Origin of the sequence: Sphingomonas sp. 3P27F8 (assembly GCF_005502745.1) — a bacterium.
GTDB lineage: Bacteria > Pseudomonadota > Alphaproteobacteria > Sphingomonadales > Sphingomonadaceae > Sphingomonas.
The window spans coordinates 115,343-172,099 of sequence record NZ_SCNL01000005.1 but is presented as its reverse complement, the minus strand read 5'-3'; the positions used below and the strand labels follow the sequence as shown (position 1 = coordinate 172,099).

General features: G+C 66.4%; 55 protein-coding genes (1 of these 55 running past the window's edge). 17 read left to right on the top strand and 38 right to left on the bottom strand.

The window, feature by feature from the left end; all coding sequences use genetic code 11:
- The 3 genes in view from FFS35_RS08100 to FFS35_RS08090 are tightly spaced (each overlapping or abutting the next) and all read right to left on the bottom strand, a layout consistent with a single transcriptional unit that may run on beyond the window.
- Positions 1-1,525: the start of an error-prone DNA polymerase gene (locus tag FFS35_RS08100; protein ID WP_137786600.1), read on the bottom strand. 1,745 nt of this gene lie to the left of the window's left edge; 1,525 of the gene's 3,270 nt are visible here — the first part of the coding sequence; its start codon is at positions 1,523-1,525; its stop codon lies beyond the left edge, outside the window.
- Positions 1,525-3,318 (bottom strand): DNA polymerase Y family protein, encoded by a 1,794-nt coding sequence (locus FFS35_RS08095; RefSeq protein WP_137786599.1) that lies wholly within the window; start codon positions 3,316-3,318, stop codon positions 1,525-1,527. Before FFS35_RS08095 ends, FFS35_RS08100 begins: the two co-directional genes overlap by 1 nt.
- Entirely contained in the window at positions 3,236-3,997 is a 762-nt protein-coding gene (locus FFS35_RS08090; protein WP_249341529.1) for a protein ImuA, read from the bottom strand. Before FFS35_RS08090 ends, FFS35_RS08095 begins: the two co-directional genes overlap by 83 nt.
- A 139-nt stretch (positions 3,998-4,136) precedes the next feature.
- Here FFS35_RS08090 and FFS35_RS08085 point away from each other — a divergent pair, with 139 nt between their 5' ends.
- The 3 genes from FFS35_RS08085 to FFS35_RS08075 are packed head-to-tail and all read left to right on the top strand — an operon-like array spanning position 4,137 to position 5,304.
- On the top strand, positions 4,137-4,628 hold the full coding sequence (locus FFS35_RS08085; protein WP_137786598.1) for a nucleoside deaminase: 492 nt from the start codon (positions 4,137-4,139) through the stop codon (positions 4,626-4,628).
- Entirely contained in the window at positions 4,625-5,122 is a 498-nt protein-coding gene (locus FFS35_RS08080; protein ID WP_249341528.1) for a cupin domain-containing protein, read from the top strand. The genes FFS35_RS08085 and FFS35_RS08080 overlap by 4 nt, the downstream gene beginning before the upstream one ends.
- Complete coding sequence (locus FFS35_RS08075) at positions 5,119-5,304, top strand: helix-hairpin-helix domain-containing protein (protein WP_137786596.1); 186 nt, start codon at positions 5,119-5,121, stop codon at positions 5,302-5,304. Before FFS35_RS08080 ends, FFS35_RS08075 begins: the two co-directional genes overlap by 4 nt.
- 2 nt (positions 5,305-5,306) lie before the next feature.
- On the opposite strand, the gene FFS35_RS08070 is transcribed toward FFS35_RS08075, so the two are convergent.
- From FFS35_RS08070 to FFS35_RS08030, 10 genes are all read right to left on the bottom strand, one after another.
- Entirely contained in the window at positions 5,307-5,930 is a 624-nt protein-coding gene (locus tag FFS35_RS08070; protein WP_137786595.1) for a methyltransferase domain-containing protein, read from the bottom strand.
- Between the two features lie 23 nt (positions 5,931-5,953).
- The gene (locus FFS35_RS08065; protein WP_349290320.1) at positions 5,954-6,352 is read right to left on the bottom strand and encodes a hypothetical protein; all 399 of its coding nucleotides are present in this window, start codon (positions 6,350-6,352) and stop codon (positions 5,954-5,956) included.
- 324 nt (positions 6,353-6,676) lie between these two features.
- Complete coding sequence (locus FFS35_RS08060) at positions 6,677-6,922, bottom strand: hypothetical protein (protein WP_137786594.1); 246 nt, start codon at positions 6,920-6,922, stop codon at positions 6,677-6,679.
- Positions 6,923-6,937: 15 nt separating this feature from the next.
- A complete protein-coding gene (locus FFS35_RS08055) occupies positions 6,938-7,273 on the bottom strand; it encodes a hypothetical protein (protein ID WP_137786593.1) in 336 nt (111 codons plus the stop codon).
- 160 nt (positions 7,274-7,433) lie between these two features.
- Complete coding sequence (locus tag FFS35_RS08050) at positions 7,434-8,516, bottom strand: catalase family protein (protein ID WP_137786592.1); 1,083 nt, start codon at positions 8,514-8,516, stop codon at positions 7,434-7,436.
- A 7-nt stretch (positions 8,517-8,523) separates the two neighbouring features.
- Positions 8,524-9,609 (bottom strand): L-dopachrome tautomerase-related protein, encoded by a 1,086-nt coding sequence (locus tag FFS35_RS20300; protein ID WP_171007560.1) that lies wholly within the window; start codon positions 9,607-9,609, stop codon positions 8,524-8,526.
- A 46-nt stretch (positions 9,610-9,655) separates the two neighbouring features.
- Positions 9,656-10,540 (bottom strand): alpha/beta hydrolase, encoded by an 885-nt coding sequence (locus FFS35_RS20295; protein ID WP_171007559.1) that lies wholly within the window; start codon positions 10,538-10,540, stop codon positions 9,656-9,658.
- A gap of 11 nt (positions 10,541-10,551) precedes the next feature.
- Complete coding sequence (locus FFS35_RS08040) at positions 10,552-11,640, bottom strand: catalase family protein (RefSeq protein ID WP_137786591.1); 1,089 nt, start codon at positions 11,638-11,640, stop codon at positions 10,552-10,554.
- A gap of 72 nt (positions 11,641-11,712) precedes the next feature.
- Positions 11,713-12,192 carry a DUF4142 domain-containing protein gene (locus tag FFS35_RS08035; protein WP_249341527.1) on the bottom strand — a complete coding sequence of 160 codons (480 nt, stop codon included), beginning with the start codon at positions 12,190-12,192 and terminating at the stop codon, positions 11,713-11,715.
- A gap of 49 nt (positions 12,193-12,241) precedes the next feature.
- Entirely contained in the window at positions 12,242-13,186 is a 945-nt protein-coding gene (locus tag FFS35_RS08030; RefSeq protein WP_249341526.1) for an alpha/beta hydrolase, read from the bottom strand.
- A 321-nt stretch (positions 13,187-13,507) separates the two neighbouring features.
- Here FFS35_RS08030 and FFS35_RS08025 point away from each other — a divergent pair, with 321 nt between their 5' ends.
- From FFS35_RS08025 to FFS35_RS08010, 4 genes are all read left to right on the top strand, one after another.
- A complete protein-coding gene (locus FFS35_RS08025) occupies positions 13,508-14,296 on the top strand; it encodes a Crp/Fnr family transcriptional regulator (protein WP_137786589.1) in 789 nt (262 codons plus the stop codon).
- A gap of 98 nt (positions 14,297-14,394) precedes the next feature.
- Positions 14,395-15,555 (top strand): flavodoxin family protein, encoded by a 1,161-nt coding sequence (locus FFS35_RS08020; RefSeq protein WP_212742184.1) that lies wholly within the window; start codon positions 14,395-14,397, stop codon positions 15,553-15,555.
- Between the two features lie 58 nt (positions 15,556-15,613).
- The gene (locus FFS35_RS08015) at positions 15,614-17,698 is read left to right on the top strand and encodes an ATP-binding protein (RefSeq protein ID WP_137786588.1); all 2,085 of its coding nucleotides are present in this window, start codon (positions 15,614-15,616) and stop codon (positions 17,696-17,698) included.
- 120 nt (positions 17,699-17,818) lie between these two features.
- On the top strand, positions 17,819-21,085 hold the full coding sequence (locus tag FFS35_RS08010) for a PAS domain S-box protein (protein ID WP_137786587.1): 3,267 nt from the start codon (positions 17,819-17,821) through the stop codon (positions 21,083-21,085).
- 412 nt (positions 21,086-21,497) lie between these two features.
- On the opposite strand, the gene mobF is transcribed toward FFS35_RS08010, so the two are convergent.
- The 4 genes from mobF to FFS35_RS07990 all read right to left on the bottom strand — a co-directional run bounded on the left by mobF (position 21,498) and on the right by FFS35_RS07990 (position 27,686).
- Positions 21,498-24,416, bottom strand: a complete 2,919-nt coding sequence (gene mobF / locus FFS35_RS08005) for a MobF family relaxase (protein WP_137786586.1) — start codon at positions 24,414-24,416, stop codon at positions 21,498-21,500.
- Positions 24,417-24,422: 6 nt separating this feature from the next.
- Positions 24,423-26,726, bottom strand: a complete 2,304-nt coding sequence (locus FFS35_RS08000; RefSeq protein WP_137786585.1) for a type IV secretion system DNA-binding domain-containing protein — start codon at positions 26,724-26,726, stop codon at positions 24,423-24,425.
- Complete coding sequence (locus FFS35_RS07995; RefSeq protein ID WP_137786584.1) at positions 26,716-27,006, bottom strand: hypothetical protein; 291 nt, start codon at positions 27,004-27,006, stop codon at positions 26,716-26,718. Before FFS35_RS07995 ends, FFS35_RS08000 begins: the two co-directional genes overlap by 11 nt.
- Before the next feature lie 440 nt (positions 27,007-27,446).
- Positions 27,447-27,686 carry a hypothetical protein gene (locus tag FFS35_RS07990; RefSeq protein ID WP_137786583.1) on the bottom strand — a complete coding sequence of 80 codons (240 nt, stop codon included), beginning with the start codon at positions 27,684-27,686 and terminating at the stop codon, positions 27,447-27,449.
- A 400-nt stretch (positions 27,687-28,086) separates the two neighbouring features.
- On the opposite strand from FFS35_RS07990, the gene FFS35_RS07985 reads away from it, so the two are divergent.
- Both FFS35_RS07985 and FFS35_RS07980 read left to right on the top strand, forming a co-directional pair.
- Positions 28,087-28,356 (top strand): DUF6437 family protein, encoded by a 270-nt coding sequence (locus FFS35_RS07985; RefSeq protein WP_137786582.1) that lies wholly within the window; start codon positions 28,087-28,089, stop codon positions 28,354-28,356.
- On the top strand, positions 28,343-28,564 hold the full coding sequence (locus tag FFS35_RS07980; protein WP_137786581.1) for a hypothetical protein: 222 nt from the start codon (positions 28,343-28,345) through the stop codon (positions 28,562-28,564). The genes FFS35_RS07985 and FFS35_RS07980 overlap by 14 nt, the downstream gene beginning before the upstream one ends.
- A 42-nt stretch (positions 28,565-28,606) precedes the next feature.
- Here FFS35_RS07980 and FFS35_RS07975 read toward each other — a convergent pair whose 3' ends face one another.
- Both FFS35_RS07975 and FFS35_RS07970 read right to left on the bottom strand, forming a co-directional pair.
- Positions 28,607-29,017: a single-stranded DNA-binding protein gene (locus FFS35_RS07975; RefSeq protein WP_137786580.1), complete on the bottom strand. Its 411-nt coding sequence runs from the start codon at positions 29,015-29,017 to the stop codon at positions 28,607-28,609.
- Positions 29,018-29,283: 266 nt separating this feature from the next.
- Positions 29,284-29,736 (bottom strand): hypothetical protein, encoded by a 453-nt coding sequence (locus tag FFS35_RS07970; protein WP_137786579.1) that lies wholly within the window; start codon positions 29,734-29,736, stop codon positions 29,284-29,286.
- A gap of 116 nt (positions 29,737-29,852) precedes the next feature.
- Here FFS35_RS07970 and FFS35_RS07965 point away from each other — a divergent pair, with 116 nt between their 5' ends.
- Complete coding sequence (locus FFS35_RS07965; protein WP_171007558.1) at positions 29,853-30,302, top strand: NUDIX hydrolase; 450 nt, start codon at positions 29,853-29,855, stop codon at positions 30,300-30,302.
- A gap of 34 nt (positions 30,303-30,336) precedes the next feature.
- On the opposite strand, the gene FFS35_RS07960 is transcribed toward FFS35_RS07965, so the two are convergent.
- The 8 genes from FFS35_RS07960 to FFS35_RS20290 form a co-directional block, all read right to left on the bottom strand.
- Complete coding sequence (locus FFS35_RS07960; protein ID WP_137786577.1) at positions 30,337-31,305, bottom strand: DUF2493 domain-containing protein; 969 nt, start codon at positions 31,303-31,305, stop codon at positions 30,337-30,339.
- Between the two features lie 224 nt (positions 31,306-31,529).
- Positions 31,530-32,174, bottom strand: coding sequence for a hypothetical protein (locus tag FFS35_RS07955; protein WP_137786576.1), 645 nt, complete (start codon positions 32,172-32,174; stop codon positions 31,530-31,532).
- Positions 32,175-32,243: 69 nt separating this feature from the next.
- Positions 32,244-33,164, bottom strand: a complete 921-nt coding sequence (locus FFS35_RS07950; protein WP_137786575.1) for a zincin-like metallopeptidase domain-containing protein — start codon at positions 33,162-33,164, stop codon at positions 32,244-32,246.
- A 131-nt stretch (positions 33,165-33,295) separates the two neighbouring features.
- Positions 33,296-35,314, bottom strand: coding sequence for a ParB/RepB/Spo0J family partition protein (locus FFS35_RS07945; protein WP_137786574.1), 2,019 nt, complete (start codon positions 35,312-35,314; stop codon positions 33,296-33,298).
- A gap of 81 nt (positions 35,315-35,395) precedes the next feature.
- Entirely contained in the window at positions 35,396-35,854 is a 459-nt protein-coding gene (locus FFS35_RS07940; protein WP_137786573.1) for a PIN domain-containing protein, read from the bottom strand.
- A complete protein-coding gene (locus tag FFS35_RS07935) occupies positions 35,851-36,084 on the bottom strand; it encodes a type II toxin-antitoxin system Phd/YefM family antitoxin (RefSeq protein WP_171007557.1) in 234 nt (77 codons plus the stop codon). Before FFS35_RS07935 ends, FFS35_RS07940 begins: the two co-directional genes overlap by 4 nt.
- A 68-nt stretch (positions 36,085-36,152) precedes the next feature.
- Entirely contained in the window at positions 36,153-40,364 is a 4,212-nt protein-coding gene (locus FFS35_RS07930; protein WP_137786571.1) for a strawberry notch-like NTP hydrolase domain-containing protein, read from the bottom strand.
- Between the two features lie 68 nt (positions 40,365-40,432).
- Positions 40,433-40,951, bottom strand: a complete 519-nt coding sequence (locus tag FFS35_RS20290; protein WP_249341525.1) for a toprim domain-containing protein — start codon at positions 40,949-40,951, stop codon at positions 40,433-40,435.
- 496 nt (positions 40,952-41,447) lie between these two features.
- On the opposite strand from FFS35_RS20290, the gene FFS35_RS07920 reads away from it, so the two are divergent.
- Genes FFS35_RS07920 through FFS35_RS07905 form a run of 4 tightly spaced genes read left to right on the top strand, consistent with a single transcriptional unit; the run spans position 41,448 to position 43,410 of the window.
- A complete protein-coding gene (locus FFS35_RS07920; protein WP_137786570.1) occupies positions 41,448-42,059 on the top strand; it encodes a lytic transglycosylase domain-containing protein in 612 nt (203 codons plus the stop codon).
- Between the two features lie 52 nt (positions 42,060-42,111).
- Complete coding sequence (locus FFS35_RS19945) at positions 42,112-42,327, top strand: hypothetical protein (RefSeq protein ID WP_171007556.1); 216 nt, start codon at positions 42,112-42,114, stop codon at positions 42,325-42,327.
- 25 nt (positions 42,328-42,352) lie between these two features.
- Positions 42,353-42,991: a S24 family peptidase gene (locus FFS35_RS07910; RefSeq protein ID WP_137786656.1), complete on the top strand. Its 639-nt coding sequence runs from the start codon at positions 42,353-42,355 to the stop codon at positions 42,989-42,991.
- A gap of 23 nt (positions 42,992-43,014) precedes the next feature.
- A complete protein-coding gene (locus FFS35_RS07905; protein ID WP_137786568.1) occupies positions 43,015-43,410 on the top strand; it encodes an HIRAN domain-containing protein in 396 nt (131 codons plus the stop codon).
- 774 nt (positions 43,411-44,184) lie between these two features.
- Here the strand turns inward: FFS35_RS07905 and FFS35_RS19940 are convergent.
- Positions 44,185-44,343 (bottom strand): hypothetical protein, encoded by a 159-nt coding sequence (locus FFS35_RS19940; protein ID WP_171007555.1) that lies wholly within the window; start codon positions 44,341-44,343, stop codon positions 44,185-44,187.
- Between the two features lie 56 nt (positions 44,344-44,399).
- On the opposite strand from FFS35_RS19940, the gene FFS35_RS07900 reads away from it, so the two are divergent.
- On the top strand, positions 44,400-45,041 hold the full coding sequence (locus FFS35_RS07900; RefSeq protein WP_137786567.1) for a hypothetical protein: 642 nt from the start codon (positions 44,400-44,402) through the stop codon (positions 45,039-45,041).
- 42 nt (positions 45,042-45,083) lie between these two features.
- On the opposite strand, the gene FFS35_RS07895 is transcribed toward FFS35_RS07900, so the two are convergent.
- The 5 genes from FFS35_RS07895 to FFS35_RS07875 all read right to left on the bottom strand — a co-directional run bounded on the left by FFS35_RS07895 (position 45,084) and on the right by FFS35_RS07875 (position 49,950).
- Positions 45,084-46,136, bottom strand: a complete 1,053-nt coding sequence (locus FFS35_RS07895; RefSeq protein WP_249341524.1) for a site-specific integrase — start codon at positions 46,134-46,136, stop codon at positions 45,084-45,086.
- Between the two features lie 199 nt (positions 46,137-46,335).
- Positions 46,336-47,871 (bottom strand): hypothetical protein, encoded by a 1,536-nt coding sequence (locus FFS35_RS07890; RefSeq protein WP_137786566.1) that lies wholly within the window; start codon positions 47,869-47,871, stop codon positions 46,336-46,338.
- Positions 47,868-49,262, bottom strand: coding sequence for a toll/interleukin-1 receptor domain-containing protein (locus FFS35_RS07885; protein WP_137786565.1), 1,395 nt, complete (start codon positions 49,260-49,262; stop codon positions 47,868-47,870). Before FFS35_RS07885 ends, FFS35_RS07890 begins: the two co-directional genes overlap by 4 nt.
- A gap of 48 nt (positions 49,263-49,310) precedes the next feature.
- On the bottom strand, positions 49,311-49,709 hold the full coding sequence (locus tag FFS35_RS07880) for a type II toxin-antitoxin system VapC family toxin (RefSeq protein ID WP_171007554.1): 399 nt from the start codon (positions 49,707-49,709) through the stop codon (positions 49,311-49,313).
- Positions 49,702-49,950: an AbrB/MazE/SpoVT family DNA-binding domain-containing protein gene (locus FFS35_RS07875; RefSeq protein WP_056366715.1), complete on the bottom strand. Its 249-nt coding sequence runs from the start codon at positions 49,948-49,950 to the stop codon at positions 49,702-49,704. Before FFS35_RS07875 ends, FFS35_RS07880 begins: the two co-directional genes overlap by 8 nt.
- Before the next feature lie 263 nt (positions 49,951-50,213).
- Here FFS35_RS07875 and FFS35_RS07870 point away from each other — a divergent pair, with 263 nt between their 5' ends.
- Together FFS35_RS07870 and FFS35_RS20485 are read left to right on the top strand one after the other, a co-directional pair.
- A complete protein-coding gene (locus FFS35_RS07870; protein WP_066707344.1) occupies positions 50,214-50,867 on the top strand; it encodes a recombinase family protein in 654 nt (217 codons plus the stop codon).
- Positions 50,868-51,033: 166 nt separating this feature from the next.
- Positions 51,034-51,156, top strand: coding sequence for a hypothetical protein (locus FFS35_RS20485; protein ID WP_283214548.1), 123 nt, complete (start codon positions 51,034-51,036; stop codon positions 51,154-51,156).
- 446 nt (positions 51,157-51,602) lie between these two features.
- On the opposite strand, the gene FFS35_RS07865 is transcribed toward FFS35_RS20485, so the two are convergent.
- The 5 genes from FFS35_RS07865 to FFS35_RS07845 all read right to left on the bottom strand — a co-directional run bounded on the left by FFS35_RS07865 (position 51,603) and on the right by FFS35_RS07845 (position 56,094).
- A complete protein-coding gene (locus FFS35_RS07865; protein WP_249341533.1) occupies positions 51,603-53,387 on the bottom strand; it encodes a sensor domain-containing diguanylate cyclase in 1,785 nt (594 codons plus the stop codon).
- 261 nt (positions 53,388-53,648) lie between these two features.
- Positions 53,649-54,203 (bottom strand): MarC family protein, encoded by a 555-nt coding sequence (locus FFS35_RS07860; protein WP_212742183.1) that lies wholly within the window; start codon positions 54,201-54,203, stop codon positions 53,649-53,651.
- Positions 54,204-54,321: 118 nt separating this feature from the next.
- Positions 54,322-54,933, bottom strand: coding sequence for a hypothetical protein (locus tag FFS35_RS07855; RefSeq protein WP_137786562.1), 612 nt, complete (start codon positions 54,931-54,933; stop codon positions 54,322-54,324).
- A gap of 80 nt (positions 54,934-55,013) precedes the next feature.
- On the bottom strand, positions 55,014-55,532 hold the full coding sequence (locus FFS35_RS07850) for an Hsp20/alpha crystallin family protein (protein WP_066707318.1): 519 nt from the start codon (positions 55,530-55,532) through the stop codon (positions 55,014-55,016).
- An 88-nt stretch (positions 55,533-55,620) separates the two neighbouring features.
- Positions 55,621-56,094 (bottom strand): Hsp20 family protein, encoded by a 474-nt coding sequence (locus tag FFS35_RS07845; protein ID WP_137786561.1) that lies wholly within the window; start codon positions 56,092-56,094, stop codon positions 55,621-55,623.
- Positions 56,095-56,757: the final 663 nt, after the last annotated feature.

Genomic DNA, 56,757 nt, shown 5'->3' with positions numbered 1-56,757 from the left:
CCTGCCGGTCGACCATCGCGGCGGGCTCGATCGGGACGAGGTCGTCGAGCCGCTCGTGGGTCAGCACGAAGCCGCCGGGATGCTGCGAGAGGTGACGAGGCACGCCGATCAGCTTGCGGGCAAGATCGAGCGCCAGCCGCAGGCGACGGTCCTCCAGGTTGAGCCCAAGCTCGTTGACCTGTTTCTCGCCGACGCCTTCCTGGCTCCATCCCCAGACGAGACCGGCGAGCGCCTTGGTCAGGTCCTCGGGCAGACCGAGCGCCTTGCCGACCTCGCGCACCGCGCCGCGCGCGCGGTAGCGGGTAACGACGGCGGTCAGCGCCGAACGGGTCCGCCCATATGTCTCATAGATCCACTGGATGATCTCCTCGCGCCGCTCATGCTCGAAGTCGACATCGATATCGGGCGGCTCACGCCGCTCACCGCTCACGAAGCGCTCGAACAGGAGCTCATGCTTGATCGGGTCGATCGAGGTGACGCCGAGCACGAAGCAGACGCAGCTGTTCGCCGCCGAGCCGCGCCCCTGGCAGAGGATGCCCCGCCGCCGGCTCTCGGCGACGATGCTGTTCACGGTCAGGAAATAGGGTGCGTAGCCGAGCTCGCCGACCAGTCTCAGCTCGTGCGCGATCTGCTTCTGGTAGGGGAGCGGCACGCCGTCCGGGAACATGCGCTCGGCGGCCTCGCGGGTGAGCTGCTCCAGCGCTCCTTGAGCCGTGAGGCCCTTCACCACTTCCTCGTGCGGATACTGGTAGCTGAGCTCGCCAAGGTCGAAGGTGCAGGCGCGCGCGATCGCCTCGGTGGCCGCGATCGCGTCGGGAAAGGCGGCGAACCGTCGCGCCATCTCGTCGGGAGACTTGAGGTGCCGGTCGGCATGACGCTCGCGGCGGTGTCCGAGCGTATCGACCGTGCACTTTTCGCGAATCGCGGTGACGACGTCCTGCAGGAGCCGGGCCTCGGGTGCATGGTACAGCACGTCGCCGGTCGCCACCGCGCGCACGCCGGCTGCCGCTGCCTGCGATGCAAGCTCGTGCAAACGCATCGCGTCGTCGGGGCGCCGCCGGAAGGCCAGCGAACAATAGCCTCGTTGGCCGAAGATCGCCCGCAGCTCTGCCAGGTGATCAGCGGTGACTTGCCCCGGCAGGTCGGGGAGCAGGATGGCGATCAGCCCCTCGCTCCAAGTTACGACATCGCTCCAGCCAAGTGCGCAGCCGCCTTTGCCCGCGCGGGACTTGCCGAGCGTCAGCAGCCGGCTCAGGCGCGACCAGGCGGCGCGGTCCGTGGGGTAGAGGAGCAGCGAGCGACCATCGTCCAGATTGACGCGGCTGCCGGCGATCAGGCGGACGCCGGTCGCCTTCTGCGCCTCCCAGGCGCGCACGACGCCAGCGACACTGCCAAGATCGGCAACACCCAAGGCCTTGTGCCCGAGCAGGGCGCCGGCCGCGAACAGTTCGTCCGGCGACGAGGCACCGCGCAGAAACGAGAAGTGGCTCGTTACCTGGAGCTCGACATAGTTTGCCGGAGCCATCAGCCGAACAGCCCGTGCAGGTACCAGCTGAGGTCGCCGGTCGTGTCGTCCACGCCGTCGCCGCGTCGGAACAGCCAGAAGCGGGCACCGCTCTCGTCTTCGACGCGGAAATAGTCCCGGACCGCCCAGACCTCGCCATCGCGGCGCCACCACTCGCCGTGGATGCGCTCCGGACCGTCCCCTGCCACGACCGCGTGCACCGACCCGCGCCAGGTGAACCGGCGGGGAGGATGATCGGGAAGAAGCGCTATGACGTTGGTCAGCGGCTCAGGCCGGCGCAGCAGCTTCACCGGGCGCTTCCAGGCCGGCCATCCCGGCGGTGTGTCGAGGGGGTGCGAGCGGACGGTGGCGCGCTCAGGCACGTCGCTCTCGATCGATCCGATCGTGAAGAGTGCCTCGGCGCCCGCACGGCCGGCCAGTTGGTCGACGAGCGTGGCGAGATCGGCAGTGCCAGCATCTCCGGCGAGAATGCCGCCGACCGGCGTTGCATCCAGCGGTTCGATCCGGGTCGCGACCAGCCGCATCGTCTCGATGCCGCCACCGGGATCGATGCGTTCGATGCGGAGGTGGAAGAGGTGGGCGAGATGGACGGGATCGCGGGTGGCGCGGACCGTGCCGACGCCGAGCCGCTGCTCGCTCCCGTCGATCCTGTCGAGCAGCAGGACGAGCGATCGTGCGCCGGCTCCACGATCCCGAAGCTGCGCGACGATCATTCCGAGCAGGTCGGCGATCACCTGCTCAATCGCGTCCGCCGTGGCGATCGGTTCCAGCAGTCGTAGCGTCGCGACCGGTGCCTCTTCGGGCACCACCGGTACGATCGGCTCGGCAAGACGTCCGAGCGCCTCGTCGAGCCGTCGAATACTGGCGAGCCCCAGCCGTCGTGCGAGCGGCCCGCGCGGCAGCGGAAGAAGGTCTCCGACCCGTTCCAGGCCGAAGCGGGTTGCGGCGGCGAGCGCCTCGGGCGCAAGCCGCAGGCTGGCGAGCGGTAAGGCTGCGAGCGCCTGGGCCTCATCGCCAACCTCGATCCGCGTGACGGGACCCTCACCGAACCGTGCCAACGCGTGCGCCGCACCCGGCGTCGCTGCCACTGCGATGCGCGCGGTGAGACGGAGGCGACGGCAGAAGCTGATCACGCGTTCGCAGAAGCGCTTCTCGCCGCCGTGAAGGTGCGTGACGCCCGTCAGCTCGAGCCATAGCCCGTCCGGGCCGCTCACTGCCGCAGTCGGTGTCCAGTGCCGGCTCGCGTGAAGGACGAACTGTTCTAGGAACTGCTGATCGGCTTCGGAATCGGCCGGACGGATGTCGAGATCTGGAACAAGCGCGCGCGCCTGAGTGACCGGCATGCCGGGCGCGAGGCCAAGCGCGCGTGCGGCCGGACACGATGCCGCGATCAACTGCCTGTTGCCGACCTGGCTTGCGAGGATCAGCGGGGCTGCCGCCGGTTCTTCCCGCCGCGATGGCGTCGGGGCGGCGGCGAGCGGCGTGTGCTGTCGGCCTCTGAACGGATGCTCCGCGGCTTCCGATCGCCGCCCAAGCTCGCGCATGGTCGGTTGCTGGTGAAGCGCCAGGCGACCTGCTTCTGCAGCGATCGCCGCGCGAGCAGGGTCTTCGCCACGCGCCCAGCGTGCGCCCGGACGCCAGTGACCGCCCCGTGGCACCGAGCAGGCGCCAGGGTCATCGTCGACGGGCAGGGATGGGGTGGCACGCGCCTCAGGCTGCGCGCGCGGTCGCTCTGACCGCCGGAGCCGCTCGATGCTGAGCGCCGGCAGGTAGAGCGAGGCGACCCGTGTCATCGCATGCCTCGACCAGGAGAGAGAAAGGATTGCCGTTCCGCTGTCGGACAAGCTCGACAATCCAGCGAGCCCGGCCGACGCCGGGGGCGGGAAGCTTGCCGGACGGAGCGCAGCTCAGCCGCCAGCGTGTGGTCGCCGCGGAGAGTTCGCTCAAAGGGCAGACGCCCTGCTTGCGCCAGCGCCGGGACAGGAAGGCGGGGGTCCTGCCCGCATCGGCGGCGAGCTGAAGACGCCGGCTTGCGGTCATGTCGGCGCGCCGAACCTCGCCGATGACAGCCGCAAGGCCGCCTTGCCGCAGGCCGTCCTCCATCAGCGCCAGCACGTCACGATCCTCGCGGCCTTCCGCGAAGATGATGTGGCCGGGAGGCAGTCCCGCCTGCTCGAGACCGGGGGCGTACAGATCGAACCGGCTGACCACCCAGAGCACGCGCGAACCGGCGGTTGCCGCAAGCCGGGCGGCAATCCCTGCGGTGAAGAGGGTCGTCGCCGCCTCGTCGTTGAGAGACGGAGAGGCGGGTGCCGTTTCGTGCAGGGCCGCGCCGTCCAGTCCGCCGTCGGCAAGGCGGGTATCGATCTCGTCCAGCAGAAACGGAACGGCTGCGGTGGTACGCGGACGCGCGTCTGCGATCGTGTCCCGCTGGTGCGATAGAAGCTCGGATCGGGTAACGGCGTCAGGCATCGGCAGAATCGACTCATGCGTTCCCTTTATGTTCCCGCCATCGGCGGCGCGGGTCAAGGTTCGGATTCAGCATCAGCCCTGAGCACAGTGCTAAGGGCGAGGGGCGGACCGGGATCCGTCTTGCGGCGTTCAGCCCGGCATGAACCAGGACGACGAACGCTGGATGCGCCGCGCGATCGAGATCGCGCGCTCTAAAGGATCGGACCCATCGAACTCGCCGCTCGGCTCGGTGATCGTCCTTGCTGGCCGTGAGATTGCAGGTGAGCGCAACCAGACCGAGGAACTGCCTGATGCTACCGCGCATGCCGAGATGATGGCCATCCGTCGGGCCTGTGAGGGTACGGGCGACATGGAGCTGCGGGGCGCAACCCTCTACTCGACGCTGCAACCCTGCGGCATGTGCACGATGGCATCGATCTGGTCGAAGGTCGGCCGCGTAGTCTACGGTGCCGGCCGAGACGATGTCCATGCGATGTACTTCGAAACGAAGCATGTCGACACGTTGTCGTTCATCGCGGACGCGTATCGCGACGATATCGTGATCGAAGGCGGGTGTTTGCGTGAGGAATGCGCCGCGCTCTACTATCCGCCCGATGCAGATCTCTCTACCGACGAGCAGGCGAACCTGTGAGCGAGCCGGAGATATGGGCGTTTGAACCTAACGGCTGGGTACCGAACAGCGAACTGCCGGTGCTGGTCTGGCGAAATGTCGTGCCGGTCGGGGATCCTGACGCGATCGAGGCAAGGCTGTGTCAGAATGGATGGCGGCCAGACTGGCGCGACGGCGTCTATCCCTATCATCACTATCATTCGACCGCGCACGAGGCGCTCGCGTGCACAAGCGGTTCGGCTGAACTGATGCTGGGTGGCGAAGGCGGTCGACAGGTTCACGTCGCGGCAGGTGATCTGCTCGTCCTGCCGGCTGGGACGGGCCATTGCCGGATCAAGGCCAGTGGCGACTTCCTTCTGGTTGGTGCCTATCCGCAGGATCAGGATTGGGACATTTGCCGCGAGGCTCCGGACGAGGCGGCGCTTGCGCGTATTGCGGCCGTCCCACTGCCCCGGGCCGATCCGGTCGAGGGTGCGGGAGGTGCGCTGATGAGGCATTGGGGCGCAAGGCCATGATCGACATCAACACGGCTTCGGCAGCGGAGATCGACGCGGTCCCGCAGCTGAAAGGCCACGGCTTCGAGATTGTCCGCTACCGTGAGGACCGCGGAAGGTTCGAGGCACTCCGACAGCTTGAAGAGGTTCCCGGCATGGCCGGAAACGTCGTCGGGCTCGAGGGCGCAATCAACTTCGGCTGACCTCAGGCTCGTCCGACAACAGCGACCAAGGGATCGCCTGCTGCGCCGTCGGCGAGAAGATGCGCCTCGACGTCCTGGAAGCCGGCCCGGTCGAGGTAGAGCCTGATCAACGCTGCCTGGCCGTTCATGTCGAGAGCGCGCCAGATCGCCACTGCCTTGGTCGGAAAGCAGCGGTTAGAGAAGCTGGCGATGGCTCGGCCACCTGGCACGAGAAGGCGCTTGATCTCGCGGAAGACAGCCAGCGGATGCTGCAGATATTGCACGCCCACGCACACCAGCACCGCGTCGAGCGATTGATCAGGCTCGGGCAGGCGGGTGTCCAGGTTGAGATCCTGGACGAACCATCGCTGGAGGCGCGGATTGGCCGCCAGCTCCTCGGCGTTCATGCCATGGCCGACCACCTCGACTGCGAGATCATCGGGAAGGTGGCTGACCCAACTCGACATGAGGTCCAGCACGCGATCACCTGCGTACAGCTGCGATGCATAGAACGCGGCCAAGGCCCTAATGGCCTCCTCGTCGATATGCGTGACCAGTCGGGCGGGCGCGTAGAAGTCGAGATCAGCCGTGCCGTCACCCTTGGCGAACGCCCCAGATGGTAAGCCCAGTGCTTCGGCATCGGTCATGCGTCTCGCTCCAGGCTCGCGTATCAATCGTTGTAACTGGTGTTCCGCGCCAGGCGATGGTTCTGGTCGGGCGCACCATCGGTCCACCACACCGAGCCGCGATCGCCCAGCGCAACCTTCACTGCGTGAACCCGGCCACGGGCTGCCAAGAGCGCTATAGAATCTTGGCTGCGGAGCGCGGCGCCGACAGCGCTACGAGCGCCCATCAGTTCAGCGATGAGTGCCGTCCGCCGCGCATTACCAAGTGCCGGGTTGGCGCGGCGCCACAGCCGGCCGCGCGCGACGATGTAGCGACCGTCTGGCGTGACCGGAGGAAAGATGCCGGTGATGGCATCTCGCTCTCCGACAGATGCAGCAGTTCGTGCATGTTGTGCCAGCGGCTGATCGACAACGCTTGTCATATCGGTCGGGGTCGACATCATGCTGTAGATGACGCTCTTACGACCGCGACGTTCCGGGGCTTTAGCAGGTGTGCGCTGAGCCGCCGCTGCGACGCTCCGACTGGTCTCGATCAGATATTGCCGTTCACGTGTATTGGTCCGAACGTCCGGATCTGACGGAAGCCGCCGATCGCCAAGATCAGGGCCAGAGATCAGCAACACTTCGATTTGCCTATCGTTTGTTGCGCTGTCTGCAGCCCGTAGTCCGCGAGCCAGTACGTCAGAACGCTGGTGGCGGGTTGCTCGACCGCTATCAAGCCGCCATCACGGTACGCTGCCATTCAGTCGGACCGCAACGCACGAGGGTCAACCAAGTGGACTTGGTGAAGCAGAGCCCGCTGCTATCGGAAGCGAATAGGTCACGCGGACGGCGCCGGCGAAACCGATCCCGGACAAGCCGGCGAGCATCATCGCACCGAGCTTGCGGACGCCGCCGGGGCGGCGCACCTCGAAGTCGAGATTGGGATCATGCCGGACGAACTCGGGCGCGATACACCGGTCCCACCAAGCTTCGTCGAGGTCCCGGAAGGCAGGGAAGTAGACGGCCTTCACGGGATCGTACTCCGATCAGATCCTAAATGAGGCGCGGGCGCCGAGTGCGGTAACGAGGCCGAAACCGACATGGTTCAGCGTGTGCATGGCAATCGTTTTCACATCCGACCGCCACTCGGGCTGCTTGAGCCCGAGCAACGGTCCAACGATCCAGTGGGCGACCGCGTAGAAGGCGAGGCTGAAGCCGATCCCACTTGCCAGAATGGGTGCGTCCTCGTCGACCGCCGTAAGGGCTGCGTCCTCGTCGACCGCCGTCGCGTAGCCGGCGCCCGCGACCGCCGACAGGGCCAGGTGACCGCCCTGTATGATCGCCTGCTCGCGCGCGTCAGAGACGGTGTCGGCAGCGGGCAAGGCCAGTCCGACGCGCTCGGCGCCGGTCCCTTCGAGGTCGGCCAGTTCGGATGGCAGCCGCTCTTGCTCTCACCCGCCATCGGCATGGCGGTGATGTCCAGTCCGGCGATCAATCCGCCCGCGACGGCACCGGCGAGGCGTGCCGGACTACTGTAGTTGCTTATGCCGGCACCTCGGCGATGTCCGCCTGGCGGGCCGGCGTCACTCCGTTCTCGTGCTGCCGGAATGCGGCGAGCGCGCGGTAGACTTGCAGCCGCGCCCGCATCACCGATCCGAGCGGCCGGTGCGCAAGCAGGCTGTTTGCCGGACGGAAGGTCATCTCCTCGTCGAAGTAGCGCTGGCGCGCGGCGCTGTAGGCGTCCTGCGCCGGCAGACGGATCGTAGCGACCGTGCGGTAGGGACTCTCCGTCACTGGCCAGTCCACAGACGCGTCCTCGATCGGCTGCCTGTCGGCATCAGTCCAGAGCTGCGCCCGCAGTTCGAAGACGACCTCATTGTCGCGGAAGAAGGCGGTCGCGGCATGGCGGAAGCCGTCCTCGTCCTCTTTCGGGTCGAGCCGCCAGTCCTTGAGCGCGGCCTGGGCCGGCGTCGCCGGGAAGGCGCCGAGCTTGGCGACATGATCGCCGAAGCGGATCGGCGCCTGGCTAAAGTACGGATCGGCGAGCGGATGGCTGAACGGATGACCGAAGAAGTCGGCCATCGGGCTTTCAGTGCCGACCGCGTGCAACAGGCGATTGAAGTTGCGCGCGGCCGACGAAACCGCGCTCTTGGCTCCCTCTGGGAGAGCGGACGATTTGCCGATCACCGTGCCGTCGCGGAGGAAGCCCTTGGCGGTGCCGGACGGGAAGGTGGTGCCGGTCGCCAGCACGAAGTCCTGCGTCTCGGTATTGTGCTCGGGCAGTTTCTCGCCGGGCACGTCATAGACCTTGATCGCCATGCCGCGATGGGTGGAGACACGGTCACCGAGCGTCTCACCAGGACCCTGTGCGAAGCGGACAGCTACCGGATGGGTCCCGGGGGTGGCGAACAGCCCCTGCGCCAGTTCGGGCGGCAGGTCAGCGGGAATCTCCAGCATACCCATGACCAGCGCGCTCGACTTGGCATGGCTTGCGCGCACGGCGTGATGCTCGCGCTGCTCCACCGTTTCGCTCTGCTGCGTCATGCCGCGGATGATGCCGTCTATCGTCTCCTGCTCGCCTGCCTCGGGCTGCTCGATCTCGAGACGGTAGTTAAGATAGGTCATCGGCACCTCAGCGCGTCGGTTTGAAGGAGAAGAGCTCGGTCCTGAGCGCGGGCGGCGCGCCGGGCTTAAACCACATCGAGTCCTGGATGTGGCTGGCGGTCACGTAGAGCGTACCGTCCGCGCCCTCGGCCATGGTGTCGGGCCAGCGCAGCCGGCGGTCGGTCAGAACCGTCTCCACGATGGCGCCGTTCAGCCGCTTGACCGAATAGTCGGTCGGCGAGGTCAGGTAGAGCGTGCCTGCCTTGCTCATCCAGATGCCGTCGGTCACCTGGGTGCGCGCGACCGTCCTGACCGCGAGCTGCCGCTCCTTTTCGCCGATCTCCTGGCGCAGCAGGCCTGTGTCGATCGAGTAGAGCGTCTGCCCGGTCAGCGCCTGCCAGTAGAGCGTCCGGCCGTCGTTCGAGATGGCGATGCCGTCGGCGGCGAACATCGGTTGGCGACCGTCGGGTCGCCGCAGAGGCTTGCCGTCGAGCATGACCTTGACCGTCTTGTCGACCTGCGTGGTCGGGCTGCCATCGAGAGCGCGCCACGACCGCCCACTCGCCAGGTCGACGATGATGATAGCACCGCGCGTGCCGCTGTCGGTGATGTAGGCGGTGCCGCCGTCGGGCGAGAAGCGGATGTCGTTCAGGTAGGTACCCTGCAACGCGACGTCGCCCGGTATGGCGATCACCTTGGTGACCTGGTTGGTCGCGAGGCTGATCTTCACCAGCTTGGGTGCGCCCTCCAGGATCTTCTCGTTGCCGGGCGCACCGGCGTCGACCACCCAGAGGTTGCCCTGCCCGTCGGGCACGACCGATTGCACGCAGACGAAATGGTCGTTGACCGGCAGCTCGCCCGCGCGCGCGTTGCGCCACTCGTTCCAGCGCGCGTCCGGGTACGCCTTGAGGGAGCCGTCCCGCGCGACTTCGGCCACCGAGATCGGCGCGTCCTCCGTCCAGCGGGGAAAGTTGACGAAGCGGCGACCGTCCGCGCTCACGGCAACTCCGGTCACCTGATGGTCGAAGGTAGCGACGGGTGTCAGGGATTGTCCGAAGGCGGGCACGGCCACCGCGACGCCGGCAACGCTGGCCAGCAGTGCGAGCAGTTTCATGCAGTCTCTCTCCTCATTGTGGTTCGCCGCTGGCGGCAGGAAGGGATCATGGCCGCGTGCCGTCGAGGAACGCGACCAGCAGGTCGGCCACCTCCGCTGGAGCCTCACGCTGCGGAAAATGACCGACGCTGGGCAGACCCACCATCTCGAAAGGTCCGTCGAACTTGGCCGGCACCTTGGCGAAGCTGTCCTGCGCGGTGACTCCGTCGACATGGCCCTTGATGAACAGGGTCGGGAGTGAGAGCTTGGTCATTGCCTTGATCTTCGTCTCGAGCCACTCGCTGCGCGGGTCCGGAGCGGCGTTCTCCCAGCGCGACCTGTAGCTGTGGAGTGTAACGTCGACCCAGTCGGGATTGTTGAACGAGCGCGCGACCTTGCGGAACGTCGTCTCGTCAAACCAGCCCGGCGGTGCCCAGTTCTGCCAGTGGATATGCGCGAAGCCATGCGGGTCGGCGCGGACCGCCTGCGCTCCACGCTCGGTCGCCATGAACCAGTGATACCAGTAGAGCTGCGCCTGGTGGAATGCCGGTGTCGGCATGCCGCCGATCCGCGGCGGCGTGGCGAGCATCGCGATCCGCTCGACCCGTTCGAGCCAGCCGACCGCCAGCGCCTCGGCGATGTTCGAACCCCAGTCATGGCCGATCACGGCCAGCCGCTCGACGCCCAGTGCGTCCAGCAAGGCGATCATGTCCGTCGCGTGAATCGCGCTGTTGCCGGTGCGCGGCACCTCCGCCTCGCGGAACCGGGTGTCGCCGAAGCCGCGAAGCGTCGGCACGATCACCCGTCGTCCCGTGGCAGCGATCACTGGCGCGACCGCGTCCCACGTCGAGGCGTCGTCCGGCCAGCCGTGGAGCAGCAGGACGGGCGCACCGTCGTCCGGCCCGAGGAGCGAACAGGCGAAGTCGAGGTCGCCCGCAGTGATCGTCGGCATAGGAACGTCCCTCAGGCGGTCGGGAACGCGGCGGTATCGTGCATGGGGCAGCCGTTGAACTTCGCGCGGAACTCGGCCGACATCTCATAGGCCTGCCGCCGCGACCGGTTGACCGAGCCGAGTGGTCGGTGCGCGGCGAGCCCGTGCCACGGGCTGAAGAAGGTCTGCTCGTCGACCACCCCGGCGAGATCGGTTCCGAGCGACATCTGCGGCTCGACCGTGATCCGGCCGACGGTGCGATACGGGCTCCTCTCCTCGTCCCACTCGACCGAGGCGTCCTCGACCGGCATCTTCTCGAGGTCGGTGTTGAGCTGGACGCGAAGCTCCCAAGTCCCGCCCTGCTCGATGATCGTCTCCCGGATCACCTCGCGCAAGGCGTCGGGGCGGTCGGTCGTGTTCACCCGGTCGCCCGTCAGCTGCGTCAGGTTCGGCGACACCGGCACCAGCGCGAACTTGGCGATGTGGTCGCCGTACCGAAACGGCACCTGACTGTAATAGCTGTCGCCGAGCGGGTGGGTGATCGGTGTGCCGCCCATGGTCGAGATCATCGCGCTCTTGCCGCCGACCGCCTCGATGGCGTTCTCGACGCCGCGGAGCGTCGCCGAGAGCAGCTTCTTCGCCCACTCCGCCTTGTCGGTCGTGGCCGCGAGCTGCTTCAGGCTGCCGAGGAAGGCCTTGGCGTCGGGCGCGGCGAACGCGGGTGCGTTGACGAGGATGAGGTTCTGGGTCGTCTCGCCGGCCGAGTCCGGCAATCGCTCGCCCTCGACGTCGAGGATCTTGAGCGCGAGCCCGCGCGGCGCGGACACGGAATCGTCCAGGAGATCGCCGGGATTGGTCGAGAAGCGCATCAGCACGCGATAACGCCCGGCGCCCGCGAACAGGCCCTGCGCCAGTTCGGGTGGAAGAGCCCCGTCGATCTCCAGCTCGCCCGACAGGATTCCATGCGCCTTCGCGTGAACGCTGCGGACCGCATGTCCATAGTCCTGCGACGTCGTCTCCGTGATCGACCGCATGGTGTCGATCAGGTCACGGTGGACCTGCTCCTCGTTGTCGATCGGCTTCTCGACGGCATCGCTGTAGCGGACTGGACTGGCGGTCATTGCGTGGTCCTCTTGTTCTTCGTTGCTTCATCGAGACGTGGGCCGCGGCGGCCGTGCCGCAGCCCGGCCGGGTCACATCGACTTCAGCATCTCGATGTGCTGCTGGACCACCGGCACGATCGCGCCGGCGGCGGTTTTCAGCGCCGGTGCGGTGCCCTCGGCGGCATAGGCCTGCTGCACGTTCAGCGCCTGATTGTGCGATGCCTTCTGCTGCGCGACATAGGCCATGTCGCGTGCAGGCCCTGCCTCCGCCCGCAACTGGGCGACCAGTTCCGTCTGGAGCGGATTGAGGTGCGGCGACGGCGCCTTGACCCGCGACTTGGCGGCGGCGGCCTTCACGTCGGCGGTGCTCTTCGCGTGGTGCGCGATCATCATCTGCGCGAAGGACCGCACCTTGGGATCCTTGGTGCTCTCCAGCACGATCTGGCTGGAGGTGCGCTCGTACAGGTCGCTTGCGCCCGCAGTCGCGACGAATTCGGTAGGGGTCATCACCTGGGCCGCGGCGGGCGCGGCGACGACGAGCGTGGAAGCGAGAAACAGCAGGGTCTTCATGTTGGTCTCCCGGGAGGACCGGCCGCGCGGACCGCGTGGCCGGCTCGGATCACTTGGCGAGCGAGGCCTTCACCCGGCCGATGGCGTAGTTCTCCGCGTCGTAGGCACCGCGGACGACCTTGCCCAAGCCGAAGAACTCGTGCGTCACGCCCGGGAAAGTGCGCTGCTCGACGCGAACGCCTGCGCCCCGCATCGCCTGCGCCAGCGTCTCGCCGTCGGAACGCAGCGGATCGATCTGCGCGTTGACGATCGTCGTCGGCGGCAGCCCGCGCAGGTTCGCCTTGACGAGGTTGATCCGCGGATCCTGCTGGTCGGCCGGCGTGGTCGAATAGTAGTAGCCGAACCACTTCAGCATGGGCGTGTTCAGCGGCTTCGCGTTCGCCGAGTCCCGCTTGGATGGCAGGCCCATGTCGCTGTTGGCGATCGGGTATACCGACAGGATGTGGAGCGGCTGCGTCAGTCCGTTGTCGCGCGCGTAGATCGCGGTCGCCACGGCGAGGTTGCCGCCCGCGCTCTCGCCCGCGAGCACCACCTTCGCCGGGTCACCGCCCCATGAGGCGGCGTTCTGCAGAACCCAGCGATACGCCGCGCTCGCGTCGTCGTGCTGCGCGGGGAACTTGGCTTCGGGTGCATGACGGTACTCGACCGAGACGACCACAGCGTTCAGCTGCTTGGCCATGAGCCGCGGTGTCGCGTCGTAGACGTTGACGTCGGCGATGACCCAACCCCCGCCATGATAGTAGACGACGACCGGCATCGGCGCGCCTGCGGGTGCCGCGGCGGGACGGTAGACCCGCGCATACTGCATCGGGTCCGATCCATAGGCGAGGTCCTGCGTCGTGACGGCCGGATCGGGCGCGGTCGAGACGCCCTGCTTGCGCATCACGGCCTTGGCGCCGTCGGCGGCCGTAGGCTGGATGCGGGCCTTCACCGGCGTCAGCTGCTCGATCGGCTTGGCGCCGAGCGCCATCATGGCGTCGAGTACGGCCTGCATGTCCGCTGCCGGTCTCGCGGGCTGCGCAGCGACGGGCGGCGGGGGTGGAGGCGGTGGCGCGTTGACCGACTGCGGCGACTGGGCAAGCGCGACGGCGGCTCCCGTCATCAGCGTGGTCGCAAGCAGAGCCTTCCACGATCCGGAAGCGACTTTCGACGACATTAAGCATTCTCCCCTGGTGATCAGGGACGAACCGCCGGGCTCGATGCGGGTTGCGTGAGGAAACGAACACAACGTGCGGTTTGGAAAGGCATGAAGTCTTCGGTTCCTGCCGATCGGATTTGGAAAGAAGGAAGGTAAGGGGTGGGGTTAATAGCTGAAATGGCGGGCATCGCATCGGGTCTCGTCCCGAGCGCCGAGGCACCTTTGCAGAAGAAGGTCGGCAATCGCCTGCTGCAGCTGCTTGCGCCGGAGGACTTTCGTCTTCTCGCACCAGGTCTCCAGCAAGTGCCGCTCGAACCCGGCGCGGTCCTGGCCCGAGCGGGCGACCCGATCGAGGATCTCTGCTTTCCCGAAGCGGGCGTGATCGGCTTCGTCGACGTCCTGGACTCCGGGCAGCGGCTGGCGGTGGCGCTGACCGGCAAGGAGGGCTTCGTCGGTTGGCCGCTGCTGCTCGGCAACGATCGTTGGCCGCACGAGGCGGTCGTGCGTGCCGAGCGAGGCACTGCCCTCAGGATCGCCGCAGCGGATCTTCGCGATGCCATGGCAGCGAGCGAACGTATCCGCACCGTCCTGCTTCGCTACACCAGCAGCCTCACCGCGCAGATGACGCGCACGATCGTGTCCAACCTGATCCACCCGGTCGAGCGTCGAACCGCGCGCTGGTTCCTCCTCTACCATGACCGGGTGAGCGGCGACGAGATCGTCATCACGCATGAGGAGCTCGGCGTCATGCTGGGCGTCAGACGGGAGAGCATCACGCAGGCCCTCCATCTGCTCGAGGGCGAAGGCGCGCTGAAGGGATTCCGAGGCCGGCTAATGGTGCGCGATCGTCAGGTGCTCGAACGATTCGCCGGCGAGACGTACGGGTTTGCCGAAGCAGAATATGCTCGCCTGGTCGTCGGCGACGCAAGCGACGCAGGGGAGCGGAGCGATGCCGCGGCGATCTGACGCTGTCCCTCGGCTTGTTTCGGTCCGTGGCATCATGACGAGCGCCGGCGCAGGCGAGCGCTTCAGTGTTGCGCTGCGAGCGCCAGGAGCGGAGCCGAGTGAGCAGTGCGACGTTCTCTCCTGAACGGATCGTCGGAGCGAGCATGCGGGTCAGGGACGTCACGGACTACATGAAGGGCGTCGCCGCCACGCCCGAGCCGCGCAGGGGATCGGACAGCCCGCGACTCGACGAGGCGGAGTTCAAGCGCCGGTTCCGCTCGCAGTACCAGGATGACGGGTACGCGAGTCTGGAGACCGAGCTGGACCGCATCACGCACGCCGCGTGGGATGCTTACCTTCACGAACGCAAGAGCCCGAAGACACGCAAGGCGGGACCGGGCTACGCCGATCCGGACTACGATCTCGCGGTGGACTGGATCGCGGCGAAGGACGCGATCGATGCGGCACAGGCGCGCCACGACGATCCGGACGGTCCATTGCGCATCCTGCTGATCAACGGATCGTCGCGCTCGGAACACACCTTTCCCGGCGAATTGTCGAAGTCGTGGCGCCTCGTCCAGCTCGCGCGCGAGATCGCGGAGGACGCCGGCCACAAAGTCGAGTTCCTCGATCTCAGCCGTCTCGCGTCCGAGTACGGACGGCACATTCACCCGTGCAAGGCGTGCTTCTCGACCGCCGCGGCGCTCTGTCACTGGCCGTGCTCTTGCTATCCGAACTACTCCCTCGGCCAGACGCAGGACATGATGAACGACATCTATCCGCTTTGGGTGGAGGCGCACGGCGTCATGATCGTCACGCCGGTCAACTGGTACAGCCCGACGTCGCCGCTGAAGCTGATGATCGATCGGCTGGTTTGCGCGGATGGCGGCAACCCCGATCCGTCGCTCACCCACGGCAAGGAGGCGAAGGAGGCCAAGCGCGAGGAGCTGAAGGGCTGGGACTATCCGAGCCATCTGAAAGGCAGACTGTTCTCGGTCGTGGTGCACGGTGACGTCGAAGGTGCGGAGAACGTCCGTCGTGGGCTGACGGACTGGATGCGCTTCATGCACATGGAGAGCGCCGGCACGGAGGCCGAGCTCGACCGCTACATCGGCTACTGGAAGCCGTACGCCACCAGCCATGACGAACTAGACCGCGACACGGCGGTCCAGGAGGAGGTCCGCAACGCCGCGCGCACGCTGTGCGAAGCCTTGTCGGCACAGCGTGCCGGCAGGCTGCACCAGTCGGGGCAATCGCTGAAGGAACCGCGGCCGAAGTGAGGCCGATCGCCGCCTCCGTCGTTCGTTGCCGACATACTGCCCGACAGCCCGGACCATCATGATCTCTGACCTGTACCGCACTCCCGACAGCCTTCCTCAGCATCTGCGCTTCCTGGCGGGCGGGGGCGAGGCCACTCGCCTGATCGTCGAGCGCGACTGGACCGGTCACCCGATGGGCCAACCGGAGTCCTGGCCGGACATCCTGAAGTCGAACCTGAGCACGGTGCTCAACTCGCCCGAGTCCATGATCCTGGCATGGGGCACGGACGAGCTCACCTTCTTCTTCAACGAGACCTACTTCCCGCTGCTCGGGCCGCGGCTGGCTTGGGCCATGGGCGCGCCATTCCACGAGGTCTGGGCCGATGCCTGGGCGCAGGCGAAGCCGATCATCGACGACGCCTTCGTCGGGCGTAGCCAGCGCTTCACCGATCTGCCGTGGAAGCTCGACACCGACCGCGGTCAGGCCGACACGTGGTTCACCTTCTCCTACTCGCGCATCCTCGATGCACAGGGGGAGGTGGTCGGGCTGTTCATCCTCACCAACGAGACCACGGACCGCGTCCTGGCCGATGCGGCGTTGAAGCGCAGCCAGGATGAACTCGAAGCCGCCAACCGCCTGCTCGAACAACGGGTGGAGGAGCGGACAGCCGAGCGCGATCGGGTCTGGCAGCTCACCAACGACCTGATGGCGACGGCACGGCTCGACGGCTTCCTCATCCAGGTCAACCCGGCATGGGAGCGGCTTCTCGGCTGGACGGAGGAGGAACTGCTGTCCCGTCCCTTCGTCGAGATCATCGAAGCCGCCGACCATGCGGAAACCGCCGATGTCGTTGCCCGCTTGTCGGCCGGAGAGGTCGTCTCCGGCTTCGTGGACCATGTGCTGCGACGCGACGGCACTGCACGGACGATCATGTGGACGGCGGTGCCCGAGGCGGGCTCCGACTTGTTCTACATAATCGGTCGCGATCTGACCGAGCAGCACGCCGCGGAGGACGCGCTGCGGCAGGCGCAGAAGATGCAGGCGGTCGGCCAGCTGACGGGTGGCCTGGCGCATGACTTCAACAATCTGCTGACCGGCATGATGGGCAACCTCGAGCTGCTTCAGCTGCGGCTCACGAGCGGTCGGCTGGAGGATCTCGACCGCTTCGTGCTCGCCGCTCAAGGTGCTGGTCGCCGCGCCGCCGCGCTGACGCAGCGACTGCTCGCCTTCTCCCGCCGCCAGACGCTCGATCCGCGCCCCGTCGACGTGAACCGGCTCGTTGCAGGCATGGAGGACCTCATCCGTCGCACGATCGGTCCCGCCAACACGCTGGAGGTCGTCGGCGCAGGTGGGCTGTGGACCGCCAACATCGACGCGGGTCAGCTCGAGAACGCGATCCTCAACCTCTGCATCAACGCGCGCGACGCGATGCCCGAGGGTGGCCGGATCACGATCGAGACGGCCAACAAGTGGCTGGACGAGCGTACCGCCCGATCGCGCGACCTGGAGCCGGGGCAGTATCTGTCGGTGTGCGTCACGGACACGGGAACCGGCATGGACGAGGCAACGGTGCAGCGCGCCTTCGAGCCCTTCTTCACGACCAAGCCACTGGGACAGGGCACCGGTCTCGGTCTCTCGATGATCTATGGCTTCGCCCGTCAGTCCGGCGGTCAGGTGCGGATCTATTCCGAAGTCGGCATTGGCACGACCATGTGCATCTACCTGCCACGTCACCTTGGCGACGAGCCCGACGAACTGGATGACGAGACCGTGTCGGCAACGGCAGCGTCCGGCGGCGGTACGGTTCTGGTGGTGGACGACGAAGCGACGATCCGCCACCTGATCGACGAGATCCTGGACGATGCCGGGTACACCGTCATCAACGCGGCGGATGGTGCGGCCGGCATCAAGGTGCTGCAGTCCGGAGCCCAGATCGAGCTGCTAATCACCGACGTCGGGCTGCCCGGCGGGATGAACGGGCGCCAGGTGGCCGATGCGGCGCGCCACCTGCGTCCCGGCCTGAAGGTCCTGTTCATCACGGGCTACGCCGAGAACGCGGCCGTCGGCAACGGTCATCTGGAGCCCGGCATGGAGCTGCTGACCAAGCCGTTCTCGCTTGAAGCGCTGACCGCCAAGGTCGGTGAGATGATGCGGAGACGTTGACTCTGGCCGATCCGATGGCGTCCTCCCGGTCTTGCTGCTAAGTGACGGAAATCGCCGGTAGCCGGGGGGCGGCGGCGATCCCGATCCATCATCCCTCCGCTCAAGCAGTGACTCGACCCTGTGCCGACCGATCAGCAGTCATCTGGCGAACAGCCCGGAGCCGATGAATCCGACCGCCTGGCGGCCCTGCGTCGCCATGACATCCTGGACACCCCTGCGGACCGCAGGTTCGATCGGATCGTGGCGCTGGTGCAGAACATCTGCCGGGTGCCCATTGCGCTCGTGAGTCTCGTCGACGTCGATCGGCAGTGGTTCAAGGCGAAGGGCGGGGTCGCGGTCGATCAGACCGCGCTCGACACGTCGGTCTGTGCGCTCGCGATCCGTCAACGCGACGTCTTCCAGATCGAGGATCTCGCCGGCGACCCACGGACCGCCGGCATGTCGCTGGTCACCGGCGAGCCGTACCTCCGCTTCTACGCCGGCGCACCGCTGGTGACGGGCGACGGGCAGGCGCTCGGCAGCCTGTGCGCCATCGATACGGTGCAGCGTCCCGGCGGCCTGGACGAAGCGCAGGTGGAGGCGCTCTTGCTTCTGGCCGAGCAGGTGGTCGAGCTGATCGAGAACCGCGAGGCGATCGAGAGCCGCACCAACGCGATGGCGCTCGACCAGGCGGAGCGCCGCGTCCGCGAGGGCGAGGAGCGCTACCACGCGATCGTCGACTCGGCGATCGACAACGCGATCATCGCCATGGACGCGGACGGCTGCGTGACCAGCTGGAGCAAGGGCGCGGAGCGCATCTTCGGATGGACCGAGGCCGAGATGCTCGGGCACAACGCCGAACGGTTCTTCACTCCCGAGGATCGAGAGAAAGGCGTGCCCGCGCGGGAGTTTGCCGTGGCGCAGGCCGAAGGTCGCGCCTCGGACGAGCGTTGGCACCTGCGCAAGGACGGCACCCGCTTCTACGCTCATGGGGCGATGACGCCGTTGAAGGGCGCGCAGGAGCCCGGCTTCGTCAAGGCCGTGCGCGACGTCACGCGCGAGCACGAGACGCGGCAGGCTCTCGGGCAGGCGAACCGGCATGCGGAAGTGATCACCGCCGCCGCACGTCTCGGCACGTTCAACTACGACGTGCAGCAGGGCGTGCTGACCTGGGACGACGGATGTCGTGCTCTGTTCGGGCTCCCGCCCGGTGCGCCGGTCACCTACCAGGAGGCCTTCATCAAGGGCGTCCACCCTGAGGATCGCGAGCGCGCCGATGCGGCGGTGGACGCGGCGCTCGATCCGAGCGGGGACGGCGTGTTCGAGGTGGACTACCGCACCATCGGGATCGAGGACGGCAGGCTCCGCCACGTCGCGGCACGCGGTCAGACCTACTTCGTGGAAGGTCGAGCGGACCGCCTGCTCGGCACGGTGCAGGATGTGACCGCAGCCCGTATTGCAGAGGCGCAGCTGGCGGAGACCGCGCAGCGGTTGCGACTGGCGAACCGGGCGACGAACGACGCGATCTGGGACTGGGATCTCGTCCGCGATCACGTCACCTGGAACGAGGCGATCGAGCAGGCGCACGGGTATCAGCTGGCCAAGGTCGAGCCGATCGGCGCATGGTGGATCGGGCACATCCATCCGGATGATCGCGCGCGCATTGATGCTAGCATCCACGCCGTCATAGACGGTGGCGCGACGGACTGGACCGACGAATACCGCTTCCTCAGGGCGGACGGCAGCTATGCCGACATACGCGATCGCGGCTACGTCATCAGGGACGAGGCCGGGCGGCCTGTCCGCATGATCGGGGCGATGCTCGACCAGACCGAGCGCATGAGCATCGAGCGGCAGCTGCGCGACCAGGCGGACGAGCTCGCGGGTCAGGTCGCCGCTCGTGCCGCCGAGGTGGAACGGTTGTGGACCGCATCGCCGGACCTGCTCGTCGTCATGGACGCGGCCGGGACCTACCGTCGTCTGAACCCCGCATGGAAGACCATGCTCGGCTACGAGGAAGCCGAGCTGGTGGGTAGGGACGCGGTCTTCCTGTCCCATCCCGACGACAAGGATCAGAGCAGGCGCGCCCTGGGCGTCGCGCAGGTCGGTGAGCTGCCTGCTTACGTCATGAGGATCCGCCACAAGGACGGGTCGTACCGCTGGGTTTCCTGGGTGGCGGCGCCGAACGAGGACGAGATCTTCGCCATCGGTCGCGACGTGACCGCGGCTCGCGAAGCCGAGGACGCGCTGCGTCAGACCGAGGACGCGTTGCGCCAATCGCAGAAGGTGGAGGCGATCGGCCAGCTGACCGGCGGCGTCGCGCACGACTTCAACAATCTGCTTACAGTGATCCGGGGGTCCATCGACCTGCTGCGCCGGCCCGACCTCAGCGCGGAGAAGCGGACGCGCTACGTCGACGCGATCGCCGACACCGCCGAGCGGGCGACCAAACTGACGGGCCAGCTGCTCGCGTTCGCGCGCCGGCAGACGCTCCAGCCGCAGGTGTTCGACGCAGGCGCCAACGTCACCTCGCTCGTGGAGATGCTCGGCACGTTGACGGGCTCCCGCATCGACGTCGATTACGATCTGCCGACCGAGCCCACGCTGGTCATGGCCGACCCCAGCCAGTTCGACACGGCGATCGTCAACATGGCGGTGAACGCACGCGACGCGATGAACGGTGAAGGCACGCTGACCATCACGGTCCGGAGGACCGACCGCATCCCGGCGCTCAGAAGTCATGCGGCCGTGGAGGGTCCCCATGTGGCCATCTGCGTCACCGATACCGGCACCGGCATCGCGGCCGATCAGATCGACCGCATCTTCGAGCCGTTCTTCACGACCAAAGGCGTCGGCCACGGCACGGGACTTGGCCTGAGTCAGGTCTTCGGGTTCGCCAAGCAGTCGCGGGGTGATGTTCAGGTCGAAAGCCAGGTCGGTCACGGCACCACCTTCGTCCTTTTCTTGCCAATGGCTACCGTTGCATGCCCGCTGGCGGAAGACGAGCGACCTGACATGGCTCCGCTCGCTGTTCATGCCTGTGTGCTCGTGGTCGAGGACAACAGGGAGGTCGGCGAGTTCGCGACTCAGGCGCTCGCAGAGCTTGGGCATGGATCGCATTGGGTCGAAGACGCTCAGGCCGCGCTCGAGGAACTCCACCGATTTCCGGACCGCTACGATGCGGTGTTCACGGATGTCGTCATGCCGGGTCGATCTGGCATCGAACTCGCGGAAGATGTTCGGCGCCTTTATCCGACCATGCCAATCGTGCTCACCAGCGGGTATAGTCACGTGCTCGCCCAGGAGGGAACGAGAGGCTTCAATCTGCTGCGAAAGCCCTATTCGATTGATGAACTCGCTAGCGCACTTGGTCGATCGTCAAGCCAAGTCAGTAAGTTGATGTCCTGACTTCGTCCGCCGTTCATATGAAAGCGGCTTTCCTGTGATCAAAGGAGGCTTATCTCTGATAGGCGAAGCCACAAAGAAGTCGCAAAAAATGTCGTGGAAGGTGTGGAGGTTAGCGGACCTCGGTCGAGTATGTTGCTGCCGCAGTCAGAAGAAGATGAACGAGTGACCGCCTTCAAGCAATGATGAGATGACTCTGAGTGGCTGTTTTTTGTGGGTCATTACGCCAACAGCGGGTAGGCCATTGCTCGCTGAAAGCCGATCTTAACTCACCAAGCGCGCGTACGTCGGCTCATGTCGAAAACAGACGTTTAGCTAGCCGGGCAGGAACGGCAGCAAAGTCCCAACCTAGGTCGTTCCGCGATACTGCCCCTCCTCGAGCGGTCAGTCCACTCGCATGAACGGCGGCAGCCGTTCAGATGCCGATGTCGTACGGCTTGGTCCGTCCAGGGTCGAGGTCCGGCACCTTCTCCGGTGCGGTTGGTCGCTGTCTTTCGATATCGGCAGCGCCAATTCTCAGCCCGCCACTGGTCTCCAGCGCGGACGTCTTGCCGCCCGCGTTGCGGGTAAGCTGACGCTCGAGCTTGTCCGCGCGATCGACGACCAGCGTCAATGCGTCGCGCAATCGCGTGACCGTCACGAGGAAGGTCTGTTGGTTGACGAGCTTGGTGTCGCGCGTCTCCATGACCGCGATACCACGATCCGACGTCAGCCCCTGCGCCATGTGAGCGTTGAGCGCGTAGGCGAGATCGAGGCGCTGGAGCATCGGGTCGTCCGGCTTCAAGGTGACCCGGTGACCCTGACTCGTTTCGAGCGTCACCCGACCATCGAGAATGGCAGTGACCCGCGCCTGATCGGCGTTAAACAGCTTCCGGTCATGGTCGTTGGCGGTCCAGCGGATACGATCCTGCTCGTGCAGCTCCAGCCGCTTCGGCTCGAAAAGCTGGAACGAGCTCTCGCCCGCCCTGATCCGCAACCGATCGGGTCGAAAGGTGCGCGTGGCGCCGCGCGAGAGGCGCAGGGTCACAGTGCCTGTTCCGGCATCCACCTGCTCGACGGTCGCCCGGGCGCGCGGGAGCCGCTGGGCAGATTGAGCGCGACTGATCTCCACCACCATGCCTTCGGTATAGGTCTGCGGGCGGCGAAGCTCCTCACTCGTGACGCTGACCCTATCCAGCACGGTCAGGACAAGCTTGCCCGGGCCGATCTCGCCGCGTTCAACCAGGCCTTGCTGCACCTTCTCGTTGACCTCCGCGCGGAGCCGACGCCCCGACGCGTAGATCGCGGTCCGCGCGCGATCGACGGGATCGAGCGCCAGCCAGCGCTCGGCGGCTTCGGCGCTGGCCCGCTCGGGCGCTTCGATCGTGTATGGTGCGAGAGCTTCCATCGCCCGATCGATGGCACCGATCTGCGCGGCGGCTGCTGCGGTCCGAACAGCCTCCCCGCGGGCGCGCAGGTTCTGGCTCATCTGCGCGGTCGGCGCGCCCGCCTGCTGCATGACGGAGAAGGGCTTGCCGGCATCGACCGCACCCAGCTGCCGGGCGTCGCCGACGAACGCCAATCGCCCGACACCGATCAGGTTGGCGAGCCTGACCAGCTTCAGCTGATCGGCGTTGGAGAGCATCGAGGCCTCGTCGACGAGGATCGCGGCGCCGCCGAGGCTCGCGCGCGCTGCCGACAGCCCTGTGCGATCAGGGGAGGGCGCGAGGAGTCGATCATGCGCCTTCAGGAAGCGCGCAACCGTCATCGATTCGATCCCGGTTTCCCGCTGCAGCATCTGCACGAGAGTGTTCTGGACCGCGAGCCCCAGGACCGGCTTGCCTTCCGCCCGTATCAGGTCGGCGACCGGCGCGAGCACGCTGCTCTTGCCGGCACCGGCCACGCCCTGGATCGCGATGATCCGATCGTCCGAGCTCAGCAGCATCATGCCGGCGGCGCGCTGCCCCGGATTGAGGATGATCGCAGCGCGCGCCTGCGCCGCGGCATCGAGAAGGGGTCCGGCTCGATCGGCGGCGAGATAGATCTTGCCGGCCGCGCGACCGGTCTCGACACCCGCCAACATCGCCCTTTCGGTTTCGATCGCGCGCGCGGTCGTGACCATGTCGGCCCGTCGTCCGGCACCCGCGCCGATGCGTCCCGACGTGAGCAGCGCCTCGACCTTTTGCTCGACGGCGTCGATGCCGACGGGCAGCCCTGTGTCGAGCGCCGCCTTGAGGATATCGGTCTTCAGGAAGGCCGCCTCCCGCTCTTCGAGGTGGCGGATTGCAGACGCAACGGCGTGCGAGGCGGCGACGTCGGACGCGCTCATCCCCTTGGTGTAGCGTGGCAGGTAGGGATCGGCTTTCTCGATCCCGAGCTTGCGCTGCACGGCAAGGACAAGCTCCCGGCCCCTGGTCGCGGTCTGCCCAGCAAAGGCCGCAAGCCGCGACCATGGCGATGCTTCGACGTTTGCCTGTCGGTCTGCTCCGGCGATGATCGCCTGGAGATCGATGCCGGCTTCGGCAGCACTGGTTCGCCAGGCGGCGTAGAGATCGGCCCGGTCCGCGACGGCCGCCTTGGCGGGTCGCGTCATCAGTGTCGCCGCATCGAACGCAGCCGGGCTTCGGTTGCCGAGCTCGTCGACCTTGGCGAGGATCTGCTGACGGCGCGTGCTGAACGCCATCAACATGTTGCGAGTGAGCCCAGCCGCTTCGAAATTGCCGTGCTTCGTCCGGTCGCCGAGCGTGTAGCCGAGGGCCTCCACCCGCTCGCGGAAGCCCGCCATCGCGATGGCGTTGAGCAGCGTGTTGAGTTGCCACAGCTTGCCGTTGTGGAGTGCGCGCCACTTTCCGTCGGGGCCTTGGGTCACATTCGCCACAACGGCGTGGAGGTGCGCTTGCGGGTCCTGCGCGCGGCTGGTGTCGTGCTCGAACAGCGCCGCCACGAGATTGCCTGTCGCGACGACCTTTTCGCGGCCGCGCACCTCCATCCGCGTCTCTGCGGCGTTGTGTTCGGCCCAGGCGAGTGTGTCCTTGACCGCCGCACGGTACGCCTCGACGATCCGCCGATCGCCCCCGACCAAGGCCAGCAGGGACCAGCTCTTGGGCAACGAGAAGGTGAGGTCCACCCCGGCACTGTGCCGCTCTGGCGAGCCGATCTGGGCGCCGTTCGGCAGGGTACCTCGGAGCAACGCCTCGAAGGTTGCCTGGTCGACCTTGCCGGTCAGACCAAGCACCTCTGCACCCTTGCCGACCCACTCGCCGGCAGCCTCCGCCTCGCTCCCGGCATAATAGTTGTCGGCCGCGAAGTAGCCGGCAGCGCCCTTGGCGGACCTGACGCTCGCGACCGACAGCATGGCGGGTCAGAAGCCGAGATCAGGCTGGTCGATCGTCCGATCTTCGGACGGCGCGATGCCCTCGCGGAGTTCGCGGCGGGTGACGTTCTCGGGCGATGCCGGGGTGCGCACGTCGGCGCCGGGATCGCGCTTGCCCGGGACGAACATGTTGCCGCGTTGCACTTCCTCGGGAGCGTTGCTGGCTGGCGTGATCTGAACGCCACCCGATCCAGGAGGCTTCGGCAGCGCCGGTCGGTGTGGACTGTTAAGTGGTCCTTCCGCAGGCCCCTGTTCCGGTCTCGGCCCCACGGTCCTTTGGCTCGATCGGACGAGGGCAGGGTTCAACGTCGGATCCGTCGCCGCTACTGGTTCTTCTTCGTGACGATCGCTCCGGTCGGTCAAAGGCTCGCGCGATGCGTCGATATCATGCTCCCGCGCATCGCGTGCGCCAGGACCCTGATCGCTTGATCCAGGCGCCTCATTGCCTCCGGCTTCACCTCCCGAAGACGGCGATCCCTGTGGCGTTCGGAAGCTATGTGCGTGTCTTGGCTCGAACGGAGCCGCAATGGTCGGGAAGCCCACATAGTCGAGCCGGATTGGCGCGGCCGGGAAGCCGTCCGGAAACTTCAGATAGCCCTGGAGGCGCGGCAGGTTCATCAGCTGATCAGGCAGCAGGAGCGGCTCGATCTGCCGTCGCGGCGTGAGACTGACGGCGTCGCGAGCATTGTTGTAGCCGTAGCTATAGCCCTCCTCCATCTCGCGATATTGGCGGTGTCCGATGAAATCGGAGCACCAGGTGGCGGACTCCCGATCGGCGGTGGCGAGCACCAGCTTGGTTCGGGCGAGCGCAGCCAAGGTCATCGCCATGTTGTCGCCGTAGGTCTCCTTGAGCTTGGCATAGGCATGAACGCCGGCGACGATCGCGCCACCATAGTTGCGGGCGGTCTGAAGCCCCTTCTCGAGCGCCGGTAACCGGTGCAGAGCACCCAGCTCATCGAACAGGAACCAGAGCTTCAGGTCGGGCGTGCGCGGGCCGGCCATCAGCGTGTTCATCGCCGTATCCATCCAGACGGTCAGCAGTCGCGAGGCCACCGCCATGTCGACGTAGCGCGCCGAGACGAACAGAAAGCCGCCGGCTTCCCCTTCGCCCTCGACCCAGCGTCGCACCGAGAAGCGAGGGCCATCGACCGGCAGCATGCGTAGCGCCTTGGCGTTGGCGTTGAAGACCGCCCTGATCGACTCCGCCATTCGGGCCGCCTCCGGCGCAGTCAGCGGGTCGGCGACCGTGCCCTGCATAAGCTGGTGCACATGCGCTAGGCTTGCGGTCATCAATTCGGTCGACAGCGCGAGGTTCGTCGTTCGCCCCTCGGCAGCAAGCTTGAGGCACATTTCGACGAACAGCATGCGTGCCGCGAGCACCCAGAACTGCTCGGCGCCGCCGCCGTCATGCGGCACCAGCGCCTCGGCTGCCGCCGTGAAGCCGGCCTCGTCGACGCAGTCTTCGAACACCGACCATTGCGGGCAACGGGCGTCGAGCGGGTTCAGAATGACGTCGCGTGCGGGATCGAAGAAGGCTTCGATGAACGCGCCGGTGAGATCGAAGATGACGGCGCGGTGCCGTCGCGCGCGGACCTGGGCGAGCAAGTCGCGCAGGCAGACGGTCTTGCCCGTACCGGTCGTGCCGATCAGCATGACGTGGCTCTGCTCGAGGCGCCACGGAAATGGCACGCCGGCGAGCGAATAGGGTTCGTAGAGGTTCGCTGCCTGACGTTCGGCTGTCGACGACAAGCGCCATCCGGCCCCGAGGATACGCCGATATTCGGTCGCTCGCTCGACCCGATTGTGCCCCTCGACCTCCGTCACCAGCGCCGGCAAGGTTGCCAGAGTCGCTCCGCGCTCGTGCCGGCTCTCCTTTGAGCGACGGCCGAACCATGCCGCTACCCAGGCGAAGGCGACGGTCGCTGGTAAGGTGATAGCGGCCGCGAGAATGGCACCGCTGCGCACCGCGATCATGCATTTGGTCCAGGCGGCTGCCATCAGCGGGTGACCGGCGGCGCGCGCGATCGGCACGAGGATAGGGGTGCCGTCGCGTGCTAGGTTGACGGTCTTGGTGGGGTCGAACTCGAACCAGGTGTAGCCCGCGACATAAAGTCGCATCCACGATAAATAGCTCTCGGCATCGCTCAGGGCGGCGGTGACCCGCCACCAGATCAGGCCCGCGAACACTGCCGTGGCGACCAGGGCGGGCCCCTTGAGACCGGCCGCGAACATAAAGCCGAAATGCCCGATCAGCTGGCTGCCGCGGGTGAAGTTGACGAGCTTATGCCGCATGAAACCGGCCCTCCTCGGAGGTCGCGTCGCGCCACAGGCGGATCACGGTCGCGCGCAGATTGGGATCGGCATGGGCGGCAAGGAGCTCGTCGAGCGCGATGGCTACGAACAGCAGCTGTCCCAGCGCCTCCCCGATCCGATCAGGGGCAGCATGCAGTTCGCGAGCGATCAGCTCGCGGACGAGTTTGCCGATGTCGGTCCTGCGACTTGCAACGAGTTGGTCGAGCTCGGCGCGCATCGCTCCGCTCATGCGAACGGTGATGAACTGATGATATGACATGCACGACTCCGGTATGCCGGAGGAGCATGGTCGCGCGTCGCAAGGCAGGGTTCGTCTAGCAGCGGCCGGGGGCTGTAGGAAAACGCTTTTCGCGGTTCGGCTTCAACTATCCTTCAGCCGAAAACAATGGCTTAGCCACGGCCCCACAAAGAACCACGAAATGCATGTGGGCGTGGGACGGCTTTTGGCGGGGTTCCTCAAACTCTTATCCTGCGAGCTTGCCGCATAGGGTGTGCTCCCTTTGCGCCATATCGTCTAGGTGCTGCGGTAGGGGATGATAGACTGACGATCGGGCTTCGATGCGGTGTCCGGTGGGATCGCCGACGGCGTGAACGCACCATCGCAAAGGGATGGCTATGGCCGGGAGGATGAGAGTTTAGCGCGAGGAAGGAGGTGCTCTGGACGAGCAAAGCGAGAGGGTGACTGCCCCTCTCGCCGGCTTAGTATTCGTCGCTGCGGCCGGCGGGCACGGTGTGGACGATCCGGTCAATCAGGTCCGCCAACAGCGTCTCATAGTCTCCTTCATCGGCAACCCAGTAGCAGCCATCGTCGGTGCGGATGATGTGCTGGTCGAAGTAGCTGTACGGCGCCCTTGCCGCGGCCTTAGCGTAGGCGGCCATATAGGCGTCGTGGTCCGTGGCAGCGGCGGCGGTGGTGGTAATCGGGCTGTAGAAGGTCATCGTCCGTCCTCTCATTCTTCGTCAAAGACGGCGTCTGAGGGACAGCGGGGAAGATCGGGGGTCAGGGACCGCTCCGAAGGAGCGGCCGCGTTAGCGGCGATGGGGGTCACGATTTTTCCGGCCATGCGCGACGCTCGTTGGAACGGGCTGACCTCGATCGGCCGGAAAAATGGTGGGGCCCCGTCGTCCTTGAGGCCCGGTCTTCGCCGCTGTCATGCTTCCCCATGTCGAGCGAGTAGAAGAGCTCGGTCGGCGCGGGCTCGATGCCCGCGACGACCGATTGGATGCGGCACGCTCGTGGAGAAGACTTGGGCCGATCGACCGAGAAAGCACTTTCCTACAGGCACGCGCCTGGGCGAAGAAGAGGTCGGAAGGGGCTTCGACCGACAGGAGACTGGTCGTGGCCAAGAAGAAGCCGAGCGCGCTCGATGCGCTCACCCGACATGACGAAGAAGAACGACGGCTGGCGAGCTTGCGCGATGCCCTGCGCCAAGCGGCGGCCCTGGAGCTGGGCATCATCGTGCTCGACGCTGGCGGCGGCGCCTTGGGTTCCGAAGGCCTCCGTCAGGCGATCCGGCACGCTCTCGACAACCCGGTTCCGCAGCGGCGTCCGGGCCCCGCAGGCGCGCCGAAGTCGGCCGGAACGGGAGGCGGCGATGACCCGGCCTGACCCAAGTCGAGGGGCAGGGGACGTTGCCGAGTTGCTGGCGATCCTTGCCGATCCGTCGACGAGCTACTGGCTGCGCGACGCGATCGTCACGGCCTTTGAGCGCGATCCGTTCGATGCGGAGCGCGATGCGCTCGCGCTCGCCGGGCTGCTGACGCGGCGGCTCGACGCCATCGTTGCGCGGCATTTTGGAACCCGCCCGCAAGCATGAGGAAAGCCCCGGCGGCATGGCCGCCGGGGCTGATCCGACCGCTCAGAAGGGAAGGTCGTCGTCGATGTCGTTCTGGCTTCCGGGATCACCCGCGCTCGCCGGCTTGCCGCGGCTGAGGAACTGCACGTCCTCGGCGATGATCTCGCAGCCGTACCGCTCGACCCCCTCCCGATCGGTCCACTTGCTGTAGTGGATGCGACCGCGCACCGCGAGCATCATCCCCTTGGTGGCGTACTGCGCGACGGTCTTGCCGAGGCCGTTAAAGCACGTGATGCGGTGCCACTCGGTTTCCTTGGCGGTGAAGCCGCTCGCATCCTTGAAGGTCTTGCCCTCGCTGTCGCGCTTGGGCCGGCTGGTGCCGAGGCTGAGGCTGACGACCCGGGTTTCGCCGCGGGTGGTGCGGGTCTCGGGATCGGTGCCGAGATTCCCGACAAGAAGAACGGTGTTGGTCATGAGGCTCGCTCCTGAAAGGTCGCCGGGACCGTTCCCGTCGACGCAGAACCCGGCCATGGCGGGCTTCAGCGGGGCGATGCACCGAGGCCGGCAGGCCGGAGGGGAACCTGACGGGCAAGGCTGGCGCGGGCAGCGCCAAGCGTCAGCGCGGGCGCAACACGGGCCTTGAACGGCGGGTTGCAGCGGTTCGCGACCGCCATAGGGATCAGGCGGCGATGGGGACGGTTCCAGGTGCTGGTGGAGATTGAGCCCTCACCGCTCCGACATCAGGAATGGCCTTGGTCCGATCGGCAGACCAGCTTGCCGTCATAGCGCGCCCAGGCGAGTGCATAGCCGCTCCGGACCATCGCGCAGGAGAGGTCGCCTGTCGTTGCGGAGCGGCAGAAAGCGCCGGTTCGGGTGCCGCGGGCAGCGCCGTTCGATCGGCAGGTGAGCACCGGACCGCGCACGACGACATGGCCCGTTCGACGCGTGCCGCGTGCCCCGCCAAGCAGCTGGACGAGGTGATCGCGCGCAGCTCGGCCGGACTCACCGGGGCAGGGGTGACCCTTCCGACAGCTGCCGTCGATCTCGCGTGCGGCGATCCCGGCCAGTCGGATCCGCGGACCCTCCGCGCACCATATCGGACCATCACCGTCCCAGACCGCAACCGGCGTGCAGGTGAAGCGCGCACCGGCTGGGACGATCATCGAGGCGGCGGCGAGAAGGAGGAGTGACATGCCGCGGGCATTAAGGGGCTGACCGGCGTGTAGGAAAGCGGGCGACATCAAAGCGGTGGAGCAGCCGGTTGCATCGTGCTGTATGCGGCATCAATGCCGCTGCTTTTCCGAGACCCGTGACGCTCCAGTCTGCCGCAATCCCCTACCGCATCGAGCCGACCGGAAGCGTCTCGGTCCTGCTCGTCACGTCGCGAACACGCCGGCGCTGGATCCTGCCCAAGGGCAAGATCGGGCGCGGTCTGGATGCGGCGCAATCCGCGGGACGGGAAGCTCTCGAAGAGGCCGGCGTGACCGGCCGCATCGTGCCTGACGCGATCGGACGATATCGTCAGCCGGGCCGCTCGGTCCTCGGGTTCGTCGCTGACGTGAGGATTGAAGCGTTTGCACTCGAGGTCGAGGCGGAGCTGGTGGACTGGCCGGAACGACACCAGCGGGAGCGATCCTGGTTCACGCTGGCAAGTGCCCGACGGGTCGTCAGGGACGCTCAGTTGCGCCAGGTTTTGCGCGCTTTCGAGCAATGGATCGCAGCGGGTAAGGCACGCCAACGAGCCGCTCACGGTAGATAGTGAGGAGCGTGGCCGAAGCCACGCTCCGATAGGATCAGCAGTGGCTGGCCGCATGGGCTCGGGCATGCTGCTTGGGGTTCGTGCCGAGCGGGCCACGCCGATCGACCACCGAAATTCCGCGCTCCTTGGCCTGAATGACGAGGCGTTCGAGAACGCCGTTGCCGGCAAAGGCAACGACGTAGCGGGGTTTCAGATCGAGCATCTGCTCGTTGCGCCGGAACCCGGCACGGGCACCGAGGCGCGTGTCGAGGCTGAAGCTGATCTGCGGCACCTTATGCCGTTCGGCCCAGGATGCCGCCAGGCGATCGGCGCCCTTGCCATCACCGCCGTGGACGAGGACCATTTCGCCGACATTGGCGCGAACGCGGTCGAGCGTCTGCCAGATCGCATCGCCATAGGCCTTCGCGTCGTCGGTCGAGCTGAAGGTCAGTCGACCGCCGGCGAAAAGGATCGGGGTACCCTGCGGCATCGCCGCGCGGCGCTTTCCCTCGGCGCGTGCCTTGAGGAACTCGCGCCCCTGCACGACCGCCGATGTGGTGAGCGCATCATGGCTGAGGCGCGACCCGCCAGCAGGCCGCCACGACGATCCGGTCTCGGCCAGATAGAGAGCGGCAGCCGTCTCGCGCAGCGCCTCGAGCGCCAGCATCTCGCCTTCGGCTGCCTGGGCGCGCTCGACCTGCTCCTCCAGTTCGGTGCTGTGGACTTCCGAGCCGTCGTTGGTCGCGAGCAGCAGCCGAATTTCATCGGTCGCGCGATCGATCCGGGTCGAGGCCTTGGCGGCAGCGCGGTGGAAGAGGTTGACCACGCCCCAGCCAAGTTCCTCGGCCTGGTTCTCGAGGATGGTATCGGTGAACAGTCCGAACAGGTCGGACCAGACCGCCGCCAGCGTCTGGTCGATAGCATCCGGCTCGAGCGGGTTGCGGTTGCTAGTGCCGGCGTCTGCGCGGATGGACAGGTGGCCGAGTTCGAGCGCAGCGAGCTGGGCGGCAAGAGTGGTGGACATGAGAGGTCTCCAGTGACGACGCCGCGCAAGTGCGGCGACGCGCCCTCCCGCCCGTCGGCATCAGGGGCGGGCGCCACCCCCCGACAAGGCTGGCGCGGGCAGCCCGGCGGCGGTCTCGCCGCCGGGCAACACGGGCCGCAGGCGGGCGGGTTGCGCACGCACCGCCGGCGGGTAGAGGGCCTTTGGCGCCGCATGCCGGGGTCCTTCGCGACGCTCAGCCACCGTCATGCGACCAGCCGCGGCTGGTCTTCCACCGTCAGCGCAAGGCCCAGCTCGTGCGCCATCCGACGGGCCAAACTGGATGGATCGAGCAGGGCGGGCATCCGGGCCCAATGGTTGCGTTCGCCGCAGTAATCGGATCGGCCGCGGCAGCGGCGGAACAGGATCTCGCCGCCGCCATAGCCGCCGATCGAGACCTGGACGTAAAGCTCATCCGCATGGAGAATGACCTCGCCGGAGACGGCGGGGCCACCTTCGCACACGCGGATGTCGAAGCTCTTTGCCGGCAGTTGCAGTTCGCCTGCGAGACGCCGCAGCGCCCGCCGCGCTTCGGTATGGAAGGTACGCTTGGCATCGGCATCGTAGGACACGCCCCTCGTCGCCAGCAGTACGAGCAGCGGCGTGCGTGCGATCTCGCCAAGCGCGTCACCGCAGAGCGAGCGAAGCGCCGCCCGGTCGGGCATGGCGCTTGTGGCGACGCTTCCGAGATGCTGCGCGAGCAGGACCACAGCGGGATCGGTCTCGAACGGCTTGCCGGCGTTGCGGCAGTCCTTAGCCGCTGCCCGGATGGGGTGAAGGCAGGCGGCAATCGTGTCGAGGCCGCTCGGATCGAGGGCCTGCGAGAAGCGGTAGCCGACATCATAGGTCATGGTGTGAACTCCGGACGAGCGCCGCCGTGGCACCCGGTGGGTGCGTCCGCGGCGGCAATGTGGGTGGGATCAGGCGGCGAGCAGCGCCGGTTCGACCGGCTGCGTTTCGGGCTGGAAGGCGAGCAAGAAGGCGCTGGCTTCCTCGGCCTTGGCGGCGGCGGTCAGGATCGCGCGGCTGTCGGTCTTGAGAACCTTGAGCCAGGACGCGAGGTAGCTTGCATGATCGTCGAGATGATCGACCGGCAATCCCAAGGCGGCCCCGACCATCGCCGAGGCAAGCTCAGCCACGAGCTCCTCCATGGCATAGGCGTCGCTCCCGAAGCGGTTGCCGAGCGCGCGATCGAGCCGGGTCGCATGCCCCGTCCAGTGCGCCATCTCGTGCGCGAGCGTCGCCCGATACTGGTCGCGGCTGCGGAACGACGCGACGTCGGGCATGGTGATTTCGTCGGTCGACGGCATGTAATAGGCCTCGCCCCCGCCATGTCGGAGCCGCGCCGGCACGGACGCGAACCACGCGCCGATTGAGCGGTCGCGTTCGTCGGGTTCGGGCAGCGGCGTCAGGACAGGAGCGAACCGTTCGGGCAGGCCGTCGATCTGGTCGACATTGAACACGGTGAAGCTCTTGAGCACGCGCCGGGCCTCGTCCTCGCGCTCGCCCGTGCCCGGATTCTCGACCTCCTTGGTATAGCTCTTGTAGAAGATGGCGACCGTGCCGCGCTCGCCCCTGCGGACCTGCCCACCGAGAAGCTGCGCCTGATGGTAGGTCATCCAGGTCGGAGAGGCATAGCCGCGCGCCTGCGCCGCCATCCAGAGCCAGATGACGTTGGCGCCCCGGTAGGGCGTGCCACAGACCCGCAAGGGGCGCGAAACGGGGCCACCTGTCCAAGGTTGTCGCCACGGTCGGACACCCGCTTCGAGCCGCTCGATAATGGCCTGGGTGATCGTCTCGGCAGGGTTCGCCGGAACATTGTCGGATCGATACTGGCGCATCGCGCATCTCCTTCTGACGAGCCGGATCGGCTCGCCCCGGCGCCAGCCGCCTTTTCTCTTCGGAGGTGCCCGCGAGAAAAGGGGGCGACCTCGCGGAAGGCCGCCCCGCAGGGGTGTTCGATAAAGAAACGTCAGGCTGCAGCGCGAGGCTCGGCACTAACAGGTTCATCGAGCGCATCCGCCTTCTGCTCATCGCCGGCCACCAGCCCGTCCACATCTGTGGGTCGGGGCGCCGCTTTGGCCTCGCTCGCGTCCGCCGCGAAGCGCATCGCAGCGGGCAGCCACGCCCGGGCCGCCGCCTTGGTACCGACCTCGCCGATGAAGTCTCCGGCGCAGATGCGCTCGCAGGTTGCGGCGAGATCGGCCTTCTTGGCGCTCGCGTAGCGCGCGGCGAGGGCCGGGCCGTCGATCTGCTCCAAGGTCTCGAACATCACCGGCTTGGTCACCTTGTCGAAGAAGTTGGCGGCGGTCGGCCGCCACCATGCGGCGGTGTCGATGTCGAGCAGGGTTCCCAGGTGATCATGGAAGCGGCAGAGACTTGCGCCGATCCCGCCGACACTCGCTTCGAGAGAGCCCGCGACCGCGTTTCCCAGCCAGGCGGCGCGCTGCTCGGGTTCGAGCATGCGGAAGGCGTCGAAGCGCGCTTCGACCGTCTCGTGCCTGATCCAGCTGCGCTCGAGGCGCTCATCGGCCTCGTTGCGGGCGAGCGTCGCCGCCGCCTCGGGCGTGCGGAAGCCGATGACCGGCTCCTGCGGCGCACGGGCGCTCAGCGTCGACCCGTAGCGCACCGTCCCGCGAGCGGGCGAACGATCGACCATCAGGAAGATGGCGAGGTCGAGCGCGAAGTCGGGGTCTGCCGCGACATGGACGGCGAGGATATCACGACGCTGGATCGCGAGCTCGTCGGTCAGGCGCTGCGAGAGGCCGACGACGCGCGCCGGAGCATCCGCATCGGCATCACCGGCCGCCTCGATCTCGTCGACACCAGCCACGTCCGGCCGATCGGCGTAGAGCGTCTGGTGGAGCCTCGGCGCGCCATCGGGGCCGAGCACGAGGAACGCGCCGACGCTCGGCCGCAGCTCGTCAGGCAGCACCGGCGCCTTGTCCGTGATCGTCTCGATCGCCTTCTCCAGCGCCTCGAGTTCGGCCTCGGCAATTGCCCGGTCCGCCTCGCTGCTCTCTTCATCTTCGAGCACCCCGACCCGCTCAGCCGCCTGGGCTTCGAGCTCGGCGACCTGGCTCTGTTCGGCGTCCGAGAGCTCCGGCGCCGGCAGATCGACGCGGGTGAGACCCTCGGTCTGCTGCCAGTCGACGTAGCGGTCGAGGGTCGGGCGCACCCAGGCGAAACCGGTCTCGGCGGCGAGCGCCGCGGCGGTCTCTTCCATCTTCTCGCTGGCGAGCCGTTCGAGAATGGCGATGTCGAGCCAGCGGGTGGAGCTGTCGTCGGCGAACAGGTCACGGTCGATCCGGCCACCGGCCGCGAGATAGGCGTCCTCGCCGACCAGTCGCGCGCGCGGATCGCTGGCCGAGACGGTCGCTTGCGTCATCATGCGGCGCACGCTGTCGGGGTGTGCACCACCATAGCCGCGGCTCATCTGGTCGAAGACGTGCGCCTGCCGCTCGCGGTCGGGTGTCGAGGCATAGGCCTTGGCGACGTCAAGCGTGATCTCGCCGTCGGCGAGCGCCTGGAAGACGACCGGGGCCAGACTGGCGAGGCGAAGACGGCCCTCGACGAAACGGACCGTCACGCCGAAGCGGCGCGCGATCCCCTCGACGTCGGAGCCCTGCTCGATGAAGTGCTGAAAGGCGAGGCACTCGTCGGCAGGGTTAAGCGCGAGCTTCTGGAAATTCTCGGCGAGGCTTGCCTCGGAGACAGCGCTGCCGAGGTCATCGAGCACGAGGCAGGGGATCTCGACATCGGCGGCGAGCGTGCCGGCCTCCGCCAGCGCCTTGAGCGCCGCGTGCCGCCGACCGCCGGCTTCCACCGCGAAGGTGCCCCGCGGCTTCTTGTTGGCGGTGACGATCAGGTTCTGCAGCAGACCGCGCGCCTCTATATCGGCGCGAAGCTGGAGGTCAGCCACCTCGTCGCTGCGTCGCCGGACGTTGCGCTTCGAGGGAACGAGCTTGTTGAGCGGGATGGTCTGGATCATGGGACAGGCTCCGTGAGCCCCGGTGCCCGATTGCACCTGAGGCTCACCTGCCCGGCGCCAGCCTTTCCTCTTCTTCTGCCGTCAGGCGATTAGCCGAGCCAGCCGGTCATCCGGCACGGGCGTGAGCGGGTTCAGCACCGTTACGCCGCGCCAGGTGAAGCCGCTGCTCATGTCCTCGGAGAGAAGCAGGGTGCACCCCGCCTGGGCCGCGGCGTTGAGGATCAGTGCGTCCCAGAACTGCAGCTGGTGCGCAGCAACGAGGTCGAGCGCGGAGAAGAGCGCCGGAGCGCTGCTGTCGGCGCTGCCGAACGCCTCGGTCATCCGCAGCACGGTCGCTCGTGCGTCCGCACGGCTGGCCCCGGCTTTCGTGAGGACGACGAACAGTTCGCCGATGACCTGGACGGGCACGAGCAGGGAGGCTCGGCCACGCAATTGCTTCAGCAGCGTTCGCGACGCGTCGATCTTGGCGGCGTCGTCCGGGTGACGATCGACGCCGGCGACATAGGCGAGGATGTTGGTGTCGAACGCGACCCGGGTCACTCGTAGAGGTCCTCGCGCGTCCAGCCGCTGAGCGAGCGGCGAGGCAGCGCCTCGACATGCGCGAGCAAGGCGTCGATCGCGGGCGCCTGCCGGTCGAGATCGTCGACCGGGACCATCTTCGCGACAGGCCGGCCGCGCGACGTCACGATGAAAGTCTCGCCGTCCTGCACCTCGCGGAGCAGTTCGGAGAAGCGCTGGTTGGCGTCGCTGGCGGTAATTGCGCGTTCCATCTGCATTACTTTCTAGTGGTAACACCTAAATAGATCGTGAGCCTTTTCCTGTCGAGCGGCTCGTCCAATCAAGCGGCCAGTCGGACGAGGATCTCGTCGGCACGATGGAGCGGAACGAAGAGGCGGGTCTGGTAGCGGATGATCTCGGTGAAGCAGCCGAGCGCCTTGTACTCGGGCAGACGTCCCGCCTCGGCGCCTGCGAGTTCCAGTCGCCGCTCACCGCCGACCAGCGCGCGCTTGAGCGTCAGTCCGGTAGCCCCATGAAGCGGGCAGGGTCGGCCGGTCTCGAGCACCGCGCTGGCAATCAGCGCCGGATCGAGCGCTCGGTCGAGATCGAGACCCAGCCGGCGCCCAAGCTCCGGAAGCGCGAGCGTCGGGACCTCGCGTCCAAGCAAAGACTGGCCTTCCTGATCGACGATGCGAAGCACCTGGACATGATCGTCCGGCAGGACGTTCCAGATCGGCAGCAGCAGCCCTGTCGCGAGGAACAGGGTCTCGGTCGATGTCGAGGCGAGGGCCTCGTCCACCTCGTCAGCCCAAGCGCGCTCGAAGGCACCGCGGCTCGCTTCCATCCAGCTGGTCTCGGCGAGGCGATCGGTCGCGATATGGTCGCGCTTCAGCGGGCGGATGAGCTCGTGCCGCCGCTGCAGTTGGCCATCTTCGGTGAGGAGACTGCGTCCGTCGCGTCGCACGGCCGCCCGGCCCGAGCGGGTGTTGACGAGCAGGCTGCTCCTGCCGCTGTCGCTCAAGCGCAGCGCGGCCGCGAGGGTGAGTGGACGCGGGCGCCGGGTCAGTGCGAGTTCAAGGAGGTGAGTCTCGGCCCCGCTCGCCGGATCGGTCCGCAGCAGCGTATCATGGACGATGCGAACATGTTCGACCGGCAGGGTCTCGACGCCAAGGTCAAGCGTGCCGGCCTCGCGCGCTGCATCGACGCGCGCCTCGACCAGCCCGAGATACTCGTCGAAGATCGCGTTCTGGAGCGCGATGGGGAATGCCAGCAGCCGGTTGAGCCAGCGCTGGATCGGCGGCAGGTCCTCGCGCAACCCTCCGCCTTCGGCTTCCAGCATGAGGCCCGAGCGTTCCTGGAAGTCGCCCAGCGTGGTCGACTGCAGCTTGCCCGCGAAGAGCAGTCGATACCAGGCGGTGAGCGCGTCCTTGGCATAGGCGCTCTCGAGATTGTCGGCCGGGTTGAAAAGGTTCTGGCCACCGGTCTGGCGCTGGCCGCGTGTGAGGGCACCTAGCGTGTCGAGACGGCGCGCGATGGTCGAGATGAAGCGCCGCTCTCCCTTGACGTCGGTCGTCACCGGCCGGAACAGTGGGGCAGACGCTTGCGCGCTGCGGTGGGTGCGTCCGAGACCCTGGATCGCGGCATCCGCCCGCCAACCGGGCTCGAGCAGATAATGGATCCGGCGCGCCTGGTTCTTCGCCCTCAGACAGGCATGGTAACTGCGTCCGGTGCCGCCGGCGTCGCTGAAGACGAGCAGCATCTTCGTCCCGTCCATGAAGGCCTGCGCTTCGGCGAGGTTTGCGCGCTGACTGCGGCGCTCGATGCGCTGGGCACCGTCCGAGCCGATCACCAGCCGGCGGGTCCGGCCGGTCACCTCCGCCACGGCGTCGACGCCGAACCGCTCAATGATGGCGTCGAGCGCGGTTGCGATCGGCGGTAGTGCACAGAGCTGCTCGACAAGAGTATCGCGCGCCGCCTCGGCTTCCCGGCAGTGGACTGGATGGCCTTGATCATCGCTCATCGGCTCGGAGCGCGTGTTGCCGTCTGCATCGGTGAAGACGCGCATCTGTCGGGTGGGAAAGGCGCCGAGCAGATAGTCGACGACATATTCCCGCGGCGAGAGGTCGATCTCGAGACTTTCAAGCTCCTCGGGGCTGAGATCGGCGAGACGGCGGCCCAGCATGGCTTCGGCAGTGGAGACAAGCTGGACCACAACCGCTTCGCCGCGGCCGAGATCCTGCTCGATCGCCGGCAGCAGGCTCGGCAGCTTGGCCGAGAGGAGCAGCTGCGCAAAGAAGCGCTGCTTGATGCTCTCGAAGCGGGAGAGCGCGGCGGACTTCGCGTTGGCGTTGAGGGTCGAGCCGGTGATGCTGTCGACGACCCGCGTCGCCTCGAGTGCGGCGGTCAGGTTCCGATGGATGATCGCCCAAGCCTCGGCATAAGCGTCATAGGTCGCGATCTGCTCGGGCGTGAGCCGGTGCTCCAGCAGATCGTATTCGACACCGGCAAAGGACAGCGCGCGGGCGGTGTAGAGGCCGAGCGCCTTCAGATCGCGGGCGACGAGCTCCATTGCCGCGATGCCGCCCTGCCGCACGCCTGAGACGAACGCGTCGCGATCCGCGAAGGCGGTGCCGGGTCCCCAGAGGCCGAGCCGCGTCGCGTAGCTTAGATTGGCGACATCGGACGCGCCGGTCGCCGAGACGTACAACACGCGGGCGCGGGGCAGCAGGTTCTGGAGGCGCAGGCCGGCAATCCCCTGCTCGGAGCCTTTCACCCGCCCGCGCGAGCCCTCGCCGCCGACGGCATTGGCCAGGGCATGCGCCTCGTCGAAGGCGATCACGCCATCGAACGCGTCACCCGCCCAGTTGAGGAGCTGGCGGAGCCGTGTCGCCTCCTCCCGGCCCGAACGGAGCGTCGGATAGGTCACGAACAGGATGCCGGCGTCGAGGGTCACGTCCGTGCCCAGCTTCCAGGCGGAGAGCGGCTGCACGTCGAGCGCGACGCCGCCGACCGCCGTCCAGTCGCGCCGTGCATCCTCGAGCAGCGCCTCGTTCTTGCTGAACCAGATGTGGCGGCGGCGGCCGCGCAGCCACTGGTCCAGGATGATGCCCGCGACCTGACGGCCCTTGCCGGCGCCCGTGCCGTCCCCGAGGTAGAAGCCCCTTGCGTAGGCTCGCCCCTGCTCTGCGGGCTCTAGCGCGGCGCCTTTGTCCCTGGGCAGGAAGCGGCCGGGCAGGTCGCGTTCGAAGGCGGCGCCGGCATAGACGAGCGTCTCAAGCTGCGCCGCCGAGAGGATGCCGTCGGCCACCGTTCGGACAGGCAGCATCGGCACATGGGTGGGCTTGGGCGCCGCGATCGAACCCATGGCAAGCGACTCGACCAGTGGCGTGGGATGTTCGGCGGCCCCGGGCAGGCGCATGCGGCTCGCGCGCCAGGGCAGGTAGATGCCGGCCGGCTCGCCGACCGGCGCGGGCTCGTCGAGCGCGATAACCTCGAGCGGCTGCTCACCGGCCATATGGCCTGACGGAGGCCGGATCTGCGGCACGGCGGGGTGCGGTGGCTGCCGCTGGAAGAGCGACAGCCGCGCGCGAGGCGAGGGCGGTGGTGGGGGCGGGACCGGTTGGGCGCGGAAGGGCAGCTGCTGGACGAGGTCGAGCAGCGTGATGAGGTCAGGCGCATCCTGCGGCTGGCAACGCATGGCTGACGCGGGCAGCTTGTCGAGCACCAGCATGCGGACGGCAAGGCCGGTGCCGTGCTTGCTGTAGAGGCCGCGCGCCAGAACGGCGTCCAACAGGACGCTCACGTCCGGTCCGAGCACCGAGCTATCGAACCAGGTCGGCATGACCGCGACTGCGCGCCCGCCAGCCTTCAGCCGGCGCAGCGCGGCGAGGAGGTGACGCGCGGCAGCATGCCGATCAATCGGACGTCCGATGGAGCGGGCGAACGGCGGGTTCATGAGCAGGACGTCGGCCTCGAGACCAGCGGGCAGCAGGTCGTCGATGAGCTCCCCGTCGTGGCCGCTCACCGGTGCCTGCGGAAAGGCCGCCTCGAGGCAGATCCGACGGCCGGCATCAAGTTCATTCAAGACCAGAGACGCGCCAAGCCGCGCGGCGGGCCAGGCCAGCAAGCCTGTGCCGGCCGAGGGTTCGAGGATCGTGTCACAGGGGCGAAGTTCTGCGGCGATGCTCATCAGCCAGGCGATCGGGACCGGCGTCGAGAACTGCTGGAAGGCAAGCTGGTCTTCAGTTCGGGTCGTCTGGGTCGGCAGGGCGCCACCGAATGCGATCAAGGCGTCGAGCGCGCTGGCCCTATCGGTCAGGTCAGGACCATGCCCCGCGCCGAGCCACATCACTTGGGCAAGCTCGAGCGCGTCATAGGCGTGACGCATCGACCATGCTCCATCGGCCGCAGAGCGCTGCGTGCTTGTGGCAAGCAAATCCCGCAGGACGCGCGCGTCGATCTTCTCACCGGCTTGCAGGAAATCGAGAAGGCGGCGTGCGACGAGCGGCACGGGACTGGTCGGAGCGTCGAGGTGAAGAGCGGCAGTGGCCATGGCAGAGACTCCGGCCCGACCGGCTCCAGCGCCGTCATCGGGGCATGACTGCTCCGCCTGCCTCTTCTCTAGGCGACGTCGGCCACCGGCTGCTTCGCCGGTCGGCGCAGCACATCGTTCCAATCGGACCCGGGCTGCTCCGGATACCGGACCTCGATCCGGCGATCGCCAAAGCGCTCGCGCGCAATCGCCTCGGCGCGACGCCCGGCGCTGTCATGATCGAGGAAGAGGATGATCTCGGTAACGCCGGCTGGAAGCGCGACGCGCCTGAAGCGCTCGCCGCCCAGCGTTGCCCAGCAGGGCACGCCGAACATTTGCTGCGCCGACAAGGCGGTCTCGATGCCCTCAGCAAGGCCGAGGACGGCACCCGGCGGCGCCAGGCGGACGAGTCCGCTGCCTAGCGGTCCCAGCGCCGCCTTGACTGGTTGCCGACGCGACAGACCTGCGCCGTCCGAGCGCAGGAAAGTGCGGTGGACCGCGACGACGCCGGTTTCGTCCTCGACCGCTGCAATCATGGCGGGCGCAAAGCGGGTGAGGGGAGCACGACCCTGCGGCGTGCGCGGATGGAAGCGGAGCGAAGAGCTCACCGCCAATCCGCGACCTGCCAGATAGCGGCCGACGATCGTTCCCGCCGCGGGCCTCGCCTCGGACCATAGGCGCCGAGCCCGCTCGCGCCCGAGCTCGTCGGAAGGGGCTGGCACTCGGTCGGCCCAGGCGACAGCGCTCGGCAGGTGCAATCGTCGGAGCGCTGCCATGACCTCAACGGTCGAGCAGCCGGCGAAACAGTGGAACAGGAGCCGTCGGCGGCCGGGACGAACGCTGAGCGAGGGGCTACGGTCCGTATGGGCGGGACAGCGGCAAAGACCGCCCCTTGGCGTCCAGTGACCGCCCAGCGCCTCGACGATGGTCCTTCCGCTCGTCTCGGCGCTGTCGAACCGGTGATCGTGCATGGTCATGGGCTTCTTGCATCCTGGTGGCGCGCCCCTGTCGCCGCCTGTCCTCTTGGATCGCGGCACTTTCCTACAGCTTCATGTTCGCACTATGTTCCGATTCGAGGAAGAGGGAAAAGCATGATGCGAGGCGATGATGATCCGACCACTCTTCCTCACCATCTCGACGCTGGCGCTCGGCTGGGCGGTTCCGGCGGCGGCACAATCGCAAGACGCTGCTGCGGACCATCAGTCGTTTGCGTCGACCGTGTTCCAGCTGGTGGAGCATCGGAGCCGTGCGCCGGATACTCCGGCGGTGCTCCCGCCAAACGACAAGTCGGCAACGGCCACGCCAGTCCCCGCGAGCGCGCGCCTGCCGGGTCGTGACGCATTCCTCGCCTTCATCCGCGCGGCGGAAATACGCCATGCACTACCCGAGGGATTACTCGACGCTCTGGTCGCGACCGAGTCGGCGTACCAACCTCGCGTCATCAGCAGCGCCGGCGCGATCGGCCTGGCCCAGCTGATGCCCGCCACCGCTCGGGCACTCGGCGTCCTTAATCCGTTTGACCCGCGTTCAAATGTCGACGGCGGTGCGCGCTTCTTGCGCCTGATGCTCGATCGGTTCGGATCGGTCACACTGGCGCTCGCCGCCTATAATGCTGGACCGGGGGCGGTTGCGCGCGCCGGCGGCGTACCGTCAAATGCCGAGACGCCGGCTTATGTGCGCAAAGTGTTGGCGCTCTGGCGTGCCAGTCGGTTGTGAGAAGGTTCCTACATGCCGGCTGCGGTCACACGCCATGCTCGGCGAGGTAGGCGTGAACGCGCGCGTGAACCCGGCGGCGTGGCCGTCGGCCCGCTCGCAAGTCGAATACGAAGCGCGGATCATGGACGACAATGCGCCCGAAGCGGGTTGCGCTCAGGCCAACGCGGGCGAGCAAAAGCTCGATCCTGGGCAGCAATTCTCCATCCATCACGCCGACTCGCTTTACGTCGTTCCCGTTATGTTCTATACGGCACACCAGGTGCGATAGGAAATCCCCTATGATGGTCCCGACGATCGAACATCCGCGCGAGGCGCTGCAGCGCCTGATCGAGGAGCGCCGTGAGGATTATGCCGGGCTGTCCCGGCTGATCGGGCGCAATCCCGCCTATATCCAGCAGTTCATCAAGCGCGGCACGCCCAAGCAGCTTGCCGAGCAGGACCGCCGGACCTTGGCCGCGTATCTCGGCGTCAAGGAGACGCTGCTCGGCGGTCCGCAGGAGTGGGAGAAGCCCACGCTGCAGCAGGTTCCGGTGCTCGATGTCTATGCGTCGGCCGGCTATGGCGCGGCCGACTTCGGCGAGGCGCGACGCACGTCGATCGGCTTTGATCCGCGCTGGCTGCGCGAGCGCACCAAGGGGTCGGCTGACGGCCTTTCGATCATCCAGGTCAAGGGCGATTCCATGGCGCCGACGTTGGCGGACGGTGATGATGTCCTCGTCGATCGCAGGGATGGTGTCGGCCGGCTGCGCGACGGCATCTACGTGCTGCGCCTCGACGACAGTCTGATGGTCAAGCGGCTCGCGCGGCAGCCGGCGGGGCGGGGTATCACGATCAAGAGCGACAACCCTGATTATCCAAGCTGGCAGAATATCGAACCCAGCCGCATCGACATCGTCGGGCGGGTTCTGTGGTTCGGGCGGACGCTGAGCTGACGATTGCTGGCGGTCGCAGGGCTATGAAGCAGATGAGCTTGCACGTCGTCGGTGCAAACCATCCGAATGCCGATGGTGGCAATCGCCGGTTCGAGATCCTGCTCTGTGTGCCAGGGGAGCCTGTAGACCTCCTGCCGGAGCCGAAGAACCCGGTCGATCCGCATGCGATTGCTGTCTTTAGCACTCGCGGCATTCAGATCGGCTATTTGACCGCAGACCGCGCGCCGTGGATCGGCGGGATGTTGCGCAGCGGACGCGAACTGAAGGCGATCTTCCAAGCGGCGACGCAGGTTGGCGCTGCGATCCGGATCGCCTTCGGTGGCGAGACTCCGATGCTGCCGCCTGAGCGACCGGCACTGCCTTCGCAGGGCACAGAGTCTGACGGTTGCTGGCCGGACTTCATCCCTCCAGACGATTGAGCTTCAACATGACGAGCCAGATGGCGGCCGACCGAGAAGAGGCATGGGGAATCGCGTTCGATCTGATCGCCGACCTGGGTGCCGGCGAAGCGCTCGCCTAGGCTGAGGACTATATGACGGGGCTCCGATCGGACGGGCAAAGAGCGGGCATGGATCGTTGGAGCCTCGTCACCGATGCTTTGGCTCAGCTTCCAATCGGCTCGGTGCATTAGGCAATTGGTTCGTACGAGCAGCAATGCCAAGATGCTACATTAGATGTCTTCTCCGGCACGACCCACAGCTTGCGGAAGTGGTCATCTCCAGGCGCCTTGGCACATCGAAGAACCGGCCTGATTGCGTCCATCCCTAGACGATCATCGAGAACCAACCCGAAACTAATCGCAAGCATCAGCCGCATGGGCAATACGCACAGTCTATGGGCGGCTCAGTGAAGACGGCTCACTTGGCTAGGCTCGACAGGTAGGTGGACGCCTTGCCCAGCCGCCTTGAGGCGCCCCGTGCGAACCTCCGTGAGGTGAGCGCGCACGAGATCGCCGGCGATAGGCGCCTGCCATCGCTCGCCATAGAGCGCTTCTCCGACTAAGCGGAGCAGTTCGAGATGGCCATTTTCCCCCATGCTTCCGGGGTTCTAGGAAGTAAGGTGCGCTAGGCCAACAAGAATCTATGTTGCGAACAGCAGCGACGCAGTGCGGTATCGTCCCAATGTTCGATGCGACCGCGGCCGAGCGTGCTTCGGAAGGACAGGCGGCACTCGGACGGTAGCCGCTAGGCGGCTTAGTAATCTAGGTTGCGTGGCTCCATCTCGCTGGCGGCGACGTCGGTAATCGGCCCGCGACCTTCCTCCCGCTCGTACAGCGCGACCACCTCACGGTCGCCAAGCGATTGAATCCGCTCGCGCCATTGCTCCGGGGAGAGTTGCTCGCTCTCGGTCATCGTGCGACCATATCGTCCCGATCGCACAGGTAAACTGGGAACGGCCGATCAGCACCATGTACCGCCTCTCGCAAACCCTCGCGCGCGAGCGCATGTTCTACGCCTCGCCCATGATCGCCGCGCCGAGCGTGATGTTGATCGACATGCCGATCCGAAATTGCGGGGAGAGGCTGGCACTCGGCCGCTACTATGCAATTATCCTTGAGACCGACGAGGAACGCGCCGAGCTGGACCGCTTTCTCGATGAACCACGCTCGGCTGCGGTCGCGCCTGACCTCCTCGATAGACGCCCGTCGGCATTGGTCTCCGACAACGTCCTGATCTCCCGCTACGAGCCGCCGGAAGAGGGGTGGCCTTGGGTACTCGTCTGCCGCTGGCCGGAGCCATACTCACGCGCTGCCAGGGACACGCCCGGCTGCGACATGGCGCGGGGTTGCTACACGATGGAGGTGTTCGAGGATCCCGATGGCGTGGAGGAACATAGCATTGCGCTCCTCGAGCAGCTCGGCACGCATGGGGAGTTGTCGATAAGGATGCTCACCCCGGCGTCGCTCAGCCATCCCGGACTGCCTGACCGGCTTCGATGGGTAAGGCGCTCGGGCGGAACAGACGCGCGACGCGCGTCGATGTCGATCAGGTGCCGCTCGCTCGACACGCGGTTCAGCCCGATGCCCACGCCCATTTGCATGCACTACTAGGGCTGCACTGGCTCGGTACTGTGGCGGTGGTCGACGGTTCATCTATAGGAAGCCCGCACCGGCGTGATGCCTAAACCGCTCGGCCGAGCGCACGTACTCTGACAGGATCTGCACCGTCTTGTGACGGCTGACCTCCTGCATCTTGAAGATCGTCGCGCCTCGCGCAGCGCTCTCGGTCAGGAAGCCAGCACGTAGCGAGTGGCCGGCGAACTGGCGCTCGTCCAGCCCGGCCTTGCGCGCCGCGGCCTGGACCAGCCGCGCAACCGCCCGATCGCTCATCCCGTCGTCTGTCAGCTCATCGCCTCGGGTTAGTCGTCGGAACAACGGACCGCCGTCATGCCCGGCCGCCCCCATCCACGCGAGCAGATGCGCCTTGGGCCGCAGCCGCGACCCTTCAAGCACCGCCACTTCCGCGCCCTCCTGCCCCTGGTCGGTCTTCGACCGCCCGATGATGATGCGCAGGCCCTCGGGCACGAGCTCGATGACATCGACGGTGAGCGCTACCAGCTCGGAGCGGCGGAGCGCCGCCGCCATCCCAATTGCCAGCACCGCCCGATCGCGCAGCGCGCGCAGGCCCTCACCGGGAAAGGTGCCGAGCATCGCTTCGAGGATGGCGGCGTCGGCCGCGCGCTTGCGCGTCTTCTTACCGCCGCGGCTGTTGCGGATTCCTGCCATCGTCTCGCGCAGTCTGCCGGCATCGGGCAGCGCGGTCGGCGCGACAAAGTTTTCGGCGCGGTGATAATGACCGATCGCCGCAACGCGGCGCTCGATCGTCGCCGGCGAGCGGCCGCGGTCGGCCTCCCAAGCAACGAAGCGCCGCACCAGCTCGGCCGACGCCGGCAGCGGACGTTCACCACGCTCCGCGCACCAGGTCGTGAAGATCGTCCAGTCTGCGGCATAGGCCCGGTGCGTGTTGTCGGCGCGCGCGGCGCGCGCATAGGCGTCGGCGCGCTCGGTCTCGAGGTCGACGATCCCGGGCAGCGTCGGCGTCGGCCGTAGCGCCAGATGGGTCGCGACCGGCACCAGCTCCGCCGGCTCGACGATGACGAGCGCGCGCGAGGTCGGCAGCGATTCGGGGTCGGTCGGGTCTTGCACGAGGCGGGCCAGTTCGGAAACGAGTTGCCGGATTTCGGAAACTTCTTTCCGCGAATCTGCCTGTAGGTTTCCCTGAAATGGTGGACAGCATCCACCCGGCGGCACGCACCCGAAACAGCGGATATGTACCTAAATTGGTGGACCGCAGCGTCTCCGCCTCGCGCTCGATCTCCCTCAGCCTCGGTCGGCGCTCATGGGATCAGATGTAGTGCCGGAACGGCAGCGGCGGTGCGATAACGGTATGTGGCGACGCCATCAGGATCTCACCCACCCGATCGGCGAACTTGAGCGTCACGGGAAGGGCGCTAGCGAAATCGCAGGCGTTGTAGTTGACCTTGGTGAGCGCAAGAATGTCACCGAGCACCTCTACGATGTCGCCTTCGCCATGCGTCACGTCGACGGTGAGCGGCTTGGGTGTCTCGAATCCTTGATACCCTGCAAGTCGAGGCACGAACCCCCGCGCCCAAAGGTAACCTGACCAGTCACCCACGGTAAGAGCCGTGCCGCGCAGGACTGGTGTCGACGCAGAGGGGCGGAACAGCCGAACATCATCGAGCTGCTTGATCCTGACGCCTACCAGCTGTGTTTCAGTGGGCACTGCGCTGCAAAAGCCGTCCCACTCATCGTCGGAAAAGCGGTGCCGCCCATGAATGAACAGCTGGTTAGGTGGCTTGCCGTGCTTGAGCTTATAGCCCTCGACCACCGAGGTCATCAAATTCGCCGCCGCGCTCCTCGACAGATGATACTCTTTGCGCTCGTCGGAATACCAAGGGCCGAGGGCGCCGCGGAAGACAAGGCCGTCGCCTGAGTTGAGGAACATCTGCGCGGCGCAACAGGCCTCGCCCGTTGCCGCAGGCGTGTCGTCGTTCTTGAACACCAGTCCGACGTAGCACACGCCAGGCCGGACATGGGCCAGCGCCCACGGCTTGGCGTCCATCTTGAAGTAGAGCGTGGTGCAGAAGTTCCATGCAACCGTGGCCTCGTCCTGGAGGCCAAGCCGGCGGTCGTTGGCGATGTTGAGGTTGCGATCAACCAACGTGCTTTCGAGGATCAGTTGAAGGACGACGCCGTCCTGCAGCAACTCGGCTTTCAACTGGTGGTGGAAATTGCTCGAGAACAGGTAGGTCTCGGCATCCCGCACCGTGTCTGGGAATAGGTCACCACCCATCTGGAAGAAGCGTTTGGCGTCTTTAAAGCTCGTGATGTCGGAGGGAGTGCGCTCGTCTTTGGGCGGTGGTGCTACTTGGGGACGTCCGTAGCGATAGACGACGTCCGGAACCACAACGAGCCAGACGTCGGGACGGCGCTCCTCAGCGCGGATGTGCGCGCGTATCGCGTCGGCGAACAGCAGCACCGTGGAGCGGACCGCGTCGGCGCGATTGTTCTTCTTGATGCAATGATCGATGTCGCCGCTCTTGAGCGCTAGCTCGACCATGCCGCGGGTTGGCAGTACGATGCCGAAGCAGGCCTCGAACCCTGGCCATGCGGGTGCCCATAGGACGGGCTTGCCCTTTGCATCGACCTTGCCGGGTATATGCAGGCTGATCCGCTCTAACCAGCGGCGGGATAGGCCGACACCGCTCTCCGTCCCGATGACGCCCAGGCGTACCTGGGAGCGGCCATCGGGACCCTCGAGTGGCCCGAAGAGGAAGAGCCCATCTTTTGGCGCTTCCATCTGCTGCCCGTGACCGAACTCGAGCAAAGGTTCGGCGATGCGATGCGTGAGGATGCTCATGCGTCGGCCTCCTCCGGCATCTCATCCCGGTCGAAGGCCGTTTCGAAGTCCTCTGACAGGGTTATCTGGCCTCCCTCGTCTTCCTCGGCTCGGCGGTCCTCTTCCGCGGCGAAGCTGACCGGGAACTCGAAGCTCATTGGTAGGCTAGCAACCGCGAGGCGCTCACCGGACGCGGCAATGTCTAGGGCCGCATCACCTTCGGCAAGCCACCCCATCGCGGCGAGCAGCATATCGCGCCATTTGTCGTTGAACCAAGACCGCGTGAGGCGCAATCGAATGCGCTGCAGCTGTTCACCCGGGAGCGGGGTTCGGCCGTCGGTCGTCACCGCGACATTGGCATGGACCCGGAAAAGAGCATCCGGCCAGAGCTTTGGTTGAGCGACAAGGCACAAGTGCCAGCGCCGATCCTTGAACTTGCCGCTCAGCACCCGGTCAACCCGATGTCCGTCGCTCAGCGTCAGCTTGACTCTCCCGTCGATCAGCCCGTCGGGGAAGAAGCGGCCGCGGGCGCCCGAAGCGAAATCGACAGGAAGTAGCCCGAGACGATGCATGGCCAGATCCCAATGCTGACGCATCAGATTGACAGCGATCCGCCGTGCGTTGGAGCGCTCACCGAAGTGCCGGCTATAGGTACCGTCTATCACGCCGTTGAAGGGCAAGCTGGCGCGCGCCTTTAACGGCGGAGCGCTGTCGTCGAGACGTTCGATCGCATCGGGTCCGCAAAAGGCGATGGCGCCTCCCTCGTGCAACACATGGGGAACACGCGTGAACTGGCTCCAGGCTTCCAGCTGCGCAGTCGTTCCCTTCGCCTCCAGTATCCAGACGTCAGGTCTCGCCCGAAGTTCGAACCAGTTACTGTAGAGCATCTCGGGATTTGGGGTGACCAGCTTCCGACCATCCTCCTGGGCAGCGACGATCATCGCAAGCTGTTCGGCGTCCGGATGATCGACCTTCGGCACACGTGAGGTGTCGAGCGTCTCGAACAGGGGCTGAAGGCAGGCCGCCCAGTTAGGGAACGCATTGTGTGCGTTCTGCCGCAGGATCTCTGTTGGGAAATCGCCGAAGTCCACGTCGGCGATCCGGATCGGAATCATGAACTCCGCGTCGCCGAGCTTGCGACGCATAACGTCGCCGAGGGCGAGTTCCTTCTTTACGCCTTGCTTCCCGATGTGCTCGGAAACGACAACAATCTGCTTGATCGCCTCATGCCGCAGCACGTGCTCAATTTTGTCCCAAAAATCGTCGCCGCCCCGAAGCGCGCGAACGTCGACCCAGACCTTGTACCCGGCCGTGGTTAGGCGCCCGGCAAGCCACCGGGAGAAGCGATTGTCCTCGGGATTGGCGTGCGTGATCAGAATGGTGTCGCGCACCGGTGTCGGAGCGGTAGTCATGGGAGTCCCCGACTGCAGAGTGCCGTACCTAAAAGCACGAATGTGCGACTACTCTGCAAGCGGCCGCACATTGGTGATGGTAATGCCGACATCGGTGCTCGCTAGTGGGCCGTCCGTCGTGAACATGTCCGCTTGAAGGTCGATCGCCAAGGCAAGGCACGCCCGGTCGCCGAGAGATAAACCGAGCGCCTTCGTCGACGGCCGGAGGTCGCCTATTATCAGTGCCTGTGCAGGAGAGAGGGGCCGGACGTCGAGGTGTAGCCCGCCAAGCGCCTCACGCACTTCGTCGAGCGGCAATCCTCGGTCCCGAAGCTTGGAGACGACCTCGGCGAGGTTGGTCGTTCCGATGATGCAACGGGTAAGGACGTCCACTACCCGACCCGCCCCGGGCTCGTCGTTCAGAAGGCAGAGCAGGGCGGAGGCGTCGAGGACGACCTTGCTACTCACGCTCCGCCTCGCGCCGGCGCTCCGCAATCAGCTCGTCAGCCAAGCCGACGCCTTCGGGCACATACCTGCGCAGGATCGCGCGAGCACGTTCAAGCGCTCTAGGCACTGATCGTACCCGCAACTCGCCATCGTCCACATCGACGAGAACGGTGTCACCCGTGGTGATCCCGAGCTCCCGGCGCATAGCCGCCGGGATCACGAGTTTACCACCGTCCACAATCTTGACCCTCTGTGCTTCCATCTGCACTGAACTCGCTTGGCTGACCCAATCACCAAAATGTACCGCATGACGCCGCTGATGCATAGCACGAAGGAGGGCACTCCTACGTGCTTGGTGATCAGTCGTCGGTCATGTCCGTGCCCATTAGCTACTTAGGCCTGGCTTGGTGAGCTAGGCTCGACAGGATCGGTGCTTGCTATTCAGAGCCGGCTGCCGCAGCACTGGCTCAAATGGGTGTACCCGATTGAGCCAGACGGGAGGATGAGGACGTGGCAGGCAGCGGGATACGAGCGGCGCGGGTGTATCTGCGGGTGAGCACGGATGAGCAGGATCTGACGCGGCAGGAGAGTATCGTCGCAGGCGCGCGCGCGGCCGGGTTCTACGTCGCGGCAGTTTACCGTGAGAAGGCGTCTGGCGCTCGGCCAGACCGGCCGGAGCTGCTGCGAATGGTAGATGACCTGCAGCCGGGCGAAGTTGTGATCGCTGAGAAGATCGACCGGATCAGCCGTTTACCGCTGCCGGAAGCCGAACTGCTAGTGGCGGCGATCCGGGGCAGGGGAGCGCGACTGGCAGTGCCTGGCATTGTGGACCTGTCCGAACTCGTGGCAGACAACGCGGGCGTTGCGCGCATCGTACTGGAAGCGGTGCAGGATATGCTGCTGCGCGTGGCACTCCAAACCGCACGCGACGACTACGAGACCCGGCGCGAGAGGCAGCGTGAAGGCATTGAGATTGCCAAGAGGGCAGGGCGCTACACCGGCCGCAAGCCCGATCTAGCCCACCACCGCCGCATCGTAGGCTTGCGAGAGGCGGGTATGAGCATCGCGAAGACGGCCGAACTCGCCGGGTGCAGCATCGCTCACGTCAAACGGGTGACGGCAATCCATCGGGCTATGTCAGGAACAGTGTCGAGTGCGTCAGCCAAGACCGAATGTTAGCTATGCGGGCGGGCTGGTCGCTCCGGCAATGCTCGCAGGTGATGTCACCACGCGCGATCGTGACGTCGCCATCAACATCCGCGCCTACCATAAAAGCGGGGGGTGGGGGGCGCTGGTCCTTGCTCGAATGTTGGTAGAGACGCTACGCCAGTGAGGTAGATCGAGCATGGCATCGCTCGACGAACGGCAGAACCGTTCCGCAATCGTTTTTGAGCAGCAGATGGGCTTCGTCGCTGAGCCGACTGCTGAAAATCCAGCGCATATCCGCGTCAACCGGCAACTGGCCTGAGCTAGCCAGGCAGAGCGCCGGCGTGGAGCGCGATACCCCCCGAAGTTAGGCGACGCATGAACGGCATCGCCCCGCCGATAGGTTTGATTTTGGTCAACATCCTTTGGCAGGATCGTAAAGATGCGGGTAGACGTCTCATTGCCGCGCATGACAGAGTAGATGGTCGACATGCCAACCGGCACGGCGCTGTGGTGGACGAACGTACGCCGAGCTTTGAGGCTGACGATTATTGTCACCGAGCCGTCGGGAGCGATTTGCGCTGCCCAGAGAGACGGGCTCGAGCTTGTCGTTCGGGCCATCAATCGCGAGCTGGATGGATGTCGAGGGCGCCGCGATGATCGGCGCCAAAAGTCAAACGGGAGCAACGGAACAAACCACGACTTTATCCAGCGTGCAGGGTGCGCATCGTTCAATCCGCTCACCCCTGGTGCCGATCTTCGGGTGGTTCACGCGGCAAGCGAGAGCCGATTGCGACCCTGATCTTTCGAGCGGTAGAGCGCGGTGTCTGCCGCCGTCAAAGCCTCTGAAAGGCCAGCGTCGCCATCGAGCGCCGCAAGCCCGACGCTGACGGTCGCATGCACGGCCCGCCCATCCGAGGTCATCACACCGGTAGTCGCGAACTGCGTTCTCACGCGCTCGCACGCGTCGCGAGCCTCCTGCAGCTTCAGATTGGCGAACAGGACCGCAAACTCCTCTCCACCCAGGCGTGCGACCGTATCGCCCGATCGGGTGTTGGCTTTCAGGATTTCCGCAAAGGCGCACAGTACCTCGTCGCCCACGCCGTGACCGAAACGGTCGTTTACGCCCTTGAAGTGGTCGAGATCGAACACGGCGACATAGTGCCGCCATGAAGGTGGGTGTTCCTGAAGCTGCCGTTCCGCGACCTCGAAAGCTCTCCGGTTGGGTAGCCCGGTCAGCGCGTCGGTAGCGGCTGCGCGTTCTAGACCTTGTTCCAACGCCTTACGCTCGGAGATGTCGCGCACGACGTTCACAGTGCCGGAAATCTGATCATCCTCATCAGCGATCGCGCAGGCATGGCTCTCGAACCACGCGAGTTCACCCGAAGCCTTCGTCGCGCGGAACTCGAACATGATCGTTTCATCAGGCTTCTGCATGGCACGTCGGTGGGCATCCACCACCACGTCGACATCTGCCGGAGCGATGAAGTCGCGAGCTAATTTGCCAACCACGGCATCCGGTCCGAAGCCTGCAATCATGGCGAGCGATGGGGAGGCAAAGCCGATGATGCCATCAGCCGTGACCGCCATAATGATGTCGCCGCTTCGATCGGTGATGATCTTGTGGAGCGCTGCCTGGGCCTGCACCTCCGAGAAAAGGAGTTTGCGCCGTTTCAGCTCTGTCGCGGCGGGCAGCGCCATCAATGTTGCGACCGTCAGATATAGCTGAAAGAGCAAGAGTCGTGTGCCGGTGCTCGTGCCCGGTATCGCCACTGGTCCGAGCCCGCGAGCGGTACAAGTCGCTCCGACTATCGTGATCACCAGGAGCCCCGTCGCCGCGCCGAGGCGGCCGAGGCGGAACACCATGAGCATCATTGGAAGAAGGGGGACAAACATCAGGGGCAGCCGCGTTTGCGCGAATACGAACCCTGTCACGACAAGAAGGAACCCGGTGAGGAGTGCCGCTTCGCACGCCTCGCGCCGCTCGACAGAGCGCGCCCATCCTGACAAAATCCCGCCGATGACGAGCTCGACCATCGGCACCACCGTGAGCGTACCCAGTGCATGGGCAGCGTACCAGTTGAAGGCGTTGTTTCCGACCGGAAGGCCTGTAGCCCAATGAGCGAGCAGACCAGCCGGAAGCGCAGTGCCAGCAGGCACGACCCCTCCCGCAACGCCGATGAGAATAGCGAGTTCGCGTAGCGACGTGAGATGGCCTGGAACAGGCACGAACTGGCGCATCAACCACGCAACGGCGGCACCCTCGGCGATGTTGATGAGAGCGAAGGGAAGAGCAACGCCAACACCAAGTCCTTCGAGGCTCGTCGCAAGCGCGCTTGCCGCCGCGCAGGCGGCGAGGCGCAGCGTCCAAGACCGTTCGGGGCGGTAGCGCAGATCGACAGCGAGCAGCGGGGTCGCGAACCAGAGTAGCGCTACGCCGCCGTTGGCGCGGGCGTAGGTCACGGCACATAACGCCGCGCCAAAGTAGGCAAGCGCGAGCAGTAGCGCCTGCCGCCATTCCGCTTTCCAGTTGCGAAGATCGGAGGCCGACATCATGCCACAACCTCTAATCGCAACTAGTTAATGATGGTTAACGGAGGAAGCTCTCCAACGTGCAAGTTATAGGACCTGGACATACTGTGGTTGCCGGCTCGCCCGGGAGGTGCCCAAGCACGGTGAGCTGCCGCTGCGCGATGTGTGTGCAGGCTGCAGACATTCTTTAGCCGCGACTCGCCTGAAGCCGCTTCCAACGTCGCCGTACTCGGCTGGGTCGGCGCGGCTCTCGATGCGGTACCTTGATTTTACTGCCGCAGCTCAAGCCAGAAACGGCGCGCCTGCGAGCCCATCGAAGATGAACTGGACGGCAAGACCGGCCAGCAGCACGCCCGAGATCCGGCGAACGACATCCGCGCCCGTCGCGCCTAGCACCTTCACCAGCCGCTCGGCCGCGCGCATCGCGGCATAGGTGAGCGTGAGGCAAACGGCCATCATCGAGATTACGCCTGCGCCCTCGATCCATCCCGCGCTTCTCCCCATCAGCAGCACCGCCGCGCACAAGGCGCCGGGACCGGCGATCAGCGGAAAGGCCAACGGGAATACGGCGATGTCGCCGGGGCGCTCGGCATCCTTTCGCTCACCTTCGCTAATCGACGACAGGCCAGGGCCGGAAAAGGTCAGGCTCAGTGCCTGGAGAAACAGCAGCAGGCCACCCGCGACCCGGAACGCTGGCAGCGAGACGTGGAGCAGGTCGAGGGTGAAATTGCCGGCAACGGCGAACAGCAGCAGCACCAGCCCGGCGATCGCGGTCGAGCGAATGGCGAGGCTGCGTCGCTCACCACGGTGGATGCCCGCAGTGAGGCTGGCGAACACGACCGGTCTCGACCGGACCGATCGTGACCAGCAGCGTGACGAAGCTGGAGAGGATGCTCGGGGAAACGTCCATGACCAACGTGAGCGGAGGAACCCCCCCGGCCGCCTCCGCGTCAGCTTAAACGATGGTGCCGACCCGGGCCCGGTCCCCATTGTCCGCCATCCGTGGCTTTGGCAAGCCGGGTATCCACGGGTGAACCGGCGTATCCAGCCGGGTCGGTGCCGGAAACCGGTCCAGCGACCGGCAGTGGCCTGAACTAGCCGAGACTACTCGGGGCTTCTCGCCCGGGCCATAGGAAGTCCTCTCGACCCTGCGGGTGCAGGTGTCGTTTCCGCTGGTCGTCGATACAAATTCGAAGTGCACCGTCCCAGATGGCATCTTGCCCGACGCGACCGTCCGGAGCTTGGGCTCCGTGAGCATAGGTGGCGCCTGGAGGTGTGCCGCTTGCTCGATCATCGTCGCGGCTTGCCGGTCCATCTCGGCTGCGACATCGTCAACCGCCGCAAACGGCGTGCTGTCCCACGCGTCAATAAACGACACGGGCAGGGGGTGCGAAACCGGCGCGAGCGTCACCTTCGGGGCAATGTCGCCGCTATATTCAATCCGGGCGACCGCGCCGTCGGGCAGATCGACTTTTAGCGTGTGTGCGTCCCGAGCAGCGGCAACGCCGATGCCAGCGACCGCCAGCACCGCCATGCCGGTCAGGACGGCTGTAGGAACCTTGCGCATCCTTCGTCCTATCGTGGGTGACTGAAGTGATTGATCTGGAATTGGGCCAAGGCCCGGGACCGAAGTCCCGGACCGGCCGATCACGCCGCCTGCGCGTTGATCGGAATGCGGCGGACATTCTCGTTCGCTGCCTCGGTCTTGGGCAGCGTCACGGTGAGCACACCGTTCCGGAACGTGGCGTTCGCTCGGTCGCGATCGATGCCCTTGGGCAGGCTAATGCGCCGTTCGAAGCGACCGTAGCTGCGTTCCGAATAGCCGCGCTCCTGGTCCTCGACTTCGGATCGCTTCTCACCGCGCAGCGTCAGCACGCCTTCTTCGAGCGAGATGTCGACGTCCTTTTCGTCAAGGCCGGGCAGCTCAGCGGTGACACGGATGTCCTTGTCGGTCTCGCCGAGTTCGAGATGCGGCCACGTAAGGCTGCGGCCAACGCCACCGAGTGCCGGTGTATCAAAGCCGCGGAAGACATCATCGAACAGCCGGTTCACCTCGCGGTGCAACGACAGTAGGGGGTGATCCTCGCGATCGCGCTGGTCGACGCTGATCGACGCGGGCAGCCGGTTCTCCTGCCGGCTCCAGGGAATCAGGTCACGGATAGCCATGGGTCCTTTCTCCTTGTCTGGCTTGAGAGACCACGACCCGCCGGCCGCCGCCCTGAAGAAGCGGCGCCGACGAGCCGGTGCTGGATGATCAGGCGGCCTGGCGGTCTTCGCTGGGCGCCTCGATCCGATCGTTAGCGGGCGCGCCGCCGATCGCGATCTTGCGAGGCTTCATCGCCTCGGGGACAACGCGCTTCAGCTGGACGCTGAGCAGCCCGTTCTCGAACCGAGCGTCGCCTGCCTCGATGAAGTCTGCGAGCTGGAAGCGGCGCTCGAACGCACGGGTCGCAATTCCGCGGTGCAGATACTCGCCCTGCTGCTGGTCCTCAGCGCGCTTGCCCGTGACGGTGAGCTGGTTCTGCTGTGCGACGATCTCGATCTCGTCGGGGCGGAAGCCGGCGACCGCAAGCGTGATGCGGTAGCTGTCCTCGCCGTCCTTGACGATATCGAACGGCGGGTAGCCATCGGTCGCGTCGGCGCGCAGGCCGGTCTCGAGCAGGTCGAAGAGGCGGTCGAAGCCGACCGTTGAACGCCGATAGGGCGTGAAGTCGAAGTTGGTCCTCATATCCAAATCCTCCATGTGAAGCGATCTGGGCATGAGAAGCGCCGGAGGAGAGCCGGCGCTCTCTATGTCCCACCGGACCCGAATACGGCGCCCGGCGACGCTCAGCTAGGAAAGGGCAATTTCGCCTTCAAGGCTCCTCAAGCGCAATTTTTCGGATGCGGGCCAGGCGAAATCGCATCGCTTCCAAGTGGAGCGCTTCGGTAGGATCGATGGCTGATCGCCCCTGACGGGATGGCCGAAGCTGGGAGCGGCAAACAGGCCGCCAATGTCAGCTCCTGGATTGTCGTGGCGATAGGGCAGCTCGACCGCTCACGAACGGAATGGCTTTCATGCCGTCATCTTCGTCGATGACACGGCCTCCCCTCTCCCGAGGCCAGCAGTGGCGGCTTCAGTATGGGCATTGCGGAGCGCCTGACGGCGTCGGTCGGCGGCCACCCTCGTTCCACCGCCGCCGGGGTCCAAGGTGTTCGAACTTAGAGTGGCGGCAGGCTGATCAGATCCTGGCGACACGCTGACACTAAGAGCGCGCAGATCAAGCCAGTTACCCGCACGCTAGTCGAAGTCTTGGCCCTCCGCTTCGAGGTCGCACAATGGCCCGGAGATAGCTACCTGGGCTGCCGAACCTTGCCGCAACCCCGGTCGAGAGCCGAGGCGAGCGTCCGT

Coding starts and splice junctions, on each gene's coding strand:
- FFS35_RS07920 (WP_137786570.1), top strand. CDS start 41,448: ATGATGATCCGACCACTCTTCCTCACCATCTCGACGCTGGCGCTCGGC.
- FFS35_RS08040 (WP_137786591.1), bottom strand. CDS start 11,640: ATGACCGCCAGTCCAGTCCGCTACAGCGATGCCGTCGAGAAGCCGATC.
- FFS35_RS07905 (WP_137786568.1), top strand. CDS start 43,015: ATGAAGCAGATGAGCTTGCACGTCGTCGGTGCAAACCATCCGAATGCC.
- FFS35_RS07975 (WP_137786580.1), bottom strand. CDS start 29,017: ATGACCAACACCGTTCTTCTTGTCGGGAATCTCGGCACCGATCCCGAG.
- FFS35_RS07960 (WP_137786577.1), bottom strand. CDS start 31,305: ATGTCCACCACTCTTGCCGCCCAGCTCGCTGCGCTCGAACTCGGCCAC.
- FFS35_RS07885 (WP_137786565.1), bottom strand. CDS start 49,262: ATGACTACCGCTCCGACACCGGTGCGCGACACCATTCTGATCACGCAC.
- FFS35_RS08095 (WP_137786599.1), bottom strand. CDS start 3,318: ATGACACGGGTCGCCTCGCTCTACCTGCCGGCGCTCAGCATCGAGCGG.
- FFS35_RS07955 (WP_137786576.1), bottom strand. CDS start 32,174: ATGACCTATGATGTCGGCTACCGCTTCTCGCAGGCCCTCGATCCGAGC.
- FFS35_RS08035 (WP_249341527.1), bottom strand. CDS start 12,192: ATGAAGACCCTGCTGTTTCTCGCTTCCACGCTCGTCGTCGCCGCGCCC.
- FFS35_RS07875 (WP_056366715.1), bottom strand. CDS start 49,950: ATGGAAGCACAGAGGGTCAAGATTGTGGACGGTGGTAAACTCGTGATC.
- FFS35_RS07995 (WP_137786584.1), bottom strand. CDS start 27,006: ATGTCATATCATCAGTTCATCACCGTTCGCATGAGCGGAGCGATGCGC.
- mobF (WP_137786586.1), bottom strand. CDS start 24,416: ATGCTGTCGGTCGCGAGCGTCAGGTCCGCCAAGGGCGCTGCCGGCTAC.
- FFS35_RS07900 (WP_137786567.1), top strand. CDS start 44,400: ATGTACCGCCTCTCGCAAACCCTCGCGCGCGAGCGCATGTTCTACGCC.
- FFS35_RS07980 (WP_137786581.1), top strand. CDS start 28,343: ATGACCCGGCCTGACCCAAGTCGAGGGGCAGGGGACGTTGCCGAGTTG.
- FFS35_RS08000 (WP_137786585.1), bottom strand. CDS start 26,726: ATGCGGCATAAGCTCGTCAACTTCACCCGCGGCAGCCAGCTGATCGGG.
- FFS35_RS08025 (WP_137786589.1), top strand. CDS start 13,508: ATGGCGGGCATCGCATCGGGTCTCGTCCCGAGCGCCGAGGCACCTTTG.
- FFS35_RS07865 (WP_249341533.1), bottom strand. CDS start 53,387: ATGTCGGCCTCCGATCTTCGCAACTGGAAAGCGGAATGGCGGCAGGCG.
- FFS35_RS07945 (WP_137786574.1), bottom strand. CDS start 35,314: ATGATCCAGACCATCCCGCTCAACAAGCTCGTTCCCTCGAAGCGCAAC.
- FFS35_RS07890 (WP_137786566.1), bottom strand. CDS start 47,871: ATGAGCATCCTCACGCATCGCATCGCCGAACCTTTGCTCGAGTTCGGT.
- FFS35_RS07845 (WP_137786561.1), bottom strand. CDS start 56,094: ATGAGGACCAACTTCGACTTCACGCCCTATCGGCGTTCAACGGTCGGC.
- FFS35_RS07990 (WP_137786583.1), bottom strand. CDS start 27,686: ATGACCTTCTACAGCCCGATTACCACCACCGCCGCCGCTGCCACGGAC.
- FFS35_RS08075 (WP_137786596.1), top strand. CDS start 5,119: ATGATCGACATCAACACGGCTTCGGCAGCGGAGATCGACGCGGTCCCG.
- FFS35_RS08030 (WP_249341526.1), bottom strand. CDS start 13,186: ATGCAGGCCGTACTCGACGCCATGATGGCGCTCGGCGCCAAGCCGATC.
- FFS35_RS08050 (WP_137786592.1), bottom strand. CDS start 8,516: ATGACCTATCTTAACTACCGTCTCGAGATCGAGCAGCCCGAGGCAGGC.
- FFS35_RS20295 (WP_171007559.1), bottom strand. CDS start 10,540: ATGCCGACGATCACTGCGGGCGACCTCGACTTCGCCTGTTCGCTCCTC.
- FFS35_RS08065 (WP_349290320.1), bottom strand. CDS start 6,352: ATGATGTCGACCCCGACCGATATGACAAGCGTTGTCGATCAGCCGCTG.
- FFS35_RS07950 (WP_137786575.1), bottom strand. CDS start 33,164: ATGCGCCAGTATCGATCCGACAATGTTCCGGCGAACCCTGCCGAGACG.
- FFS35_RS07930 (WP_137786571.1), bottom strand. CDS start 40,364: ATGGCCACTGCCGCTCTTCACCTCGACGCTCCGACCAGTCCCGTGCCG.
- FFS35_RS07935 (WP_171007557.1), bottom strand. CDS start 36,084: ATGGAACGCGCAATTACCGCCAGCGACGCCAACCAGCGCTTCTCCGAA.
- FFS35_RS08070 (WP_137786595.1), bottom strand. CDS start 5,930: ATGACCGATGCCGAAGCACTGGGCTTACCATCTGGGGCGTTCGCCAAG.
- FFS35_RS07970 (WP_137786579.1), bottom strand. CDS start 29,736: ATGTCACTCCTCCTTCTCGCCGCCGCCTCGATGATCGTCCCAGCCGGT.
- FFS35_RS20300 (WP_171007560.1), bottom strand. CDS start 9,609: ATGAAACTGCTCGCACTGCTGGCCAGCGTTGCCGGCGTCGCGGTGGCC.
- FFS35_RS08015 (WP_137786588.1), top strand. CDS start 15,614: ATGATCTCTGACCTGTACCGCACTCCCGACAGCCTTCCTCAGCATCTG.
- FFS35_RS20485 (WP_283214548.1), top strand. CDS start 51,034: ATGGCATCGCTCGACGAACGGCAGAACCGTTCCGCAATCGTTTTTGAG.
- FFS35_RS07855 (WP_137786562.1), bottom strand. CDS start 54,933: ATGCGCAAGGTTCCTACAGCCGTCCTGACCGGCATGGCGGTGCTGGCG.
- FFS35_RS07850 (WP_066707318.1), bottom strand. CDS start 55,532: ATGGCTATCCGTGACCTGATTCCCTGGAGCCGGCAGGAGAACCGGCTG.
- FFS35_RS19940 (WP_171007555.1), bottom strand. CDS start 44,343: ATGACCGAGAGCGAGCAACTCTCCCCGGAGCAATGGCGCGAGCGGATT.
- FFS35_RS08090 (WP_249341529.1), bottom strand. CDS start 3,997: ATGCCTGACGCCGTTACCCGATCCGAGCTTCTATCGCACCAGCGGGAC.
- FFS35_RS08085 (WP_137786598.1), top strand. CDS start 4,137: ATGAACCAGGACGACGAACGCTGGATGCGCCGCGCGATCGAGATCGCG.